41 protein-coding genes and 1 pseudogene (2 of these 42 cut by a window edge) are annotated in these 57,671 nt (G+C 54.0%); 25 read left to right on the top strand and 17 right to left on the bottom strand.

The features are described 5' to 3' along the window. Nucleotides 1–1,905, bottom strand: partial view of an ABC transporter permease gene (locus ACFE8Q_RS16805; RefSeq protein WP_375446570.1) — the 5' portion only. It extends 798 nt beyond the left edge of the window; 1,905 of the gene's 2,703 nt are visible here — the first part of the coding sequence; the start codon lies at nt 1,903–1,905; its stop codon lies beyond the left edge, outside the window. Nucleotides 1,906–1,921: 16 nt separating this feature from the next. After that, nucleotides 1,922–2,260, bottom strand: coding sequence for a PadR family transcriptional regulator (locus ACFE8Q_RS16800; RefSeq protein ID WP_375446569.1), 339 nt, complete (start codon nt 2,258–2,260; stop codon nt 1,922–1,924). 385 nt (nt 2,261–2,645) lie between these two features. On the opposite strand from ACFE8Q_RS16800, the gene ACFE8Q_RS16795 reads away from it, so the two are divergent. Further along, nucleotides 2,646–5,009: a PQQ-binding-like beta-propeller repeat protein gene (locus tag ACFE8Q_RS16795; RefSeq protein ID WP_375446568.1), complete on the top strand. Its 2,364-nt coding sequence runs from the start codon at nt 2,646–2,648 to the stop codon at nt 5,007–5,009. Between the two features lie 16 nt (nt 5,010–5,025). On the opposite strand, the gene ACFE8Q_RS16790 is transcribed toward ACFE8Q_RS16795, so the two are convergent. Together ACFE8Q_RS16790 and ACFE8Q_RS16785 are read right to left on the bottom strand one after the other, a co-directional pair. Further along, on the bottom strand, nt 5,026–6,126 hold the full coding sequence (locus tag ACFE8Q_RS16790) for a medium chain dehydrogenase/reductase family protein (RefSeq protein WP_375446567.1): 1,101 nt from the start codon (nt 6,124–6,126) through the stop codon (nt 5,026–5,028). Nucleotides 6,127–6,235: 109 nt separating this feature from the next. Beyond that, nucleotides 6,236–6,838, bottom strand: coding sequence for a Crp/Fnr family transcriptional regulator (locus ACFE8Q_RS16785; protein ID WP_375446566.1), 603 nt, complete (start codon nt 6,836–6,838; stop codon nt 6,236–6,238). Nucleotides 6,839–7,226: 388 nt separating this feature from the next. Between ACFE8Q_RS16785 and ACFE8Q_RS16780 the strand changes: the two genes are divergently transcribed. From ACFE8Q_RS16780 to ACFE8Q_RS16745, 8 genes are all read left to right on the top strand, one after another. Beyond that, entirely contained in the window at nt 7,227–7,757 is a 531-nt protein-coding gene (locus ACFE8Q_RS16780) for an RNA polymerase sigma factor (protein WP_375446600.1), read from the top strand. Further along, entirely contained in the window at nt 7,741–8,595 is an 855-nt protein-coding gene (locus tag ACFE8Q_RS16775) for a zf-HC2 domain-containing protein (RefSeq protein WP_375446565.1), read from the top strand. The genes ACFE8Q_RS16780 and ACFE8Q_RS16775 overlap by 17 nt, the downstream gene beginning before the upstream one ends. Nucleotides 8,596–8,834: 239 nt before the next feature. Next, entirely contained in the window at nt 8,835–9,701 is an 867-nt protein-coding gene (locus ACFE8Q_RS16770) for a DUF4097 domain-containing protein (RefSeq protein WP_375446564.1), read from the top strand. Nucleotides 9,702–9,706: 5 nt separating this feature from the next. Then, nucleotides 9,707–10,528 (top strand): DUF4097 domain-containing protein, encoded by an 822-nt coding sequence (locus tag ACFE8Q_RS16765; RefSeq protein ID WP_375446563.1) that lies wholly within the window; start codon nt 9,707–9,709, stop codon nt 10,526–10,528. Nucleotides 10,529–10,868: 340 nt separating this feature from the next. Beyond that, complete coding sequence (locus ACFE8Q_RS16760) at nt 10,869–13,241, top strand: ABC transporter permease (protein WP_375446562.1); 2,373 nt, start codon at nt 10,869–10,871, stop codon at nt 13,239–13,241. A 53-nt stretch (nt 13,242–13,294) separates the two neighbouring features. After that, complete coding sequence (locus ACFE8Q_RS16755; RefSeq protein ID WP_375446561.1) at nt 13,295–15,715, top strand: ABC transporter permease; 2,421 nt, start codon at nt 13,295–13,297, stop codon at nt 15,713–15,715. Between the two features lie 192 nt (nt 15,716–15,907). Further along, nucleotides 15,908–16,246 carry a PadR family transcriptional regulator gene (locus ACFE8Q_RS16750; protein ID WP_375446560.1) on the top strand — a complete coding sequence of 113 codons (339 nt, stop codon included), beginning with the start codon at nt 15,908–15,910 and terminating at the stop codon, nt 16,244–16,246. 2 nt (nt 16,247–16,248) lie between these two features. Beyond that, complete coding sequence (locus ACFE8Q_RS16745) at nt 16,249–18,906, top strand: ABC transporter permease (protein WP_375446559.1); 2,658 nt, start codon at nt 16,249–16,251, stop codon at nt 18,904–18,906. A 211-nt stretch (nt 18,907–19,117) separates the two neighbouring features. Here the strand turns inward: ACFE8Q_RS16745 and ACFE8Q_RS16740 are convergent, their stop codons facing one another. Further along, nucleotides 19,118–20,230, bottom strand: a complete 1,113-nt coding sequence (locus ACFE8Q_RS16740) for a Gfo/Idh/MocA family protein (RefSeq protein ID WP_375446558.1) — start codon at nt 20,228–20,230, stop codon at nt 19,118–19,120. A 321-nt stretch (nt 20,231–20,551) separates the two neighbouring features. Here ACFE8Q_RS16740 and ACFE8Q_RS16735 point away from each other — a divergent pair, with 321 nt between their 5' ends. From ACFE8Q_RS16735 to ACFE8Q_RS16710, 6 genes are all read left to right on the top strand, one after another. Then, complete coding sequence (locus ACFE8Q_RS16735; protein ID WP_375446557.1) at nt 20,552–22,945, top strand: ABC transporter permease; 2,394 nt, start codon at nt 20,552–20,554, stop codon at nt 22,943–22,945. 71 nt (nt 22,946–23,016) lie between these two features. Continuing rightward, entirely contained in the window at nt 23,017–25,383 is a 2,367-nt protein-coding gene (locus ACFE8Q_RS16730) for an ABC transporter permease (RefSeq protein ID WP_375446556.1), read from the top strand. A gap of 185 nt (nt 25,384–25,568) precedes the next feature. After that, nucleotides 25,569–25,907, top strand: coding sequence for a PadR family transcriptional regulator (locus ACFE8Q_RS16725; protein WP_375446555.1), 339 nt, complete (start codon nt 25,569–25,571; stop codon nt 25,905–25,907). Beyond that, a complete protein-coding gene (locus ACFE8Q_RS16720; RefSeq protein ID WP_375446554.1) occupies nt 25,904–28,564 on the top strand; it encodes an ABC transporter permease in 2,661 nt (886 codons plus the stop codon). Before ACFE8Q_RS16725 ends, ACFE8Q_RS16720 begins: the two co-directional genes overlap by 4 nt. Before the next feature lie 308 nt (nt 28,565–28,872). After that, complete coding sequence (locus ACFE8Q_RS16715; protein ID WP_375446553.1) at nt 28,873–29,208, top strand: PadR family transcriptional regulator; 336 nt, start codon at nt 28,873–28,875, stop codon at nt 29,206–29,208. A gap of 12 nt (nt 29,209–29,220) precedes the next feature. Further along, nucleotides 29,221–31,935: an ABC transporter permease gene (locus ACFE8Q_RS16710; protein WP_375446552.1), complete on the top strand. Its 2,715-nt coding sequence runs from the start codon at nt 29,221–29,223 to the stop codon at nt 31,933–31,935. A 124-nt stretch (nt 31,936–32,059) separates the two neighbouring features. Here ACFE8Q_RS16710 and ACFE8Q_RS16705 read toward each other — a convergent pair whose 3' ends face one another. From ACFE8Q_RS16705 to ACFE8Q_RS16680, 6 genes and pseudogenes are all read right to left on the bottom strand, one after another. Next, entirely contained in the window at nt 32,060–33,124 is a 1,065-nt protein-coding gene (locus tag ACFE8Q_RS16705) for a carboxymuconolactone decarboxylase family protein (protein WP_375446551.1), read from the bottom strand. 23 nt (nt 33,125–33,147) lie between these two features. Continuing rightward, a pseudogene (locus ACFE8Q_RS16700) lies at nt 33,148–33,719 on the bottom strand (DapH/DapD/GlmU-related protein). A 438-nt stretch (nt 33,720–34,157) separates the two neighbouring features. Further along, complete coding sequence (locus ACFE8Q_RS16695) at nt 34,158–35,882, bottom strand: M14 family zinc carboxypeptidase (RefSeq protein ID WP_375446550.1); 1,725 nt, start codon at nt 35,880–35,882, stop codon at nt 34,158–34,160. 96 nt (nt 35,883–35,978) lie between these two features. Continuing rightward, the gene (locus ACFE8Q_RS16690; RefSeq protein WP_375446549.1) at nt 35,979–36,464 is read right to left on the bottom strand and encodes a YybH family protein; all 486 of its coding nucleotides are present in this window, start codon (nt 36,462–36,464) and stop codon (nt 35,979–35,981) included. 59 nt (nt 36,465–36,523) lie between these two features. After that, nucleotides 36,524–37,012, bottom strand: a complete 489-nt coding sequence (locus ACFE8Q_RS16685) for a hypothetical protein (protein WP_375446548.1) — start codon at nt 37,010–37,012, stop codon at nt 36,524–36,526. A gap of 46 nt (nt 37,013–37,058) precedes the next feature. Further along, on the bottom strand, nt 37,059–39,938 hold the full coding sequence (locus tag ACFE8Q_RS16680; RefSeq protein WP_375446547.1) for a glycosyl hydrolase: 2,880 nt from the start codon (nt 39,936–39,938) through the stop codon (nt 37,059–37,061). Between the two features lie 244 nt (nt 39,939–40,182). On the opposite strand from ACFE8Q_RS16680, the gene ACFE8Q_RS16675 reads away from it, so the two are divergent. Next, nucleotides 40,183–40,638 (top strand): (2Fe-2S)-binding protein, encoded by a 456-nt coding sequence (locus ACFE8Q_RS16675; RefSeq protein ID WP_375446546.1) that lies wholly within the window; start codon nt 40,183–40,185, stop codon nt 40,636–40,638. Nucleotides 40,639–40,757: 119 nt separating this feature from the next. Beyond that, nucleotides 40,758–43,001: a molybdopterin cofactor-binding domain-containing protein gene (locus tag ACFE8Q_RS16670; RefSeq protein ID WP_375446545.1), complete on the top strand. Its 2,244-nt coding sequence runs from the start codon at nt 40,758–40,760 to the stop codon at nt 42,999–43,001. A gap of 161 nt (nt 43,002–43,162) precedes the next feature. Here ACFE8Q_RS16670 and ACFE8Q_RS16665 read toward each other — a convergent pair whose 3' ends face one another. The 3 genes from ACFE8Q_RS16665 to ACFE8Q_RS16655 form a co-directional block, all read right to left on the bottom strand. Beyond that, a complete protein-coding gene (locus ACFE8Q_RS16665) occupies nt 43,163–44,005 on the bottom strand; it encodes an SDR family oxidoreductase (RefSeq protein WP_375446544.1) in 843 nt (280 codons plus the stop codon). A gap of 108 nt (nt 44,006–44,113) precedes the next feature. Next, entirely contained in the window at nt 44,114–44,989 is an 876-nt protein-coding gene (locus ACFE8Q_RS16660) for a helix-turn-helix domain-containing protein (RefSeq protein WP_375446543.1), read from the bottom strand. Between the two features lie 46 nt (nt 44,990–45,035). Continuing rightward, a complete protein-coding gene (locus tag ACFE8Q_RS16655; RefSeq protein ID WP_375446542.1) occupies nt 45,036–45,956 on the bottom strand; it encodes a helix-turn-helix domain-containing protein in 921 nt (306 codons plus the stop codon). A 156-nt stretch (nt 45,957–46,112) separates the two neighbouring features. Between ACFE8Q_RS16655 and ACFE8Q_RS16650 the strand changes: the two genes are divergently transcribed. From ACFE8Q_RS16650 to ACFE8Q_RS16615, 8 genes are all read left to right on the top strand, one after another. After that, nucleotides 46,113–46,964 (top strand): aldo/keto reductase, encoded by an 852-nt coding sequence (locus ACFE8Q_RS16650; protein WP_375446541.1) that lies wholly within the window; start codon nt 46,113–46,115, stop codon nt 46,962–46,964. 11 nt (nt 46,965–46,975) lie between these two features. Continuing rightward, entirely contained in the window at nt 46,976–47,431 is a 456-nt protein-coding gene (locus ACFE8Q_RS16645; protein WP_375446540.1) for a cupin domain-containing protein, read from the top strand. Nucleotides 47,432–47,465: 34 nt separating this feature from the next. Beyond that, nucleotides 47,466–47,969 (top strand): nuclear transport factor 2 family protein, encoded by a 504-nt coding sequence (locus ACFE8Q_RS16640; protein ID WP_375446539.1) that lies wholly within the window; start codon nt 47,466–47,468, stop codon nt 47,967–47,969. A gap of 204 nt (nt 47,970–48,173) precedes the next feature. After that, the gene (locus ACFE8Q_RS16635) at nt 48,174–49,157 is read left to right on the top strand and encodes an aldo/keto reductase (protein ID WP_375446538.1); all 984 of its coding nucleotides are present in this window, start codon (nt 48,174–48,176) and stop codon (nt 49,155–49,157) included. A gap of 125 nt (nt 49,158–49,282) precedes the next feature. Continuing rightward, a complete protein-coding gene (locus ACFE8Q_RS16630; protein ID WP_375446537.1) occupies nt 49,283–49,879 on the top strand; it encodes a hypothetical protein in 597 nt (198 codons plus the stop codon). A gap of 44 nt (nt 49,880–49,923) precedes the next feature. Next, nucleotides 49,924–50,376, top strand: a complete 453-nt coding sequence (locus ACFE8Q_RS16625) for a hypothetical protein (RefSeq protein WP_375446536.1) — start codon at nt 49,924–49,926, stop codon at nt 50,374–50,376. Nucleotides 50,377–50,473: 97 nt separating this feature from the next. Further along, nucleotides 50,474–51,334 carry a winged helix-turn-helix domain-containing protein gene (locus ACFE8Q_RS16620; RefSeq protein WP_375446535.1) on the top strand — a complete coding sequence of 287 codons (861 nt, stop codon included), beginning with the start codon at nt 50,474–50,476 and terminating at the stop codon, nt 51,332–51,334. A 379-nt stretch (nt 51,335–51,713) separates the two neighbouring features. Continuing rightward, a complete protein-coding gene (locus ACFE8Q_RS16615; RefSeq protein ID WP_375446534.1) occupies nt 51,714–53,111 on the top strand; it encodes a DUF3300 domain-containing protein in 1,398 nt (465 codons plus the stop codon). A 113-nt stretch (nt 53,112–53,224) separates the two neighbouring features. Here ACFE8Q_RS16615 and ACFE8Q_RS16610 read toward each other — a convergent pair whose 3' ends face one another. The 3 genes from ACFE8Q_RS16610 to ACFE8Q_RS16600 all read right to left on the bottom strand — a co-directional run. Then, nucleotides 53,225–54,088, bottom strand: coding sequence for an SDR family NAD(P)-dependent oxidoreductase (locus ACFE8Q_RS16610; RefSeq protein WP_375446533.1), 864 nt, complete (start codon nt 54,086–54,088; stop codon nt 53,225–53,227). A gap of 109 nt (nt 54,089–54,197) precedes the next feature. After that, nucleotides 54,198–56,852, bottom strand: a complete 2,655-nt coding sequence (locus tag ACFE8Q_RS16605; protein WP_375446532.1) for a bifunctional YncE family protein/alkaline phosphatase family protein — start codon at nt 56,850–56,852, stop codon at nt 54,198–54,200. Between the two features lie 107 nt (nt 56,853–56,959). Then, nucleotides 56,960–57,671, bottom strand: the 3' portion of a protein-coding gene (locus ACFE8Q_RS16600) for a phosphatidylinositol-specific phospholipase C1-like protein (protein WP_375446531.1). 365 nt of this gene lie beyond the right edge of the window; 712 of the gene's 1,077 nt are visible here — the last part of the coding sequence; its start codon lies off the right edge, out of view; it ends in the stop codon at nt 56,960–56,962.

Raw genomic sequence — 57,671 nt, 5'->3', positions numbered from 1 at the left:
AACGGGATCAACAGTTTCGTAGGTAAAATTGATCTCCGCGCCACCATTTACCCTGGCGATGGTGCCCCACTGCCCCCCGTTTTTAGGCGCTACATCAACGATGGCTGGGCTTTTCAGCAACTCTTCTTTCAACAGCTTCACTTCGCTGTGGGTCAACTTCGACTTATCAACACTGACAAGCCCGGTATCGTCGTAGCCCAGGTCTTTGGTGGTCAGGTAGTTAAATTGAGAGTAGCTGATTAGCGTAGCGATGATCAGGAAGGAAGCCAGCGCGAATTGCAACACCACCAGCGACTTTTGCAGGTAGTTTTTCCCCGACAGGTTGAACCGGTTGTAGAGCGTCTGTACCGGGCTGTAATTCGACAGCACCAGCGCCGGGTAGAAGCCCGCCAGAAATCCCGTTGCCAGGAACAGGGCAACGTACCCCAGCACCAGTTTGGCGTCGAACAGGTAGGAGAGGGCCAGCGATTTGTTGGCCAGTTGATTGAAGGTCGGCAGGGCGAGGATCACCAAGGCCAGCGCCAGCACGAAAGCGCCGAAACAGAGCAAAAACGACTCGCCCAGGAATTGGAACACCAACTGGGTACGTCCCCCACCCACTACTTTCCGGACGCCAATCTCCTTGGCCCGCTTCAGCGACCGGGCCACCGTCAGGTTGACGAAATTGATGCAGGCGATCAGCAGAATAAATAGCGCGATGCCGGTCAGAATATAGGAGAAGTTCGGATTGCTCCTGTCCACCAGCCCGTTGCCGGCGGGGAGGTCGGTGCTTAGGTGCATAGCTGTAAAGGGTTGCAGCGCATACTCCGTTCTGGTCGTCACGTTATACTTGTCGGCCATCATTTTTATCGCCGGTTGGGCATCGGCCAGATAAATCTGATTCATTTTGGCTTCCACCGCCCTGATGCGTTCCGGCGTTTCACCTGCCGTTGGCGCAAGCACGACAAACGTATTCTGGAATATGTTGAACCAGTTTTCAACACTCGCCATCTCCTCCTGACTGACGATCATCGGGACGAGCATGTCAAACTTGATCGAGGAGTTCTGCGGGCAGTTTTGCGCAATACCGGTTACGGTGTAAGGGTCGAATACATCCTTTCCGTCGGTCGTATTTTTAACGAACATCGTCTTGCCCACCGCATCCGTGGTGCCAAACTGTTTCTCGGCCATATCGGCCGAAAGCACAACCGAATGTGGCTGCTGCAACGTTGTTTTTGGGTCCCCGCTCAGCAGCGGAAACGAGAACACCGAAAAGAAACTGGTATCAGCCGCGTATACAGTCTGGCTGACTACCTCCGTTCCTCGCTTGATATCAACCCGATCTTCCCGGTACCGGACAAACGACCGAACTTCGGGAATTCCTGCGCTGAATTTTGGCCCCTGTAAGTTACCCGTGTTGCCCTCAAGGCCTTCCAGTTTGCCGGTCGTCGATAGTTGTCGGCTGGTAATGCGGTATATATGGGGATTGTTGGCGTGAAACCGGTCGTAGCTGACTTCATCTTTGGTGTAGAGAATGATCAGCATGGCCACGGCGAGGCCAATGCTCAGGCCCACCACATTGATAATCGAATAGGCTTTGTTGTGCGCCAGCGTTCGTAGGGCGACGGTCAGGTAGTTGCGTAACATGCTGATGGAGAGGAGTGAGGGAGACAGGTACTCATCAGAGCGGCCCGCCGTGGGCCGGATAGCCGATTGTTTATGTTTCAGGAAAAACGGCGTGATATAGTGAAACACGGCTACGACAAATTCACGCCGGGCTTTGGCTGGCCCATCCTGCGCCAGTCGCTTATAATATACTTCGTATAAATCGCCCTGTACGTCTTCGAGCAGGTGTGGTGCGCAACACCATTCGAGCAGGCGGTCGGCCCAGCGGGGCGGACGGGGTGGGTTCGTTTCGGTTGCCATTGGGTACGTGGCTGAGTCAGCCGACAATGAGTTGAAACTTGTCGTGCGGAATAGCCTGCCAAAGGCGGTTCCGTACTTCCTGAATGTCCTGCAAAGCCCGAACGCTCAGGGGTGTCAGGGCGAAGAAGCGTTTCCGGCGACCACCCCGTTCGGCGGTAGCACCACCCATCCGCGACGATAGAAAGCCTTTTTCTTCCAGCCGATACAACGTCGTATGCACGGCGCTCATGGTGATCGACCGACCCGTTTGCTGCTGTACCTCTTCCCAGATATTTACGCCATAGGCTTCGGTAGGGCAAGCCGCTACGACCAGTAGTACAATCTCTTCAAACTCTCCCAGAAAGGCCCTTCGCATGGTTATAATCGGTCAGGATTGATTAGTTATAGTTTTGCTAAACAAATGGAATGCCAAACGCTGAAATGTACGCTGGGTACGTCTCAACGCTTATGTCAGGTACGTTGCCTGTACGATTTCGGACAGTCACCGTCCATAAATGGGCGAGCAGGGCCTGGCGGTGGGGAGATACAGAAAGATCCTGCTTTTTTAACGTGAATATGGGCGAGTCCCACGGTGGTATTGCTTTCGCGTGTCCCTTCGACAGGCTCAGGGTGACAGGACACTCAAGAATGTGAATGAAGAACGTGGGTGAAATTGTCACCCTGAGCCTGTCGAAGGGACACGCGAAAGCAATACCACCGTGGGACTATAACTCACGCTTAACAGACCCTACCGAATCACCATGAAAAGCTTTCACCTACTCGCTGGCATTGCGACCATCTGTCTGCTTGCTTATTCGGACGTATCCGCACAACAGCGTGTCAATCAAAAGGAAATGGTAACCGCCAACGCCGGGGTATTCACGAAGAAGCAGGCTGAACAGGGCGGCGTTTTATTTACCACCCATTGCGTGTCATGCCACGGGCGTGATCTGCGCGGAACCGAGGGCGGGAATGCGCTGATGGGCGACCGGTTTGTGGCCAAATGGAGCGGCAAATCGCTGGGGCAACTGTTTGAGCTGACCCGGTCGACCATGCCGAAAACAAATCCACATTCGTTGGACAATGCCTCGTATACCGCGCTGGTCGCCTTCATCCTCAATACCAACGGATTTCCGGCGGGCGAGCAGCCGTTAGCGTCCGATAAAGCCCGATTGGCGCGGATGCAGATGGGTACGCCACCGCCCATATCCTCGCGGGTCAGCATGCGGTTTACGCCCGCGCCCTACAACGCGAAACCGACCACGATCGAAGGCGACTGGCGGCAGCATCGGGGCGATTATGCCAGTTCGAACTACTCACCGCTGGCGCAGATCAATAAAGAGAACGCTAAAAACCTGAAGGTCGCCTGGCGGTGGAAAACCGACAATTTTGGCCCCAGCCCCGAGTTTTATTTCAAGTCGACGCCCCTGATGGTCAATGGGGTGCTGTTTACAACCGCCGGTCTGAGCCGGACGGTGGCCGCCATCGACGCCGAAACGGGGGAAACGCTCTGGACATTCCGGTTCGACGAAGGAGCGCGAAAAACCTACGTACCCCGTCAGAATTCAGGGCGTGGGGTAGCCTATTGGACATCGCCCGACAAGGGTCCCGATCGGGTCATTTACATCACGCCCAGTTTTCAACTGGTGGCCCTGAACGCGAAAACCGGACAGCCGATCCCCGATTTTGGTGAGAGCGGGGTGGTTGATCTGAAGAAAGGCCTGGACCAGTCGGTCGACCCGCTGACGACCACGATTGGCTCCACGTCGCCGCCCATTATCGTCAATGATGTGATTATCATGGGCGCGTCGTTTCCAGTTGGTCTGGCTCCCGTTTCTAAAAATCAGGCGCGGGGCGATATCATGGGTTACGACGTGAAAACCGGCAAGCGCCTGTGGATTTTCCATACCATCCCGCAGCAGGGCGAAGCCGGGAATGAAACCTGGGAAAAAGAAAGCTGGCGCTACACCGGCAACACCGCCGCCTGGGCACCCCTGACGGCCGACCCGGAGTTGGGTTATGTGTACCTGCCACTCGAAGCCGCCACGGGTGATTTTTACGGTGGCCACCGACCCGGCAACAATCTCTACTCGCAGAGCCTGGTTTGTCTGGACGTGAAAACGGGCAAAAAGGTCTGGCATTACCAGCTTATCCACCACGACATCTGGGATTACGACCTACCCGCCCCGCCCATCCTGGCCGACATTCGGGTGGATGGTAAACCCATAAAAGCGGTGGTGCAGGTTACCAAGCAGGCATTTGCCTTCGTCTTCGACCGGGTGACCGGCAAACCCGTCTGGCCCATCGAAGAGCGGCCCGTTCCGAAAAGCGACGTGAAAGGCGAATGGACCTCGCCCACGCAGCCGTTTCCCACCAAACCTGCCGCCTTCGACCGGCAGGGCTATTCCGATGATATCCTGGTTGATTTTACGCCCGAAATCAAAAAGGCAGCACTGAAAATCGTCAGCAACTATAAAAAAGGACCACTCTTTACGCCTGTCAGCATGTATAATCCGTCCCACAACCTGGGTACGTTGCAACTCCCCGATGCCGTGGGTGGGGCCAACTGGCAGGGCGGCGTGGTGGACCCGGAAACGGGCATGCTCTACGTATCGTCGAGTACGGTTATCCGGCCCATGAGTCTGGAAGCGGCCCCCGATCTGTCGGATATGGATTACGTCGCCTACATGGGTAACGCCCGCATTGGTCCGTATGGATTACCGCTCGTAAAACCGCCTTACGGACGAATTACGGCTATTGACCTGAATACGGGCAACCATAAATGGATGGTCGCCAATGCTGACACGCCGAGTTGGGTTACCAACGTACCTGCGCTGAAAGGCCTGACGATTCCCCGCACCGGATTGCCCGATCGGGTGGGCATGCTGGTGACCAAAACCCTGCTATTTGCCGGCGAAGGCGCGGGCCTGTACGGCTCTGATGGCGGGGGCGGCAACAAGTTCAGAGCCTACGACAAAGCCACCGGCGCTATCGTATCCGAACTCACTCTACCCGCCAATCAGGCTGGTTTACCAATGACGTATTCGGTGAACGGCAAACAGTACATCGTGGTAGCCGTTGGCGCCATAGGCCACCCCGGTGAGTTGGTGGCCTTGTCGCTTTAAAAAGAACCAGTGAACACTACTTTTTATGGGTAGGAAGTAGAATCACTTTGCCGTAAGCCGTCCGGGATTCAGCCAGCTCCATTGCCTCGCGAATCTGTTCCAGCGAAAACCGAGCGGCGATTTTAGGTACCACCACGCCACGGGCGAGCAAGTCCATCAACTGAGTAAAATCTTCTTCCATGCGGGGTTGGAAGGTTTTGCCGCCTTTACCACCCCAGATGTTATAGAATGTGGCTTTGCGACCGTTGGGCATGATGTTGTACCAGACTACCTGCGCCACTAGCCCAATGAATTTCAGCACAACTGAATCTTTGCCATTTTTGGCCGAAGCAATGGCGCAACAGACCAGCGTACCCCCGCGCTTCAGCAGCCCGAACGACATGGCGGCACTTTTTCCGCCTACATTGTCAAACGCGGCATCGATGCCGTCGGGGGCCAGTTGCCGAAGGCGTTGGGCCAGATTAGGATCATTGTAGTCAACGGGCTCCACGCCCTGCGCCCGCAGCGTGTCGTGATGGCGGGGCGATGCCGTGCCAATGACCCGGACGCCCGCATGCAGGGCCAGTTGTACCAAGATGGTCCCCACTCCGCCGTTGGCACCGTGTACCAGAATGGTTTGTCCGCGCTGAATCTTGGCGTCGCGGTGGAGCATCTGCCAGGCCGTGATGCCATTCACCACCAGCGTTTCAGCTTCGGCCGGGTCAATGCCGTCCGGAACGGGCAACAGGATATCAGCCGATAGCAGCGCATAGCTGGCCCAGCCCCCGGTTTTGGTTAACGCAGCCACCCGTTTGCCGATCAGTGAGGGGTCAACATCAGGACCAACCGCCGCCACTATACCCACCAGGTCGTAGCCGGGCACGAACGGAAACGCGGGTTGGCCTGGGTACCGACCCCGGCGCATCGACTGTTCGGCAAAGGCGATACCGGAGGCTTCTACCTGAATGAGAGCCTGACCGGCTCCCGGGGCGTCGAGCGTGCGGTTCTGAAGAACAAATCCGGCTGGCTCGACCACACCGGGTAGTATAACTTCCCGGGTGATAACGGCACCTGCATTAGCGGTTGATAGGGTTGCTGGAGAGGCAGCTTTTGTTGGGGCTACTGTGAGCGTCGACATAACTTTGTTTGTTTGTGTGTTTGTATGCTACAAAGCTACCGGCTGGCCCATCCCCGAAACGATAACATAAGATAAGAACGACGCGGGCTGTCATTGATCCGGTTAAAACTCACTTCTGGCTAACGCGATTACGAATCCGACTCAGGCTGACGGGCGTAATGCCCAGGTAGTTGGCGATATAATGTTGCGGAACCTGCTGGAGAAGCGCTCGTTGGGTACCGGTCAGCAGATCCAGGTAGCGTTCTTCGGGGCTACGCGTCAGCAGGCCCACCATCCGCTCTTCCAGCGAAACCATGATGTACTCGGCAAACCGTCGGCCAAACAGTTGCCAGCCATCATACTGACTGAACAGCGTAGTTAGCGCCGTGTAGGGGAACGCAAGACAGGTACTGTCGCTGAGGGCTTCGATGGTCACCAGCGATGGCTGACTGGTCACGCAGCTCATGTAGGCACCCACCAACTGGTCGTCAAGGAAAAAGTACGTCGTTCGTTCGTCGCCATCTTTCATATAAAACTGACGGAACAATCCATCGAGGACGAAAGCCAGTTGACTGGCCATTTCGCCCTGTTGAATCAGGCATTGATGCTTTCGGAATGTGGTGATGGACAGGTACGGAACCAGCGCATTCCACTCGTCATCGGTTAGCGGAGCAAAGTAGCTGATTTGCTGACGTAGCCGTAAGGCTGCCTGACTGAGCGCGTCGATCATCATAGGAGTTAGTGGTAGTCGACCGTATATGGATAGAACCGGCTTCCTGATTTTATGGATTGATTAGGGCTTTCTCATAAAATTGCTTTGTAGGGAATTAGTCGAAAATTGCTTTTGCACTAGGCCCTTCGACTAGGCGTCCCCGACAGGCTCAGGGTGACACTCCCACTCAAGTTTAGCATTCACATGCTGGATGTGCATTGTCACCCTGAGCTTGTCGAAGGGCCATGCGTCAGCAATTGTACGAGAAAGCCCTGATATATTGATCGCCACGGTTTCCCGAAAAATAAGTCATAATCTGCTGTAACCTTCCCCAACTTCGGCGGTTTCCACGTCAGATTCCTAAACACCACCCTATACACGCTTGAATTCGCTGACGGACAATGCACTGATGCTCAAGGTTAAATCGGGCGATCTGAGCCGGATGGGGTTGCTTTTCGAGCGGTACCATCGCGAACTGTTCGGATTCCTGTACCACATGAGCAGCCACGCCGACGCCAGTGAAGACATGGTACAAACGGTGTTTTACCGGATGCTGAAATACCGCCACACCTTCACCGGCGAGGGCGAGTTCAGAACCTGGATGTACCACCTGGCCCGCAACGTGCTGATCGACCAGGCGAAGCAGAACAAACGGTCGGCGCAACAGTACGATGTGCAGACCTATGCGGACCGAATTGGCGGAGGTACGTTGGCCGATGAGTCGCTGCATAAAGAACAGGAGGTGGCAATGGTACAGGAAGCGTTGAGTAGGTTGAGTGCCGATCATCGGGAGGTGCTGGTAATGAGCCGGTATCAGGAATTAAAGTACGACGAAATTGCCCGGATTCTGGACACTACGGAAGGGGCCATCAAAGTTCGTGTGCATCGGGCCATGAACGAGTTAAAGAAGATCTATCTGAACAGTGAATACGAACGATAAACCCATTACCTGCGACGTGCTGATCAGCCACCTGCCGGGCTGGCTGACCGACGACCTGTCGACAGCCGAGCGGGCGGTCATTGAAGGGCATCTGGCCGGTTGCCCCGCCTGTCAGCAGGAACTGGCAACCAGTCGGCAACTCTGGCAGCAGCTAGGCAACGTACCTACGCTTACTCCCAGCCCCCAGGTACGTACCCAATTCTACACCATGCTCAATCAATTCGAGGCCGACGAAAAAGAAGCGCACTCAGGTACGTTGACGAGCAAGTGGTCTGCTAGGTTGGTGTGGCTAAAAGCGCAGTTTTCGCCGAAGTTGGCTATGCGCCTTGCCTACAGTATACTGCTACTGGGGGCTGGTATATTGGTTGGTTTCTGGGCACAGCGCCAGCGAACGCCGGAAGTCGCCTACCAGCAGCGGGTCGACACGCTGACGGCACAGGTGCAGGAGATGCGCCAGATGATGATGCTTTCGTTACTCGAAAACCCGTCGGCCACGGAGCGGCTGCGGGCGGTGAGCTACACGAAAGAGATTGACGATGCAGACGCGCATGTGATCGATGCGCTGCTGATGACGCTGAATAACGACCCAAACGTGAACGTACGGTTGGTGACGCTCGAAGCCCTGGCCGATATGGCTACTGACGCCCGGGTTCGGGAAGGACTGGTGCAATCATTAACCCGGCAGGAGTCGCCGCTGGTGCAGGTAGCCCTGGCCGACGTGATGGTGAAGTTGCAGGAAAAACGCTCGCTGAAACCACTCCGGCAACTATTAAAACAACCGGGCACCAATGAACTGGTGAAAACCAAACTGGAAAAAACGATCCGGCAACTGTCGTGAGGCGGTGGGCTTGGGGTGGCTTCGCTAGCTAGGTTGCTGACGCTGGGCCCTTCGACTAGGCGTCCCCGACAGGCTCAGGGTGACACTCCCACCCAAGGCCGTCATGCACATGCTGGATGTGTATTGTCACCCTGAGCCTGTCGGGGACGCCTAGTCGAAGGGCCCAGCGTCAGCAACCCAACTCGCGAATCTCCCCAAGCCCCAAGCAATACATTCGTTCACTCTTTCAATCCCTTCTTATGATCAATCTATTCTTCCCCATCCTGATGGGGCTCGTGATTTCCTGTGCCCAATCGGTGGCGCAATCGACGGAAGATAAGGAGCATATCAGCAAGGAATTTTCCCTGCCGAATAGCGCCAACGCCAGCGTGCTGGCCATTTATAACGTCAACGGCTTTATTAAAGTCGAGGGTACGTCGGGCAGTAAAGTGGCCTTCGAGGTCGACAAGCGGATGACGGCCAAAACCGCCGATGTGCTGGAGGCGGGCAAAAAGGAATTCAAGCTTCAATTTGAGCAGAAAGGCGATACCGTGTTTGCCTACATCATCGAACCGTTCGATTCGCGGCCAGACCGGCGCAATTGGAAGGACCGGGAGGATCGGAGGATCGAGTACGATTTTACGCTCGATTTTACGGTGAAGGTACCGAAGGAAATGAACCTGATTGTCTCGACCATCAACCGGGGCAACGTCACGGTGACTGATGTGGCGGGTGCGCTGAAGGTAAATAACATCAACGGAGCCATCAAAATAACCAATGCCCGAGGTATTACCGAAGCGCGGACGATCAATGGCAACGTAGACGCCAACTACACAGCTACACCACCCGATAAGTCGTCGTACTACACGCTGAACGGGAACATCAATATGACGTACCCAGCCGACCTGTCGGCCGATTTGCGGTTCAAAACCTTTCAGGGCGAGTTCTATACGGATTACCCCGAAACGACCATGCTGCCGGTTGAGGTGACGAAAAACAAGGAGCAGAAAGGCGATAAAACCGTCTACAAGCTCGACAAATCAACGGCCATTCGCATCGGGAATGGCGGCAAAACGCTTCGCTTCGAGACGTTTAATGGAAATGTATACATCAAAAAACAATCGTGAATCCAATGACTAAGCCATTCATATTCATTGCCTTATTGCTGGCCGTAGCCGCAACGCCTTTACGCGCCCAGAACGACGTAAAAGAGCAACTCGTTGTGCCGCTGACCGATCCCGGTAAAGCCGGTTCGCTGGAGGTTGACCTGATCAACGGCTTCATTCACGTAGTTGGCTATTCCGGGAAAGATATCGTCATCGACGCAACCTCGTCGGCTCGGAATCGAAATCAGAACAATGACCAGACCACTGGCGGCATGCGCCGTATCTCGGGCGGCAACTCCTTCGATATAACGGCCGAGGAAAAGAATAATACAGTAAAGGTGCATTCGGGGAGCCACCAGAAAGCGGTGAATCTGACGATCAAGGTGCCGCAACGGTTTTCGCTGAAACTGCACACGATCAACAACGGCGATATTACGGTGGAAAACGTGACGGGTGAACTGGAAATCAGCAATATCAACGGCGCGATTGAGCTGACGAACATCAGCGGATCGGCGGTGGCACAAACGGTCAACGGCAATCTGGTAGCGACGTTCCGGGATGTCGATAATAAAACGCCAATGGCCTTCTCGACCCTGAATGGCAAAGTAGACGTAACGTTTCCGGCTTCGGTGAAAGCCAATGTGAAACTAAAATCAGACATGGGCGACCTGTTCAGCGATTTCGACATCGACGTTGACAAGAGCCAACCCAAAGCCACTCGCTCAAGCCAGTCAGGTATGTACCGTGTCACGATCGACGACTGGGTCTATGGAAAAATTAACAGCGGTGGCCCCGAAGTGATGATGAAAACCATGCAGGGCAGCATCTATGTCAGGAAAGCGAAGTGATGCGTAAGCTTTACCCCTAAATCCCCTGAAGGGGACTTGCGCTGCTTATCAACAACACCGCTCCTATGCGAAGCCAAGTCCCCTTCAGGGGATTTAGGGGTAAACGACGCGTAAGCAACGCCCAACCAAATTTCTGCATCCTTGTAATGAATTGCCTGCTCAATCGTCTTGGTAAAAAAGGTTTCAACACAGAGCGGTCCGACGTCTCGGCACAGAGAGCACAGAGTTTTTTGTTTTAAGTGAATGGCTGATTATCAGGACTAAAAACTCTGCGTTCTCTGTGCCGAGACGTCGGACCGCTCTGTGTTAAACCCTCTTTCCTCAACCCTTACTCAACGTTATGTTCCGCAACTACCTTAAGATCGCCTGGCGTAACATTGCCAAAAGCAAAACCTTCTCGTTCATCAACGTGCTGGGGCTGGCCCTGGGCATGACGTGCAGCCTGCTGATTTTGCTGTGGGTGAAAGACGAACGGAGCATCAATAAATTCCACGTCAACGGGCCACGACTCTACCAGGTATTCGAAAACCAGAAGTGGACCGGTAACGAAGTCAGCACCACGTCGGCCACGCCGGGACCATTGGCACCTGCGCTGAAAGCAGAGATTCCCGAGGTTGACAAGACGGTGAAGATCACCTGGGAGGAGGAACACCTGCTGGCTGTGGGCGAAAAAGCGTACAAAGAGAAAGGCCGCTACGCCAGCGTCGATCTGTTTCAGATTTTCTCCTTCCCGCTCAGTCATGGCAACCCGAGAACGGCCATTACGGGGGCAACGTCGATCGTTATTTCGGAAAAGGCCGCGCTGAAATTCTTCGGCAAAACCGATGTGCTGGGGCGGATCATAAAGCTTGATAATAAAGAGAATCGGCAGGTTACGGGCGTTATGCGCGACATCCCCGAAACGTCGACGCTGAAGTTTGATTTCGTGTTGCCGCTTGGCCCCTACGAAACAAAAAACGAGTGGCTGAACAAGTGGGATAATAACGGCATCCGCACGTTTGCGCTGCTGCATCCAACCGCCAGTCTGGAGCGCGTGAATGCGAAGATCCTGAACATGGTGCAGCAGCACAAAAAGGAGGTGACCACGATAACCACCTTCCTTTTTCCGTTTGAAGACACGTACCTGTACTCGAAATTCACCAACGGGCAGCGCGATGGTGGGCGCATCGAATACGTGCGGCTGTTCACGATCGTGGCTATTTTTATCCTGATCATCGCCTGCATCAACTTCATGAACCTGGCCACCGCCCGCTCGGCCAAACGCGCCAAGGAAGTAGGTATTCGGAAAGTAGTGGGTGCAGAACAGACATATCTGATCGGGCAGTTTGTGGGCGAAGCGGTACTTACAGCGGGCATGGCGATGGTGCTCGCCGTGGTGCTGTTGCAACTACTGCTCCCCGCCTTTAACCGCCTGACCGAGAAGCAGATCGCCATTCAATACGGCAACCCACTTTACTGGCTAACCTTGCTGGGACTGGCCCTGGTTACGGGTATTGTGTCAGGCAGTTATCCGGCCTGGTTCCTGTCGTCGTTACAACCGGTGCGTATCCTGAAAGGTACCGGTCCGTCGTCACGGCTGCGGTTCAACGCGGGGGCGGTTCTCTTCCGGCAGGGGCTGGTGGTGTTTCAGTTTGCCTTATCGCTGCTGCTCATCATCGGTACGTTGATTGCCGGTCGGCAGGTGGATTTTATTCGTACCAAGAACCTGGGCCTTGATCGCGAAAACATGATCTATATGGCGCTGGAAGGCGATTTGCCGAAGCAGTACGAATCGTTCAAGCAGGAGTTGCTGCAATCGCCCGGAATTCAGGATGTGAGCGCGTCGGGCTCCGATCCGATGGACATCGGCAACTCCACGATCGGGGTGGAATGGACCGGCAAAGACCCCGCCGACAAGACGCTCTTTACCCAGATGCCGGTTAGCTATAACTTTCTAAACACCATGAAAGTGAAGCTGCTCGATGGGCGCGATTTCTCGAAAAGCATCGTGACCGACAGCACCAATTACCTCGTCAACGAAGAGGCGGCCCGGCGGATGGGTATGAAAAGCCCGGTTGGGCAGTACCTGAAATTCTGGCAAAAGCCGGGTAAGATCATCGGCCTGGTCAAGAACTTTCATCTCAACTCGCTGCGCGTGGCCATTGAGCCGCTCATTCTCCGATTAGATACAACCTACAGCAGCACGTTGCTGGTACGTACCCGGCCCGGCCAAACCGAAAAAGCACTGGCGAGCCTGCAACAGCTAACGAAGAAATATAACCCGGCGTATCCCTTCGATTACCAGTTTGCCGACGACAGTTTCGAGAAGCAGTACAAAAGCGAAACCCTGATTGGGAAACTGGCCAATTACTTCGCTGTTCTTGCCATTTTCATTGCTTGCCTCGGCCTCTTCGGGCTGGCGATGTTCACCGCCGAGCAGCGCACCAAAGAGATTGGGGTGCGTAAAGTGCTGGGTGCCAGCGTTCCGAATATCATTACCCTGTTGAGCAAAGATTTTCTGCGTCTGGTGCTGATCGCCATCCTTATCGCCTCGCCTGTGGCCTGGTACACTATGAGTCAGTGGCTGCTCGACTTTAAATACCGTATCGAGATTGAGTGGTGGATGTTCGCGATCGCAGGTACGTTAGCCATAGCCATCGCGCTCTTAACGGTCAGTTTTCAAAGCATCAAAGCCGCCCTGATGGACCCGGTGAAATCATTGCGAAGTGAATAAGCGTAGGGTTGCTTTCGCGCTACGTGCCCCACGCTCCTAAACCCCTCTTCCTTATGCTCCAGAACTATGTTAAAATTGCGTGGCGGAACCTGCTGCGCCACAAGGCATTTTCGGCCATCAACCTCGTTGGGCTGGCTATTGGTATGGCGGCCTGCCTGCTCATTTTGCAATACGTTGCGTTTGAACTGAGCTTCGATAATTTTCACGATAAAGGCGATCGTATTTACCGCGTCCGGCAGGATCGGTATGACGCCGGGAAGCTTAGTACCGAGTGGGTATCGGGTGCCTATGCCGTTGGGAACTCGTTCAAAGATGCGTTCAATGAGATCGAAGACTATGTGAAGGTGGTTGGCAGCGGGTCGGTGGTGGCTGAGGTGCAGGGTGGTGAGCAACTGAAAATCGAGAAGGTGTATTTCGCCAGCAAGGCGTTTTTTACCGTGTTTTCCTATCCGCTGATTGCTGGTGACGCCCGCACCGCCCTGACCGAGCCAAATACCGTCGTGCTCTCGGAAACGGTAGCTAACAAGCTCTTTGGCAGTGCTAATCCGTTAGGTAAAACCATGCAGGTGAACAGCAAACAGGCGGTGAAGGTAACGGGCGTGTACAAGGATTTTCCCGCCAATTCACATCTAAAACCCGACCTGCTGCGCTCATATGCCACCTACATAAAAGATATGGGCCCCGATAACAACCCCGAAACGGCCTGGACCTGGGACGGTTGCCTGACGTACCTGCTGGTGCGCCCCGGCACCGATCCGCAGGCATTATCGGCGAAGTTTCCGAGGGTGGTCGACAAACTGGTTGGGGCCGAACTGAAGAAGTATAATTCGGCGGCTATCTACACATTACAACCCCTGCGCGACATTCACCTGTATTCGCACTACATTGGTGAAACTGAACCGAATGGCGATGGAAAAACGACCTATCTGCTGCTGGGAATCGCCTTTTTTATCGTCATCATCGCCTGGGTGAATTACGTGAACCTGGCTACAGCGCGGGCCATCAACCGGGCCAAGGAAGTGGGCGTTCGAAAGGCAGTGGGCTCGCAGCGGAGCCAGCTTGTGAAGCAGTTTATGGTTGAATCGTTTATGCTTAATGGCCTGGCGGTGCTGCTGGCCCTGATTCTGGTGCTGGTAACCATTCCAACGTTCAACAGCCTGTCGGGCCAGCATCTGACGCTTTCGTTGCTGGCAAATGTGCGCTTCTGGCTGGCGTTGCTAGGCCTGTTTGTGGTGGGTACGTTCTTCTCGGGTGTGTACCCTGCTTTCGTGCTGTCGGGTTTCCGGCCAGTGGTGGTGCTCAAAGGGCGGATGGTCAATACGCGGCAGGGAATTTTACTGCGCAAAGGGCTGGTTGTGTTTCAGTTTGGGGCGTCGCTCTTTTTGCTGGTGGGCACCATGGCTGTGTTCAGCCAGATTCAGTTCATGCGCGAGCAGACGCTGGGCCTCAACATTGACCAGACGCTGGTGATCCGTCCGCCCATTGTTCGTAACGATTCGACGTATATGAGCCAGATGAAATCGTTTAAAGACGAGTTGCTGCGGCAGTCGACCATTCGGAGCATCACGGCCTCCACCTCGATTCCCGGCGAGCCGGTAGGCTGGAACGCGGGCGGTATTCGGCTGAAAGGGCAGGACGAAAGTAAGGCCAAGCAATACCGCGTCATCGGCGTCGATTATGACTATACAAACGCCTACGGTCTGAAGCTGGTAGCTGGCCGCACCTTCGCCAAAAGCTTCGGCACTGATCCTAATGCGGTCATCTTCAATAAAATGGCCATTGCCCAGTTGGGTTTTCAGAACCCGACCGACGCCATTGGCAAAGAGATCGAGTTTTGGGGTAAGACCTATACCGTCGTGGGCGTGGTCGATAATTTCCACCAGCAATCATTGCGTGAAGCGTTCGAGCCGCTTATTCTCCGCCTGATTCCCGATGTGCAGGGCTTTTTCTCCGTGAAAATGGCACCGGCCGAATCCGCCAAAACCATCGCTACGCTGCAATCGGCCTGGAACCAGTTTTTTCCCGGTAACCCGTTCGAGTACTTCTTCCTCGACCAGCACTTTGCCGATCAGTACCGCGCCGATCAGCGGTTTGGACAGGTATTTGGCTTCTTTACGGGGCTGGCCATTCTGGTGGCGTGTCTGGGTTTGTTCGGGCTGGCGTCGTTCACCACCGTGCAGCGGACCAAGGAGATCGGGATTCGTAAAGTGCTGGGCGCGTCGGTAGGGGAGATTCTGCAACTGCTGTATCAGGAATTTGCCACGCTGGTTGCCATCTCATTTGTTGTAGCGGCTCCGCTAGCCTGGTTTGCCATTACCAGTTGGCGGGCAAGCTACGCTTTCCGGGCCGACCTGAACGGCTGGCTGTTTATAGTGCCCTTCGTCGGTGTACTCGCCATCGCCCTGCTGACTGTCAGCTTCCAGACCGTAAAAGCCGCGTTGATGAACCCCGTTAAATCGTTGCAGGTAGAATGATAGGGTTGGGGCCTGGCCAAAGCAATACACACAAGAAACTCACAAACCCAGCCCCCCACCAATTTGCGGACAACGGTTGTCCACAATCGGACAGGTGAATTTGTTGAAAAGTGCCTCAGGTACGTACCTGAAGCACTTTTCTGAAACTGGCATCGCATTTGATCGGCATTATCGTATAAAATAGATTGGGGTATGAAACGAGCGTTTCTTGGCGAGTTTGAGGAAGTGGTGCTGCTTACCGTAGCCATCCTCGACGAAGGCGCTTACGGCGTCACCGTCACGCAGGAAATTGAGCAGCAGACTGGCCGGACCGTTGGCTTCAGCACAGTGCACACCACCCTGCAACGGCTGGAAGAGAAACGTTTTCTCTCCTCGGAAATGGGTGGCGCAACGGCCGAACGGGGTGGTCGGCGGAAGCGATTCTTTACGGTTACGGCGGCGGGACGGAAAGCGCTGGCCGAGGTGAAGCAGGTACGTATGCAACTATGGGATGCGCTGCCGCCACAGACGCTGCAACTCATGGGAATCTGACGATGGCTGCAAACGCACAGGAACCCAGCCCACCGCGCTGGGCGCAAACCCTGCTGAACTGGTGGGCTCATCCCGATACGGCCGAGGAGGTACAGGGCGATCTGCTCGAACTCTACGATTACTGGGTACGTACCCAGGGCCGTCGGCGGGCCAACTGGCGCTACAGCCTGAGTGCGCTCAAATTGCTACGGCCTTTGGCCAAACCAACCAACGTACCTGGGATGAAGTCCCCCAGCCGCTATACCGATCAATACCGATCACCTCTTTTCCTTAGCCCTGCTATGCTTCGCAACTACATCAAAATCGCCTTCCGCAACCTGACCCGGAACAAGGTTTTTTCGGGTATCAACCTGCTGGGACTGTCAACGGGCATCACGGTTTGCCTGCTGATATTCCTGTTCATCATGAACGAGTTCAGCGTCGATAATTTCCACAAAAATGGGAAGAGCATCTACCGCGTTATGCGGGGCATTGAGCACGAAGGGAAAGAGGTTGCCGTATCGTACCTGTCAGGACCGTATACGCCCGCCCTGTTGACCGACTTCAAGGGGCAGATCACCCAGGCTGTCCGCGTAAACCCGACCGACGCCCTGGTGACCATCCAGACCAAATCGTTTCACGAACGGAAAATCGTCGACGTGGATCCTAACTTCTTCACGTTCTTCTCGTTCCCTCTGCTCAAAGGCGATCCGGCCACGGTACTGACCGACCCGGCGAGTGTGGTACTAACCGAATCGACCGCCAAAAAATACTTTGGTAGCGTCGATAACGCCCTGGGTAAAATCGTTGAGATCGATAAAAACCTGCCGGTTAAAGTCACCGGGATTGCGCAGGACGTACCTGCCAATTCGCACCTGGATTTTGACCTGGTTTTGCCGCTGGAAAACTACAAAGACCGGAGTTACATGACGGTCTGGATCAACAACGGCCTGTACACCTACGTGCAGCTTGCCCCAACGGTCAGCGCGGCGCAGGTAGAGCGTAGTTTTCCACGGTTCATGGATAAATACATGGGGGCGATTCTGAAACAGGCGGGCTTCCATTTCAAGTTGTCGCTCACCCCACTGTCCGACATTTACTTTGAAAACGCGGCCTTCGACAGCGTAAAGCATGGCGACAGAAAAGCAGTCTACATCTTCCTGTCAATCGCGATCCTGATTCTGCTGGTGGCTTGCATTAATTTCATGAACCTGTCGACGGTTCGGGCGGTAGACCGGTCAAAAGAGATTGGCGTTCGCAAGGTGTTGGGTGCCGTTAAAGGCCATCTGGTATGGCAGTTTATCGGCGAGTCGCTGCTGTTGGCAACCCTTTCGTGCGTGCTTTCGGTTGGGTTGATGATCCTGGTGATGCCCTTCTACAAACAACTGCTGGGCTACCCACTGAATCTGGCCGTTTATGCGCTGCCGATCGTGCTGTTCCTCATCGGCATCATCCTGGTGGTCGGGTTTCTGTCGGGGAGCTATCCGGCCTTCATACTGGCGGCGTTTTCGCCCATCCAGGCGTTGAAAGGGAAACTGCGGCTGGGCAAAGGAGGCACTTCGTTAAGGCAGGTGCTGGTGGTGGTTCAATTCAGCATTTCAATACTGCTCATGTTGGGAACAGCCATCGGTACTCAGCAAATGAGCTACCTCAAAAACAAGCAACTGGGCTACAACAAGGCACAAACGCTGGTTATCCCTATCGATAATGATGATATCTACAACTTCGTTCTGAATCATAAGGCTGAACTGCTCGCCCAGACGCAGATAGAGGCCGTTTCGATGATGTCGGGCGCACCCGGCGGCTTCTTTGATGGCCTTATGTTCGACGTAGAAGCGCATACGAACCGGTGGAAAGCCCGATCGGAGTTTGCCGATTTCGATTTTGTGAAAACGCTGGGTCTGAAGATCATTGCCGGCCGGGATTTGTCGCCCCAGTACCCTACCGACACAACGCAGGCAGCCCTCATTAACCGGACAGCGGCGGCTCGGCTGGGCTGGACCCCGGAGCAGGCCGTTGGCAAGTGGATCAAGAATACCCAGCGAGATAGCACCAACCGGACCATTGTTGGCGTGGTGGAAGATTTCAATTTCCTGTCCCTGAAAGAAGCTATCGAGCCGCTGGTAATTACGGCATCCCCTGACCGCCGGGCCGCGTTGATCAGGCTGCGACCCGGCAACCTGACGGCTACCGTCGAGATGATCCAACAGATATATGCCAGAACGCGACCGGCTTACCCGCTTGAGTACCGCTTTCTGGACCAGCAGTTCGACCAGTTATACCAGACCGACCTGCGTCAGCAAACGATTTTGAGCGTATTTGCCGGTTTAGCCATTTTCATCGCCTGTCTGGGCTTGTTTGGACTGGCTACTTTCTCTGCCCAGCAGCGTACCAAAGAAATCGGCGTTCGCAAAGCGCTCGGTGCCTCCGTCGGCAGCATTGTCACACTCCTGTCCAGCGATTTTTTGAAACCGGTGAGTATCGCCCTGCTGATTGCCAGCCCGGTAGCCTGGTGGGCCATGAGCCAGTGGTTGCAAAGCTTCGCCTACCGCATCGACATCGCGTGGTGGCTCTTTCCGCTCACGGGCCTGCTGGTCGTAGGCATTGCGCTGCTGACCGTCAGCTTCCAAAGCATCAAAGCCGCCCTGACCGACCCGGTGAAATCACTACGGAGCGAGTAGGGGTTTGTATTCGTTCTCAAAATCCTCGTACGCAGGGACCTAGATACGTGGTATTTACGATCTATTTTGTAAAGACAAGAAAGGAAACGAGTTCATTGTAGCGGGCCAGTTGTAATCCTCCTACCGGGCCAGGGCTGATCAAACCAGGTTTTGACTGGTTAGAAAGCCTAGTTCCAATTTTACCCAATCATTTTGAGTTGAACGTACCCAGCTAGCCAATGATGATCTTCTTGCCGGTGTTGGCGGCGCGGTAGATGGCTTCGATGATGCGCATGTCTTTGCGGCCTTCTTCGCCCGAAATGTGTGATGGGAGCGGTTTGTTGCTCAGGATGTGGCTGGCGATATCGTCGAGTTGGGCGGCTTGCTGGTTGATGACCGGGAAATTGAACACGTTCCGGCTGGTTTTCCCCGCAAAGGGGCCGTAGCTCAGGGCCGGGCTTAGCTCAAACGTACCTTCGTCGGCCGTCGCGAAGAAGCGGTCGATGTTGCAGTTGGCGGTGGTGGCTGAGGTGCAGATGGCCCCACTCGGGAAGTACAGTTGCCACATGATGTTCTCCTCCACCTCGATAAACCGGTCGGGCATCGTCACCGGGCCGTATTGCGCGGTTACGGCTATGGGCTCTTCGCCCAGTACATACCGGCTGCTCTGCACGCAATAGACGCCCAGGTTCATCAGGGGGCCGCCACCCGCCATGGCTTTGCTGAGGTGCCAGTCGTCGGCGGGGATGCCCGCCAGCCGGTAGCCTAGTGCAGCGTCAATCAAACGTACCTGACCAAATACCTTTTCCTGCCCGAGTCGCTTGATCTCCATATGGTGCGGTTCGTAATGCAGTCGGTAGCCAACTGCCAGTTGTACGCCCGCTTTCTGGCAGGCGGCAATCATTTCCTGGCAGTCGCGTTCCGTAAATGCCATCGGTTTTTCCACGATCACGTGCTTGCCGGCTTTGGCCACCCGCAGCGTGTATTCCTTGTGCATCCCGTTGGGCAGGGTGATGTAGACCAGATCGATATCCGGGTTGTTGGCCAGTTGGTCGAGCTGCTGATACGAGTAGACGTTCTTGTCTTTCAGGCCAAATTCGGCTTTCCACTGCGCCGCTTTGGCCGGTGTGCCCGTTATCACGCCGTTGAGCTGGCAATAGCGCGAGGCGGCAAATCCGCTTTTCAACACGTTGGCGTAGCGTCCCAGGCCGCAGACCGCCACGTTCAGTTTTTTAGCCTGCTCCGGCGTGTCGAAGGCCGACGCCATGAGGGTAGGCGAGAGCGTCGAGGCGCCGATGCCAAGACCAAGATTACCGATAAATGCACGTCTGGAGTAAATAGCCATGTTGACTTGTTTGGAGTCCCAAAGTAGGCTAGCATGATGGCTTTATCCTATTAGGAAAAGGTTCAAAGGCGATTCGTACTGGTGAATGGCAATCGGGTTGTCATGCCTGGCCACGCACCGTAATTCCAGGTCAGGTACGTTCAAAGCACCACCAACTAAACAACACTTTGTAGTCCGTCAGCGTACGGTCTCTGTCCGTTTCTGGACAGGATAAAGTAAGATATACGGCTATTGGTGGCTGAAATAGGCTTTTTGTAGTCTGGCAGGGCATTTGACCATATAGAGCTACACGCTCAGTTACGAACCACTTTTCAGCCAGTTATGCTACGGAATTACCTCAAAATCGCCTGGCGCAATCTTGTCAACAATAAGGTCTATTCTGCCATCAACGTCGGTGGGTTGGCCGTGGGCATGGCCGTTGCCATGTTGATTGGCCTCTGGATCTACGATGAACTGTCGGTGGATACCTACCATCAGCATTACGACCGCATTGCGCAGGTGATGCGGAACCGGACTATTAACGGCCAAACCGACACCAAAACGGGCTTGCCGATTCCGGTAGCTGCCAGCTTGCGGACGACCTACGGCGACAATTTCAAGCACGTCGTTCTGGCGTGGTGGACTAGCTGGCACACGCTTAAATCAGGTAATCAGGTTTTCTCGAAGAGTGGGAAATTCATGACGCCCGAAGCGCCCGATATGCTGTCGCTGACGATGCTGAAAGGGAGTCGGGATGGGTTGGCGGAACCCGGGTCTATTCTACTGTCGCAGTCGGTGGCAACGGCGTTGTTCGGCAACACAAACCCGCTGCACAAAACGCTGGCGATCGACAATACGATGACAGTAGAGGTAACGGGCGTTTATGCCGATATCCCGGCCGGAAACACGCTGTCTGATGTGCAATTCATTGCTCCCTGGGACTTATACGCGGCCTCGACGGGTTGGGTGAAGGAAGCCAGCGATGACTGGACCAATACCTCGTTCGAGATTTTTGTCGAGCTGGTTCCGGGGGTTACGGCCGAGGCTGTTTCGGCAAAAATCAAGCCGTTACTCGTTGGGAAAAGTAAGGGCAATGAGGCGCAGAAACCCGAAGTAACGCTGTTTCCTATGTCGCGCTGGCATTTGCATTCGGAGTGGAAGAACGGCGTGAATGAGGGCGGACGTATTCAGTTTGTCTGGCTGTTCGGTTGTATCGGGCTGTTTGTGCTGTTGCTGGCCTGCATCAACTTTATGAATTTGAGCACGGCCCGTTCCATCAATCGGGCGAAAGAGGTAGGCATTCGAAAAGCCATCGGATCGCGCCGGAGTGAGTTGATCACGCAGTTTTTTGGTGAATCGCTGCTGGTTGTTGTCATTGCCTATGCGTTGGCCCTGACGCTCGTCTGGCTGGCTATGCCCTTCTTCAACCAGGTCGCCGATAAGTACATCTCCATTCCCTGGCAGACACCAATTTTCTGGCTGCTGGGCGTAGGGTTCACGTTGCTGACGGGCCTCATAGCGGGTAGTTATCCGGCGCTGTATTTGTCTTCGTTCCGGCCCGTTACCGTGCTGAAAGGGCCGTTTAGGCTGGGTACTAGTGTGGCTACGCCCCGGCGGGTACTGGTCGTGCTGCAATTCACGGTGTCCATTACGCTGCTCATCGGTACGCTGGTGGTGTACCGCCAAATCCAATACGCCAAAAGTCGCCCGATTGGCTACAGCCGCAATGGCCTGATCTCACTGTTGCTCAACGTACCTGATTATGACAAACACAGCGAGACGGTGCGGAATGAACTCATCAAATCGGGCGCGATACTTGAGATAGGGGAGTCGGCCAGTCCACTCACCGAGGTGCGGTCAACGAATGGTGGTTTCGACTGGGCGGGAAAAGATCCGGCGCTTCAGGTCAACTTTGCCACTGTTGGTATATCGGCTGAGTTTGGCAAAACGGTGGGCTGGCAGTTCAGGAAAGGGCGCGACTTTTCACGGCAGCTCGCTTCCGACTCGCTGGGTATGGTACTCAATGAATCGGCGGTAGCGTTTATGGGTCTTCGCGACGTGATTGGCCAAACGGTGAGTTGGAACGGAAATGGGTTCAACGTTCGATTCCACGTCATTGGGGTGATCAAAGACATGGTGATGGATTCGCCCTACGACCCGGTGAAGCCGTCTGTCTTCTTCATTGCCCGGCAGCCCGGCAAGTTTTTGACCATGCGCCTGAATCCGCAGCGCCCGGCACAGGCATCGTTGATTACGATTGGTGAGGTATTGAAAGAGCACCTGCCCGAAGCACCATTCAACTACACCTTTGTGGATAACGAATACGACCAGAAATTTCGGAGCGAAGAACGCATTGGCCAACTGGCTGGTCTGTTTGCCGGGCTGGCCATCTTCATCTCCGGCCTGGGTCTGTTCGGGCTGGCCTCGTTCATGGCCGAACAGCGTACCAAAGAGATCGGCGTTCGGAAAGTGCTGGGCGCGTCGGTGCTGAACCTGTGGAGCCTGCTGTCGAAAGACTTTGTTTCGCTGGTCGTGATCGCCTTTGTCATTGCCGCACCACTGGCTGGGTACGTGCTGCACAACTGGCTGATGAGCTACGAATACCATACCGAAATTTCGTGGTGGGTGTTCGTTCTGTCGGGCGCGGGTGCGTTGCTTGTCACACTCTTAACCGTCAGCTTCCAAAGCATTAAGGCCGCCCTGATGAATCCCGTAAAATCGCTCCGGTCTGAATAGACTACAATTCGTATTCACATTCCCGGAATCGCCCGGACCAACCGGAGTAATCACGTTTTTTCGACTCTACCATGTTACGTAACTACATCAGAACCGCCTGGCGGAACCTCTTCAAAAATACATTCTACTCGCTGATCAACATCACGGGCTTGACCGTTGGGCTGTCGGTGGGCATACTAATCCTGCTTTGGGTGCAGGACGAACTGAGTTTCGACCGGTTTCATAAACAGGCGTCGTCCATTTACCGGCTCGAAAACTGGGCGGGAACCGGCAGTAGTCGGCAGATCTGGACAACTACGGTGGCACCAATTGCGGGCTTCGCCAAACGCGAAGTTCCCGAAGTGAAAGAGGGCGTTCGGCTGGCGCATAACTACGCCTACACGCTGTTTAACTACCGGGACAAGGTGTTTAACGAAGAGCACGCCTTTTTTACCGACCCGACTTTTTTCTCGGTCTTCGATTTCAACCTGATTCAGGGAAATCCGGCGAAACCGTTTCCCGATAATAATTCGATCGTGCTGACGGAAACCACCGCCAAACGGTATTTCGGTAGTGCTAATCCGATTGGTAAGGTGCTGGCTGCCAATGACAAAACGGCATTTACGGTGAGTGGTGTTATTCGCGATCTACCCAAAAACTCGTCTCTCACCGGCGACATGTTCCTGCCCATGTCGCTGCACTTTAGAAACATGTATGGCAATAATACGGACGGGAAAAACAAGGATACCGATTTCTCGCAGTTCATGTACGACACGTACCTGCTGATACCACCGGGCGCGTCGATTGCGAATGTAGCCAATAAACTGCGGGCCATTCACCTGCGCAATAAACCCGACGACACCGACCTGACCTATCTGTTGCAGCCCTTACCGAGCATGCACCTGTACCGGGCCGACGGCACCGAGGGCGGCATTGAAACAATTCGCATGTTTGCCGTCGTGGCCCTGCTGATTCTGGTCATTGCCTGTATCAACTACGTCAATCTGTCTACGGCCCGCTCCCTGCTGCGGTCGAAAGAGGTGAGCATGCGCAAGATTGTGGGAGCCGCCCGGTCGCAGTTATTTACCCAATTTCTGGTCGAGACCACATTGCTGTTCACGCTGGCTACGGGGCTGGCTATGGGGCTGATGGCGGGGTTGTTGCCGCTGTATAACCAGTTGGCAGGCAAGGCGCTGGTGCTCGATTTTGCCAGTTACCAGATCTGGCTGGTGATTGGCCTCACCATTGCCGGCACGCTGGTAGCATCGAGCATTTACCCGGCGGTGTTGCTGTCTTCGTTTGACCCGTTGAAAGCACTGAAAGGGAAGGTATCGAACCGGATCAGCGAGGCGTCGTTTCGGAAGGTACTGGTCGTGGTTCAGTTTGCCGTGTCGGTCATGCTGATCGCAGGTACGTTCATCATCAGCAACCAGTTGCACTATATTCGTTCAAAGGAACTGGGCTACGACAAAAACCATGTGTTTGCCTTTTTCATGCGCGACATGACCAAGCAATACGACGTGCTGAAAGCCGATCTGCTGAGTCAGCCGGGTGTGGCGGGCGTTACGCGGTCGAACGCCAACATTGTTGACCTTGGTAGCCAAACCGGCGATAATGCCTGGGACGGTAAACAGGCGGGCGAAACCATGATGATGCGGCCCATGTCGATCGACAAGGATTTCATTCCGTTTTTCAACATGAAGCTGGCACAAGGGGCTAATTTTACGGGTGCCGTGGCTGATTCGCTGCACTTCATCCTGAACGAGACCGCTGTAAAAGCCGCCCGGATCCACAACCCGATCGGGAAACGGTTCCGGTTGTGGAAGCATAACGGGACCATCATCGGCGTGGTGAAAGATTTCCATTTCGCCTCAATGCGGCAGAAGATTGAGCCCGCCATTTTTTATTACGACACGAAGCAGGCTGGGGCTATGTATGTGAAAACCACCGGGAAAGACGCCGCCCAGGCAATCGCCACGGTTGAACGCGCCTGGAAACAATACAACGGCGATTATACGTTCGAGTACTCGTTTCTGGATGAGGTGTTCGACAACCTGTATAAATCGGAGCAGCGGACCGGGTTGTTGTTCACCATCTTCGCGTCTATCGCTATTCTGATCTCGTGCCTCGGCCTGTTTGGGCTGGCTGCCTTTACGGCGCAGGTACGTACCCGGGAAATTGGCGTGCGTAAAGTGTTGGGTGCCAGCGTGGGCAGCGTGATTCGGCTGCTGGCTAAAGACTTCATCCAACTGGTTATCGTTGCCATTGTCATTGCGGTGCCGGTAGCCTGGTGGGCCATGAACCAATGGCTCCAGGATTTCGCCTACCGGATCGAGATCAGGTGGTGGATGTTTGCCCTCGCCGGTACGTTATCGCTGGCTATTGCGCTGCTCACGATCAGTTTCCAGAGCATCAAAGCCGCCCTGATGAACCCGGTAAAAAGTTTGCGGAGCGAGTAAATGACCGGTCAGGCGGCTAGCGTACTGACGTTTATCGCCTGACCGCTGTCCGAAAATCATGTCCATTTGCGGACAACTTTCACTAAGAGTAACGCGTAAAAACCGCCAAATTAGCCAGATTAAGGCGTTTGGCGTTTTTGGTCGCTGATTTGTACGATAAAATAGAGACTAATCGAAACGAGATAATGCGCAGAACGTACCTGGGCGAATTTGAAGAAGTAGTACTGCTGATGGTGGCCATTCTGGATGGCGAAGGCTACGGCGTATCTGTCAGTCAGGCACTGGAAGAACATACGGGTCGGGTGGTCACGTTTGGCACCGTGCACAATACGCTTATCCGGCTGGAGGAGAAAGGCTTTGTTTTATCTGAACTTGGCGGTGCCACGGCCGAACGCGGTGGTCGGCGCAAGCGGCTGTTCCGGGTTACGGCCCTGGGTAGCCGGGCGTTGCAGGAGATTCAGCAACTCCGGCAGGAACTCTGGCAACTGGTGCCACCCCAATCATATCAACTCAGCAGCTTATGAACGTACCTGAGTCTACTCCACAGCCCCAGCCAACTCCGCCGCGCTGGGTACGTTGGCTGCTGACACGGCTGCACCCCGAAGACACGCTCGAAGAAGTGGAGGGCGACCTCGACGAACTCTACGCATACTGGCATGACCGGAAGGGCCAAACACAGGCTACGCTCAGGTACGTGCTCAACGTGGTGTCGGTGCTGCCTCCCTTCGTGCGCCGCCGAAAACAAACTAAACAAGACTACGAACACATTTCATCCCTGCATCCCGCTATGCTTCGCAATTACCTCAAAATCGCGTTCCGTAACCTGACCCGCAACAGTACGTACTCGTTGCTGAACGTGGCGGGTCTGGCACTGGGCATGACCTGCGGCATTCTGCTGTTCACGCTCATTACCTATCACCTTAGTTTCGATAATTTCCACACCCAGTCGGACCGAATTTACCGCTTCGTGACCGAGCAGCATCGCGAAACGATCAGCTACTCGCGGAGTGTACCTGCGCCGTTGGGTAAGGTGTTCCGAAACGAGCACACCTTTGCCGAAAAAGTAGCCCGCATCGCTACTTTCGATGATATGCTGATCACGGTGAAGCAGGGGCGGGAGGTCGCTAAGTACAAAGAGCCCGAAGGAATCGCGTTTGCCGAGCCGGATTTTTTCGACCTGTTCAACTACCCGCTCATCAACGGTAGTAAGGTTACCGCTCTCACCGAACCCAACACGGCCGTTCTGACCGAGCGCATGGCCCACAAGTATTTTGGCGGGGCCGACCCGATCAATCAGCTCATTCGGATAGACAACAAGATCGACCTGCGCATCACCGGCGTACTGAAAAATTTACCCATCAACACCGATCAGCGCGCCGAGATCATTGTGTCGTATAATACGCTGAAACAATACGACGATTGGCTCGCCAGTGACGATTCGTGGGGGGGTATCACCAGCGCCATGCAATGTTATGTGCGCCTGCGTTCCGGCATTACGCCCGAGCAGGTTGAAGCCGTGATGCCCGCCTATGTGAAACAATACCGGCCGACCAACAAAAACGTACACCACTATAAGCTGCAACCCCTGGCCGACGTGCATTTCGACGCCCGCTACGACGGTGCCATGACCAAAACGAACTTATGGGTACTGGCCTGTATCGGCCTGTTTCTGATCATTACTGCCTGCGTTAATTTTGTGAACCTGGCCACGGCACAGGCGCTGAATCGATCGAAAGAGGTGGGCGTACGGAAGGTGCTGGGCAGCGTTCGGGGGCAGTTGTTCTGGCAGTTTATCACCGAAACGGGACTGATTGCGACAACGGCCTTGCTGATTGCCCTGCTGTGTTCACTGGCGGTGCTGCCGTTTGTCAATGACTGGTTCAAGGCCCACCTGAGCCTCAATCTGTTTTCTGGCTGGCAGTTGCCCCTGTTTGTGCTGGGCCTGACAGTACTGGTAACGCTTTTTGCGGGTGCTTATCCCGGCCTGATTCTGGCGGGTTTCCAGCCGATTCTGGCCCTGAAAGGGCGGTTGTCGCAGCAGGCAATTGGCGGTTTCAACACCCGCCGTGCGTTGATTATCACGCAGTTTGCCATTTCGCAAATCCTGATCATCGGCGTCATTGTCATTGCCAATCAGATGCGTTACGCCCAGCAGTCGGAGGTTGGATTCGATAAAGATGCCGTGGTGATGGTGCCGCTGGCAACCGACTCCAAACCGCAGACGATGCACGCCGTAGCTGACCGGTTCTCGGCGCTGGCTGGCGTGAAAAACGTGTCGCTTTGCCAGGCTGCTCCCGCCTCGAACAGTAACTGGACCACCTCACCCCGCTACGATAACCGGCCAGACGAAGAGCCTTTTTCGGTCAACGTCCGGGCTGCTGATGATCGGTTCATCCCGATGTTCGACCTGCAACTGGTCGCCGGCCGGAATAGCTATCCTGCCGACTCGGTGCGGGAGTTTGTGGTCAATGAAGCGTTTGTTCGCAAGCTTAATCTGCCGTCGTCTGCGCTGGTGCTTGGTAAGAAGGTAAGCCTGAACGGGGGTGAGTTCGAAGGGCCAATTGTAGGCGTCGTCCGGGATTTCCATGACAAGTCGTTCCACCAGGATATGGCACCGATGTGTATCAGTACGGCCCTGAAGAATTATGAGTATTACGCCGTAAAAATTGACCTGTCGACGGCACAGACTACACTCGCCGCCCTGGATGGCATATGGAGTCAGACGCATCCCGATCAGGTGTTTTCTTATCAGTTTCTCGATGATCAGATTGCTGAATTCTACGAGACCGAAACGCTGATGCTACGGCTGATTCAGGCGTTTGCGGCCATTGCCATCTTCATTGGCTGCCTGGGGCTGTACGGGCTGGTCTCGTTTATGGCGGCTCAGAAAACAAAAGAGATCGGCATCCGTAAGGTGCTGGGCAGCAGCACAGGACAGATCATCTGGATCTTTGCCGGGGAGTTTACCCGCCTGATCCTGATTGCTTTTGCTGTGGCGGTACCGGTGGCCTGGTTTGCCATGAGCCGGTGGTTGCAAACCTTTAAAGATCAAATTAGTATTGGCGTCGACGTGTTTGCGCTGGCCATCCTGGGTACGTTCCTCGTCGCGATCCTGACGGTCGGCTACCGCTCGATGAAAGCCGCGTTGATGAACCCGGTGAAATCACTGCGGAGTGAGTAAGGAACCACTACGTAGTCTTCAAAAAGCATCGCTATTAAGGCGGTGCTTTTTTTGTGAATAGCTATTTAAATGTGCGTTATGGATAGCAATACGAAGTCGCTCTTTGCTGACGTCGGACTGACGAAGCGTATTAGAAAAATGGTCAGATAGCTGTCCGGGGTCGTACTGAAACTGTCCGTTTCTGGACATCGGCTCCCCGTTTTTCGATTCAGAAAACGCGCTTCAACGCCCATACAGGCATTATTCAGTAATTGGCAAGGCATTTGACATACCGAAATAGATAATATAGAACCTTTACCTGGTGAGTCATGCGTCGAAGTGATTTAGGTGAGTTTGAAGAGGTGGTGTTACTAGCCGTGGCCGTTCTGGTGCCCAAAGCGTATTCGGTGGTCATTGCCGAAGCGCTTGAACAGGAAACGGGGCAGACCGTCAGTACCGGGGCGGTCCATGCGGCCCTGCAACGGCTCGAACAGAAAGGCTACCTCCGGTCTGAACTGGGCGAAGCAACACCCGAACGGGGTGGTCGACGGAAGCGACTCTTCACCGTAACGGCGTTGGGCGGACGGGTGCTGGGCGAAGTGCGTGCTGTGCGAAATAATCTGTGGGATCGTATCGTGCCGGAAATCATCCTGAACTGGAGCTGACCTGACTTCATCATGCACCGTGACCAACTCCCCAACAAATCGTCTGCCACTGGCCCGCCCCGATGGCCCGACAAGCTGCTCAACTGGCTGGTGGCCCCTCACCTGCGCGAAGAGGTACTGGGCGATATGCACGAACGCTTCTACCAACGTACCCAGCGGCTGGGCCTGAGCCGGGCCAGGCAACGATACTGGCAGGACGTGCCAGCCTATATGCGTCCCCGATTTATCAGACGACAACCTGACGAGTATCCCAATCCAACCTTCAGCGACATGCTCCGCAACTACCTCACCATCTCTTTCCGGACGCTAAGCCGGAACAAGCTCTATACGACACTCAACGTGGCGGGCCTCTCGTTTGGCATTGCGTGCTTCCTGCTGATCGGGCTGTACGTATTCGACGAACTGACGTTTGATCGGCAACACCGTAAAGCGGATCGGATTTACCGGGCCGTTCAGCACAAAAAGACACCGACCGAAGACCTGACCATTGCCGCGTCGAGCTTCAAGGTGGCTGACGAAGCGAAAAAACGGATTGGCGAAATCGAGAACTCCGCCCGCCTTGTCAGAACGGGACGGGCCAATATCTCAAATCCGGCCAACAAGAATTCGTTTCAGGAAACCATTGCCTTTGGTAACGCTGGTTTACTGGAGGTGTTTGATTTTGAGGTTGTTGACGGAACAATCAAGTCGGCGCTGACTGAGCCGAACACCATCATCATTGTGGAAGAACTGGCGCAGCGCCTCTTCAACAGCACCCAGGTTGTTGGTAAGACGGTCGATTTTGAACTGGATAAGCCACTCAGGATTACGGCTGTTCTGAAAAACCATCCCCGCAATTCGAGCTTCACCGTCAACGCGGTCGTTTCAGAGGCCACCATCAGTAGCGACAGTGAGTTTGTCGACTGGATAGCCAGTTGGGACTCGCAAACTTTTCAGACGTTTTTTCTGCTGAAAGAAAAAGCCAACCCGGACGTAGCGGCGGCAAAAATCACCCGGTTGCTCAACGCCAACATGCGCCACGAGCCAGGTACGTCGGTAGCGTATACGCTGCAGCCCCTGGCCGATATGCACCTTTTCTCTGAGCATATTGTGGACGGTGCCCGCAATGGAAACGTGGAAGCGACGGGGCAGGGGGTGCTGCTCTACATTAAACTCTTTGCGGTCGTTGCCTTGTTTGTGCTGCTCATCGCCTGCATCAACTACATGAACCTGGCCACGGCCCGGGCATCCAACCGGTCGAAAGAAATTGGCGTTCGTAAGGCCAGTGGTGCGTTTCAGAGCCACCTCATTCACCAGTTTCTGACCGAATCGCTGGTGGTGACTACGATCTCGTTTCTGCTGGCTATTGGGCTGGTCAATCTGCTGCTGCCTGCGTTCAATGAATTTACTAATAAAGAACTCTCGCTGGGCCTCCAGACCGATTACCGCATCTGGCTGTATGGCCTGCTTGCGCTGGTTGTCACGGGTCTGTTATCCGGTAGCTATCCGGCATTTCTGCTGTCGGGTTTCAGTCCGCTGTTGTTATTGAAAAGCCTTAAGCGGCAAAACCGGGGTGATCTATCCTTGCGGAAAGGGCTGGTTGTGTTCCAGTTCACAATTTCCGTGGTAATGATCATCGCCACCATTGTGCTGTTTCAGCAGGTTCAGTTTATGAATACCAAACAGTTGGGCTTCAACAAAGAATTGCTGCTGGTTGTCGATATCAACAGTGGTAAAGTTCGGGCCGGGGCCGAAACCATCAAGCGGGAATTCAGTCGTATTCCAGCGGTCAAGCAGGTATCGACCACTTCGCGGGTGCCGGGCGAATGGAAAACAATTCCAACCGTCAGGGTCAAAACTGAAGGCAACACAAACGAGGAAAAAGTGGCGTATTGGCTTGGTGTCGATGAGCACTTTACCAAAACCTTCGAGGTGCAACTGATCAATGGCCGGAACTTCACGGGCCTGCGCGATTCGTCGTCGGTGCTCCTTAACGAAACGGCGGCTAAGCTGCTGGGTATCAGCCAGGCATCGGGCCAGCAGGTGACTATTCCTGCCCGGGCAATGGGCGGTAGTTTTCATCCGCTCAACGAGACCAGTACGCCGTTTAAGGCTACGGTGGTCGGCATTGTGAAGGACTTTCATTTCCAGTCGCTGCGCGAGAAGATTGCTCCGATGCTAATGGGCTACGAGCATAATCCGGTGCATACCATCGATTATTTCACCGCCCGAATAAACGGACAGGACGTACCTGCAACGCTAGCCAGCATGAAGGGTATACTGGCCAGTATCGACCCCACGCACCTGCTTGAGTATCATTTCCTGGACGAGCAACTAGCCCGCTTCTACGCCGAAGATCATCGCCGCGAGACCTTGCTGATCTGGGTTGCCCTGGCCACAATTTTCATTGCCAGTCTGGGCCTTTTCGGGCTGGCGACCTACGCAGCTGAGCAACGTATTAAAGAAATTGGCGTTCGGAAAGTGCTGGGCGCGTCGGTTGGCGGCATTGTGGCTTTACTGGCTACCGATTTTTTGAGACTGGTAGTCGTGTCTATCCTGATTGCCTCACCCATTGCCTGGCTGGCGATGTCTAGCTGGCTCGATGAGTTTGCCTATCATATTATCTTCCCCTGGTGGTCGTTTGCCCTGGCAGGCTTTGCCGCGCTGGCCATTGCATTCCTGACGGTTATTTTTCAAAGCGTGAAAGCCGCCCTGATGAACCCGGTTAAAAGCCTGCGGAGTGAATAAGGCGCAAGGCATCATAAACTGAACGTTGAGTCAAAACCGGCCTACTGTGAGAAGGTCACGGTATGCCGGTTTTGTTGCTACAGCGACGCCATTGTTGTAGACCTGTAAGTCAGTCAGGCAAAGCTCATTTTAGCTTTTTGAATACGTCCAGCATGGTTGCTGGGTTAAGGCTAGCCATATCAATGAGCGTCAACGACTTGACCATTTTTGACGTACCTGTTTTATAGTGCTGAAAATGCGGCGATTTGATATGCGCCTGATAGGCTGCCTGGCTGGCGTATACTTCGATCAGCCTGATTTGCGTTGGTTTCTCCTTCTCATACATCGGGAAAATGGCAATCACCCCCGGTTCCAACTGTACAGACTTTGCCGCCTCTTCTTTCAGGATCGCCTTGTAGTCATCCAGATAAGCCGGTACAATCTCAATTTCAGCGATGCGGACCATCATATCCGATTCAATAACGGGGACAGGTGGCTTTGCCAATGCGGTTCTAAGCGTATTGGCCTGTGTTCGGCTGATGACCGTTTCGATCAACCCCGCCACATCGGCTAACTGGCTCTCCATCAGTCCGGTATTCAGGCCGATTTTTATATGAGACTGCAATTGGGGAACCACGCCCGGCATGGCGGCCAGAGCAGATATGGTAACCAGCTCCCGTTGCTGGTAGGTCAGTACGTCACTGTCGAATACATCGGCAAACAGGTGCTCTTTCAAGAAGGCGTCAATCCGTGGGGCGAATTCACCGAAACCTGGTGCGGGCTTGGGCTGGGTTGTTTTGCTTAGTGTCTCTAACACCTTTCTGCCCCGTTCGTATTTGTCAGACTGGTTGTTGGCCGAATGAAACGCCTTACCCGGTGGGTCCTGAATACCCTTTGCTTTCCGTTCGTCCAACACGGCCATAAACGTACCCAGCCCGTTCAGGCTTTTCGGAAAACCACAATAGGCATACAAGTGCACCAGCATTTCCTTGATTTCGTTGACCGTGAGGCCCGCGTCGAGCCCGGTGCTCAATTGCGTTTTTAATCGGTCCAGATCACCGGTGGCAGTTAGCGCAGAAATGGCGACGGTGCTTTGTTGCTGCGGATTCAATCCCTGGGTGTTGGGGGTTGCTTGTTGTGCATTCATGTCTGTTGTTGATACCAGCAGCCCAAAAAACAGTAATAGGGGCAGCACCGTGTTTGTTCGCATCGCGTCGATTTAGTTTGGTCGCCTTAAATTGGTTTCACCACGTTCGCCGGAATACCGGCAACCACGGTGTTTGCGGGTACATCCCGGCTTACAACAGCACCCGCCGCCACCACAGCATTTTCACCAACCGTAACGCCCGGTAAAATAGTGGCTCCCGCGCCGATCCAGGCATTGCCTTGGATCAGGATAGGTTGCAAAATAACGGTTTTACGGTCGCCGGGCTCCAGCGGGTGATTTTCGGAGGTGAGATTAACCCGAGGGCCGATCTGTACGTCGTCCTCAATCGAGATGCCGCCAATATCCAGGAACGAACAGGCATAGTTGATAAAGATGTTCTTGCCGAGCCGAATGGACTGGCCAAAGTTGGTAACGGGGGAAATATCGTCGTAGACTGATCAATATCATTGCCGATGATGGTACTCAACTGGCTACGTACCTGATCGATGTCTGTTGCCGTTGTATTCATCGTAACGCATAACCGGAGGGTACGCGCTACCACATCGCTACATTTGCTGTACTCAGGATCGTCCTTGCGCAGGAGTCTTCCGGCCTGTAGCCGCTGGAAAATATCAGTGTTCAATTGTTCTGTTGGCATCTTTATGTCCAGTGGTTAATTGATGGGCTGGTTGATTAGCTGATTGGTTTGTTGAATGTCAGAGTATCAACCAATCAACCGCACCAATCCGGCGAGCGACGGATCGGCGACCCGCAGCCCATCACGATGGTGTACGACATACCATCGCTGCTACCGCCCGGAATAACGCCGGTGAGCAGGCTCTACTATAAAGACTGGAATATCAAGATCGTCGATCGGAAGAAAAGTGGTTACGATACCTACCTGTCGCCCAACCGCCGCAATTTTTACAAGATCATGCTGATGACCAGCGGCACAGGCCTCAAAACAACTTTGCCGACCAGCCTGATTTTAGCCAGTTCTTCAAGAACTATGTGGGCATTACGCCTACCGAATTCCGGCGCTCGCCCATCTCACCGGACTATGAGGGGTAAGGGACGGGAGCGGGTCAGGGCTGCTTCAGCGGGCAACTTCCAGCCGATACACGGGGTAGCGGTTGAATGTCTTTTCAAAGTAGGGTGTTTGTTTGTAGATGAATTCTAGCTGGGCGTTCCCGTTTTCGGCAAAGGCTTTGTCGGTGGTGCGTTTGTCGGCGAGTTGCTGGCGGAGGGCGGCGTTGTTACGGAGCAGTTCGGCGGCGGTGTCTTCGAAGATGTAATTCGAGAAATATTCTTTCTGGTCGAGGATGCTGTCGAAGAAATTCCAGGCAAAAAACGAGTCCTGCGCCTGCGGTTCCAGCGTTTCGATCAGGTAGCGGTTCGTAGGCTGGCTGGTCGAAATCAGGAAGTCGCCTTTGTAAAACTGAATGTGCTGCACCTCCGTTCTGACCTTTACGCCTGTGTGTACATAATGCCCCTCGTAGGGCCGTTGACCCGTTTTGTAGTCGTCGATGTAATAGGCCGATACGGTCATCAGGGTGTCTTTTGGTAGGGGCTGGAGCCGAACGCCGTTGCGTTTTAGTAACGTAATGGCCTCCTGCCATGCCTGCGGAATAACGTACCCAGCCGGTTTAGTCAGTTGCAGGTCGGGTACAAACGTATTCATGTACGGAACCTGCTTTGTGAACGGCTTCGTGCGGTCGTAGTACAGCCGTTTCAGGCCCGACACATCGCTGGTTTTATAGGCCGCTTCGTAGCCCAGAAACGTGACTGAGTCTACTTTGCTGCGGTCGAGCCGGTAGTTCAGGTCGAAGGTCGTTTGCTGACTCACGGCGGCGTCGGCGCGCTGTTTGTTGGCCAGAATGGTTTTGGCGTCGCGCTCGCACAGGCGCAACACGGCTTCATCGAACGCGTAGCTGCCTTTCACCCGCGCCGGGTAGTCTTTCCACATGTGAGTTTCCAGCGTGAAGCCAAAACAGTTGAACATCGCCGCGTAGCCGGTTGTGTAGCGCGGCGAATCGTTGTAGCCCAGCAGGCCGCTTTCGGGCGTGTCTTTCGGGTGGTTTACGTAGGGCGCCGACGGAAAGCCTTTGTCGGCAAGGGTTTTGTCCAGCGCGGGCTGAAACGTCTGCACCATGTAGCCCGAAACAGCCGGGTGCAGTTTGTCTTTCTGCGTGGCGAAATACGTGACTACATGTTGGTAATCGGCCCCGTCGCTGGTGTGGTTATCAATGAATACCTGCGGTTTCAACTGCTGGTACATGGCCTGAAATGCCCGTGTATTTTCGGCGTCGGCTTTAATGAAATCACGGTTCAAATTCAGGTTGCGGGCGTTGCCCCGAAAGCCATACGAAACCGGCCCGTTCTGGTTTGCCCGCGATACACCCCGGTTCAGGCTACCCCCCACGTTGAACACCGGTACAATAGCCAGCAACACATTTTTGGGCAACTTATTGGCCACCAGCAGGTCGCGTGCCATCATCATGCAGGCGTCGATGCCCTCCGGTTCGCCGGGGTGAATGCCGTTGTTGATCAGCAGGGTAATGCGGTCGGGGCGGGCGGTAAAGTTCTTGTCGGCGGCCAGGAGAAACAGGTGCAGTGGCTTACCCACATCGGTTTTTCCCACTTCGATCAGTTTCGCCTGCTCAAACTGCTTGTCGAGCCGTTGGTAATAGTCGATGATTTCCGGGTACGTTGCCGTTTCGCGCCCCTGACTGCGTTCGTAGGGCGTAACAAGCGTGGGTTTGGATTGGGCGAAACAAGTGGTAACGAGCAGGCAGAAGAGCCAGTAAACGGGTGTTTTCATGATGAAGGTTGTATGATGCGCTCAAGATACCGGGAAACCCGTCAACTAAACGAACACACACTGGTAAATAGACGGCATCCGGCCGGATCGAGCGGTTCACTTTACGCCTGGCCCTTTCTCGCAATAGCTACTGCCAGAACACGTCAACGGCGTAAACACTTCGGCTCTGAGCGCCCATTGGCCATTGATCTGATGCCATTTGGCCAGGTACGTTCCCGTGAGCATCACGGTGCCGTCTGTCTCCTGCCATGTGCCCGTCCAGCGGCCTGTTTCCGAAGCCATGTGCCACGATGCGAAAACGTCAATTTGCGTAGGCGTTCGAACGTACACAACGTTTTTTTGGGTGCGAAACGCGTTAGCTAACGCCCGTTTACCGCCTTCTTTCCCCTTCGCCTCCGTATTACGGGCGCTCAACAGGGTGTAGTCATCGGTGAAGAACGAAGCCAGGTGTGTGGTGTCGTGCCGGGCAATGGCTTCGTTGAACTGCTGACGAATGGCCCGGATTTGCTGATCGGCGGATGGCTGAGCCAGACTAATACCGGACATGGAGAGGCAAACGAAGAGGAGAAGGCGTAATTTCATAAAAGAATGGGTAAATACGTTGTTTTCTAAAGATGTGTCATTGCCGCTGCCAAACCAGGCTAGGTTCGTTCATCCTGAAACGACAGGCGAATCAGGATAAACGAGCCTAGCTCAGCAATCAGCAGGCTGAAGAAGGTAGACGAAAGCCCGGGGAATTCGTAGGCCAGAAACACTTCATCGCTGACAATGAACGCGGCCCACAGCCCGATGGTTAGGCCGAATGCCTGATACGACAACGCCCGGCTGTTGCCCGCCTTTCGGACGGTGGCCAGCAGTGCTTTCCAGAAAAAGAAGGCCCCAATGCCTTCCCAAAGAATAACTCCGGCAAAAAACACGCCCGCCAACCCGGCCGTAGGTCCATAAATGCCGACTACCTTACTGACCATGCTATAATTGCCCGATACAAACCGAAAATCGGATGGGAGCAGGGTTAGTGCTTTCAGGGCGTCGGTGGTGTTGCTCAGGCAGACGATGGAAAAATAAAGCGCCCAGAAAAGGAGTAACCCCGCTCTGAGTCGCCGGTCGATGGTTTGGTGAGTGGGTGTCATGGCAGCTTTGTTAGTCCACCAAAGTAGCTAAACTAGTTGTATTGTGCTATTGGTCTGATGTTGAGAGTAGTTGCACGGGTCCAAGCAAGCCGGAGGGCTGCAATTTCCAGTCGGGGCGAACGGTGACGTTGGTGTTGGTCAGCCGCTGTTCTTTGGGTTTTGTGCGGTCGCCGATGAGTCGGTTTCGCCACGAATTCACAATATCGATTTCCAACTGATTGCCTGTTTGTTTCACCAGCCTGCCAACCGGAACGCGGAACGGTGGAGCCCAGACAATCCCAAGATCCTGCCCGTTGAGCCGTACCCGCGCCATGCCTACATCCTGCACGTCGCCCAGGTCGAGGAAGAGATTTTTCGTAGCTGCTGGGGCGTCAAATGTCTTGCGATAGGTGGCGGTTCCCGAGTAAAAATGAATGCCGTCTTCCGGCCGCGTGGTCCAGTCGACGAGGTTATCGAAGGTGACAGATGCGGGGCCACTCGATATCCATTTCGGGTCAAACGATACCTGCCAGGGGCCTGAAATCGTAGATATGGGGTTGTAGACTGGCGCATTTCGTTTCGTAACGATGCCCTGTTGCGTGGCTGGAATTGGTTGGCGGAACACCACGAATACCGACCCGTAGGGCGTCAGGTCGAGCGGTAGGCTGATGCGGCCGTCTTTTTGCTGGAAAGCGGTTGCCGGCTTGATGCTGCCCGTCATCGGGTCCCACAGTTCGGGCTGGCGTCCATTTATGCGGAACGTGGCAGTCAGTTGCGCGGCGGTGGCGTTCTGGTTGCTGATGAAGTAGTAATCGACGTTATTCAGCGTTTTGTGGAAATAGTCAAATGCCTGTCCAGCGGCATTTCCGGTCAATTCAGCGTCGGGTTTTACTCCATCGTCGAGCAATAACTCGCGGGCCGTTTTGCCCCAAACCACGCGGCCAGCACAGGTTTTGTGCTCACCAGCGGCTGATTCATCCGCGCCCCAAAGTTGGTCGGTCAGCGTTCTAAGCTCGGTCTCGCTGGCTGGGTAACCCACCAGACTCGCCGTTGATCTGGGTTTCAGGCCGATAACCGTTCCGCCCGCCTGCACCAGTTGCGCCACTTTCCGCAGGGCTACCAGCGACAGCACCTGATGATCGGGTAGCACCAGCACCCGGTATGATAGTCCATGTGGCAGCATGATCCGGCCATTTTTTACGCTCAGAACCTGCAGCCGATCTTCGTTGATCACATCGTAATCGAACTCGGGTAAGGCGTGCCCCGGATCGTCGGCTTTCTGACGGGCGATGTTGGGTACGTGGTCGCCATAATAATAGAGTACGTCGGCCACTGACTGCCCCTGTTGCAGGATGTACTGGCAGCGGGTGAGGTACTGGATGAAGCCGGTCGAATAATCCCACCAGGTTACGTTGGGATTGAAGTGCGTACCAGCGAAATATTCCTGACCGGGCAGGCCCATTTCTTTGGGCGAGCAGGTGAACGTATGCAGGTACACCAGGTTCAGTCCGGCGCAGAACTCGTGATCGGCACTCGATTTCATGGCCGACCAGATCACGTCGTTCCAGTGTGGGCCAATCGTCGTGAACGACTCGGCACCCACCAGTGGCTTGTTGTAAATATGGGCGGCACTGGCGGCCTGTTTCACGAAAAAGCGATTGACGGGCGTGGGCCGGTGCGGCGAGGGCGACCAGAATTCGCTCATCATAATATCGCTGTAGCCATAGTTTTTCAACCCGTCGAACGGCCCGGCATGTGGCCCTGCCGACTCGGGTTGCAGACCGATACCGTATTTGGCCGAACGCCGGGCAAAAATGGCGTAGTGGTTGTCGGCCACGCAGTCGCTGATGGTTTTGCGGAGATCAGCCAGGAAACGGTTGCTCTCGTCGCGGCTGCCTATAATTTTTCCGGCCACCACGGGCAAATACGGGATAATGTCGTAGCCGCGCCGCTTGCGGAATTCCTGCGCAAAGGCTTCTGTCCAGTTGCAGCCGCCCGCCTCCCAACTGTCGGTTTGCAGGTATTTTAGCGTCTTGCCCGCCATTGGTCCAACCAATTTCAGCAACGGTTCTACGTTCGTATCCCAGTAGCGGTTGAACGTTTTCGGATTCAGCGGATCGAGCACGCGGCCCTGCCATTTCCCGCTCGACGTCGACACGTCGGCACCCGTCGGCGTGTAGCCAAAGCGCATAATCGTCCATTCGCCCGCTGGCACCTGCCACGTCAGCACACCCTGCGCGTTCATGCTGGCGGTGAGGTTTTGAATGGCTTTCGGGGATGCATCGGCTTCGCCCGGTGTAGCAGGTACGTCCGTGAGCAGAAAGCGGGTGTCGGGGGCTGATCCTCCCAACTCGATAGTGCCTGCTTTGGCCTGTAAATCCTTGATTGGCTCCCGTTTCGTTGCGTTTTTCGGAAAAGCCAACACCGCGATATCGTTATAAAGGCCATCCTTCATTTTTGGCTGAGGCATGGTTTCCCGGTACGTCATCGGCCCCTTCACCGTCACCTCCGACCAGGTTAATTGCCTGGCGGCTTCGGCTGGGGTAATGTCTGGTCCGCCGAGATTCCAGCCGCTCTGAATACTCATGCTCAAGACCAGCCCCAGCCGGTTGGCTTCCTGAACGGCATGCAGATACAGTTCGCGCCAGGCGGTTGAGCCAAATAGGGGACCTTCCGGTACCTGTGCGTTGCCCCGTTGCTCGGCTCCGCCTGCGTCGAAAATGCAGGCCCCACTGAACCCCTTGGCTTTCATGGCTTCCAGGTCGCGGGTGATGGCTTCTTTAGTTACGTTGCCGTTGAGCCACCACCACCAGCACCGGATGCCGTAGTTTGATGGAGGCGCTGCAAACGTGGCGGCTGAAATGCCCGATGTTGGCGGTGTCGTTTTCTGGGCAAAAGTGAACGAGATGAAGAAGAAACTGAGCAGGCAGAAAAGGATCGTACGCATTGATAGGGGAGATGCTATTGGTTGAGCAGGGTTAATGCTGGTTAAAAATAAGTACGTTAGTCGTATAAGTTTCTTCGCAGGTCATGCCTGCCGCAGAAAGCAAGTGTCGCCAACAAAATTCAACCAGTAAAAATGGTAGTAACATCCGTAATCTGTATACCAATTACTATCTTCCTGAATTAGACCTTTGTAAGAACCGGTATTAGCTATAAAGTGCTATCTGTAACCAATAAACCCTATCGCTGTGGCTGCATATAATTTAAAAGTTAACGGAAAAATCAGGCAGGTAAACGTTGATCCATCGACACCTATGCTTTGGGTATTGCGCGATCATCTGAACATGCCCGGTACCAAATACGGCTGTGGTATTGCCCAGTGCGGAGCCTGCACCGTTCATCTCGACGGCACGGCGGTTCGGTCCTGTCAGTTGCCGGTGTCGGTTGTTGGCAAACAAGCCATCACCACCATTGAAGGATTATCGGTCAACGGCGATCATCCGGTGCAGAAAGCGTGGCTGGAACACGATGTGGCGCAGTGTGGCTACTGCCAGTCGGGGCAAATCATGAGCGCGGCTTCGTTGCTGAAGACCAATCCGAAACCCACCGACGCCGACATCGATGCCGCCATGAGTGGCAACATCTGCCGGTGCGGAACGTACCTGCGGATTAAAGAAGCCATCCATTCAGCAGCTAAGAAATAAGTCATTAGTAGTCATTAAGTGGTCATTTACTTCGCGTCATTAGGTGGTCATTCTTAGTCCATTTATTGTTCTTGCGAAGAATGACCACCTAATGACGCGAAGTAAATGATCTAAAAACTATGAAAACTACATATAACAGGCGTTCCTTCTTAAAGACTTCGCTACTGTCGGGCGGGGGCATGCTGCTCAGCGTGAGCTGGTTATCGCGCGCAGTGGCGGCCGACAAACTGGAGTTGTTAAACCTGCCCGAGCAATGGGCGCAACTGAACGGCTATATTCAGATTACACCCGACAATGTGATCAAACTCATTTGTCCCAACCCGGAATTTGGGCAGAATGTAATGACGTCGCTACCCATGATGGTGGCCGAAGAACTGGACGCTGACTGGAAGAATGTAATTGTTGAGATGGGACCACACGACAACGCGAAACTAGGGCCGCAGTTTACAGGAGGCAGTAATTCGGTGCGGATGTACTGGAAACCCCTCCGCGAAGCCGGAGCCGCCGCCCGCCAGATGCTCTGCGAAGCCGCCGCTCAAACCTGGAACGTACCTGTCGGTGAAGTGACGACCAAAGCAGGCGTGTTAGCGCATGCGAGCGGAAAATCGGCGAAATATGGCGAAATGGCCAGCAAAGCCGCTACGCTTCCCGTGCCCAAAGGCATGAAACTAAAAGCCCCCAAAGACTTCACGATTGTCAGAAATTCCAGGAAGAACGTTGAAGGGAAAAAGATCGTAACCGGTAAGCCACTGTTTGGATTGGATTATCGGGCCGACGGGATGATGATCGCCATGATTCAGCATCCGCCCGCCTTTGGCATGAAACTGAAATCGTTCGATGCGGCACAGGCCCTCAAAATGCCGGGTATCAAGGATGTGTTCACTATGAAACTGTATCCAGATGGTTTCGAGCAGGGCGGTTTCGATACCCGCACGTTCAACGAGTTGCTGGTGGTAGTGGGTAAAACCACCTGGGAGGTCATGAATGCCCGCAAGAAGCTGGTGGCCCAGTGGGAACCTGCCGGCGATGTAAAAGATACCATGATGGGCCGGGGTGGAAAGCGGGAGGTTACCGTGCCGGGAACGCTGGAAACGACCAGCGCCCAGCTCGAAAAAATGCAGGCACTGGCTAGCAAACCGGCTCAGCAACTACGGAAAGACGGTGACCCCGAAGCGGCGTTTAAAAATGCGGCGCAGGTGATCGAACGTACCTACAACGCGCCGTTTCTGGCTCACAACTGCATGGAGCCGATGAACTTCTTCGCCCATGTGACGGACGAAAAAGCGGTCGTAGCCGGGCCTTTGCAAGCACCGGGCTGGGCAGAACCGACGCTGGCCAAACTCATTAACCTGCCTGCCGACAAGATCGAGATTCAGATGACGCGCATGGGTGGAGGCTTTGGTCGCCGGGCGTATGGTCAGTATCTGTACGAGGCGGCTATGATCTCAAAACAGGTCAAAGCCCCGATTAAACTGATATACACCCGCGAAGACGACATGACCTACGGCATCTACCGCCCTATGTACACGGCGACCTATCGGGCGGCGCTTGATGCGAACAAGAACCTGATTGGCTTCCACGTGAAAGGGGGTGGCATTCCGGAGCATGCGATCCATGCCAACCGGTTTCCGGCCGGCGCCGTGGATAATTACCTGGCCGAAGGTTGGGAGATTCCGTCCAATATCACCATCGGTGCGTTCCGGGCTCCGCGCTCCAATTTCAACGCCGCCGCCGAGCAATCGTTTCTGGATGAAGTGGCGGAAGCGATGGGCAAAGACCCCATCGAGTTCAGGCTCGAGCTTTTGAAGCGGGCCAAGGCCAATCCAGTGGGTAAAAACAATGAATACGACGCCGACCGGTATGCAAGTGTACTCACGCTGGTCCGCGACAAGTCGGGCTGGAACAAACCGGGCAGCGAGAAGTACAACCGGGGTGTAGCAGCTTATTTCTGCCATAACTCCTACGCAGCACACGTGGTCGATATGGTCACCCGCGAGGGCGAGCCCTACGTTGAACGGGTATTCAGCGCTATGGACTGTGGCATTGTGGTGAACCCCGATGCCGCCAAAAACATGGTACAGGGCGCGGTGGTCGACGGAATCGGTAATGCACTCTACGGGTCGCTGACGCACAAAGACGGGGCTGCCGAGCAAAACAACTTCCACAACTACCGGATGATTCGCCACAACGAGGCTCCCAAAAAGATTGAGGTTCACTTCGTCGAAAATGACCTCGACCCAACGGGTTTAGGTGAACCGCCTTTCCCGCCGGTATTTGGCGCGGTGGCCAATGCCCTGTACAAAAACAAAGGCAAGCGTTTCTACAACCAGCCCTTCAAGTCTGAAATTGACAAACAGATTTAAGGTTAATTGCCATAACGGCCAGCGCCGGAACCGATTGAATTAGTTCCGGCGCTGGCCGTTATGCGTAGTAATCAATTCGGAGATGGTGGTTTTAATTCGTAAATGCCCTGCACGTTTTCCAGTGCTAAAATCTACCTCGTTCTTATCATTGACTCGTCAAGCTAAGCATCCTCATAGGATAGGGAAGACGATAGTTTCCGATACGCGTTAAGCTGCTGTTGAAGCGTTGAAACCACCTGCTCGGCGGTAGCGACTGCATCAGCACCGGCCAGGAAACGTAACGGCGGAGTTTCCTCACTGGCAATCGTGAGTAAGGCCCTGGCGAGCTTAGCCGGGTTGCCCGACTGCTGCCCATTCGCACCCTTCCAGAATTGCAGTTGCTGGGCATTTCGCTCGCTATAGTCCTCGATGGATGATTCAGCATACTTTGTTGACTCTTCGGTGAGCAGCTCTGTTCGGAAAAAGCCTGGATTGACGATTGTGGTATAGATGCCATAAAGACCTACTTCGGCCTGTAGCGATTCCATCCAGCCATCCAATCCGAATTTCGACGCAGAATAGGCGCTACAGAACTCATAGCCCACCAGACCCGCTGTTGACGAAATTGTAATAATGTGCCCGGATCGCTGTTTCCGCATGAGGGGTAGCACAGCCCGGGTTACCTTCATGGGTCCTAATAAGCTGGTTGCCAACTGCGACTCTATCTGCTCCATCGAAAGCTCTTCGAAGTAACCAGCCTCAAAGCTGGCGGCATTGTTGACCAGCACATCAAGGCGACCAAACCGGTCAACTGCTTGTTTAACAGCAGCTTCAGCATCAGTCATGTTGGTAATGTCCAGCTTCACCACCAACAGATTAGCGGACTGGCCTAACGCCTGGACAACTTTATCCGGGTTGCGACCTGTGGCGACAACAGAATCACCAGCGGCCAGCACAGCCTTCGCTATATCAACGCCCATCCCGCGCCCTGCGCCAGTGATGAGCCAAACTTTCTTGTCTTTCATGCTCTATTTCCTCGTTTTTTACCCCTCTTCGAGATGGTGTCTTCATCGACAAAGGTCACCAGCGGGTGGGCGAAAAAATAAAGGAAATCAAAGCCATACGTATAAAAATCAAAGGGAGGTTGTTCGTAGCGATTTGGGGGATTGGCCCGTCTTCTTTTTAAAGAAGTTGGTGAAGTAAGTGGGGTATTCGAAGCCCAACGCATAGGCGATGTCGGCAATACTCCAGTCGGTCTGTTGCAACAGGGCTTTGGCTTCACTGATGAGTCGGTCGGCAATGTGCACCGTCGTGGGTTTACCCGTCACTTCCTTGACCGAACTGTTCAAATGATTGACGTGAACCGACAACTGCTGAGCAAAATCCTGGGCTGTTTTCAGTTCCAGAGGATGCGTTGTGCTGTCGATCGGAAACTGCCGATCCAGCAACTCAAGAAACAAGGCTGAAATGCGTCTCCCTGCATTTTTTGGTTCGGGCGGGCGCATCTCGGACGGTTGCATTTTCAAGGCCTCGTGAACGAGTAGATGGATGTAATTACGAATCAATTCCTCTTTAAACGCATAGTCTGTTGCCTGTTCGGCAATCATCTTTTGAAAGATAGTAGCGACAGCCGATTTCTGATCGGGGTTCAATTGCAGGATGGGTGTACCGCCTATTTTAAACAGGGGAGATTGCAGAATACTTTCCGAGCGTTCGCTTAGGTGAAGAAAATCGTTGGTAAATAGACAGGCATAACCATCTGTTTGGGCTATGACCTCACAGGAGTAGGGAATGCGTGGATTACCAAAAAATAGAATCGTTTCATTGGTTTCATAACTCCGGTCGGCATAATGAAAAGTATACGTTCCGGTGTTCAAACTGATTTTATAAAAGTCTTTTGGGTTATAGCTGTGACCACCGCTACTGCTGCCTATTGCATATATTTTAATCCCCTTTAGCTTAAGCTCGGCACTTATATCGACGGGTTGAGTACTTTCTGCTTCATTCATAGCTAAAATTAATGAAATCAACGCTCATCACCCTGTAATTCCGGCTTCATCTTCGTTCTGCATCCGCATCGGCGGCAGTCCGGCGGTAGTCGTTGGGCGACTGGCCAACCCGTTGTTTGAACAGCCGGTTGAAGTGCTGAGGGTATTTAAAGCCTAACTCATAGGCGATCTGACTGACCGATTTGCTCTGATCAAAGATGCGTTCTTTGGCCACGTCGATCACCTTCGCCTGGATGTATTCCTGCGCGGTTTTACCGGTTTCCTTCTTGATCAGGTCGCCGAAATAGTTGGCCGACAAATTCAGTTCACCTGCGCAATAGCCTACCGAGGGCAATCCAATCGTTTGGGGTTTGTCGGTCTGGAAGTAGGCGTTTAGTAGCTGCTCAAATCGCTCCAAAATACCCTGATGTATATGATTTCGGGTGAGGAACTGGCGGTCGTAGAAGCGGACGCAATAAGTCAAGAAAAGCTCGATACTGTTCACAATCAGTTTCTTGCTATGCTTGTCAATAGCGTGCTCTAATTCGTACTGGATTTTTGCAAAGAAATCAAGCACCAGTTCCCGCTCCCGTTTGGATACGTGGAGCGCTTCGTTGGATTGGTAGCTGAAGAACGTGTAGTCCTGGATATGCCGCCCCAGCGCTGTGCCGTGGATCAAATCGGCATGAAAGACCAGCCCGTGGCCTTTGGGCTGATAGGTTTCTCCGCTGCTGTTCAGGCCGGCCACCTGACCAGGCGCCAGAAAAACCAGGGTTCCCTCCTGGTAATCATACGTATGGCGGCCGTAGACCAGATCCCCGCACTTTACATCTTTCAATAGAATGGCGTAGAAACCAAAATACATACCCGACCCTGTTCTGGGAGCTGCTTTTGAGAAGTCGATTACACTGATGAGTGGATGTAGTGTTTCATGATTATTGAATACGTTGTAATCAGTGATCGTCTCAAATCGTCGCAGAGTATCCATTGTCTTGTTGGTTTATCTATCTCAAAATTATCACGTTACAAACGCCCTGCCTGATGCCTGTACGCCAATCAGGAATATTGGTAGTAACTCCCGTAATCTGTATACCAGCCAGCCAAAGAAATGAAGAGACCTTTGTCTTGTAAGCAAACAAGCAACATGCAATACGTACAATTGAATAATGGAGTTGAAATGCCCGTGCTGGGATTCGGCGTTTTTCAGGTGCCCGATTTGGCCGAATGTGAACGAAGCGTACTGGACGCCATCGCTACTGGCTACCGGCTGATTGATACGGCCGCTTCGTATGGCAATGAGGAGGCAGTAGGCCAGGCTATTCGGAAAAGTAACGTACCCAGAGAAGACCTGTTCATTACTACTAAACTCTGGATACAGACTGATGGCTATGAAGGCACGAAGAAAGCCTTCGACGCGTCCATGAAAAAGCTGCAACTGGACTACCTGGATCTGTATCTGATTCATCAGCCGATGGGCGATGTGTATGGCGAATGGCGGGCCATGCAGGAGCTGTACAAAGAAGGACGGGTTCGGGCCATTGGCGTCAGCAACTTCCACCCCGACCGACTCATTGACCTGATCGTCCACAACGAAATCGTGCCGGCCGTTAATCAGGTTGAAACGCATCCGTTTCATCAGCAGATCGACTCGCAGCAGTTTATGATCGAGACCAACGTGCAGATTGAGTCGTGGGGGCCTTTTGCCGAAGGCAAGAATGAGCTTTTCCACAATGAGTTGCTAGGCTCGATCGGTGCGAAGTACAACAAGTCTATTGCGCAGGTTGTGCTGCGTTGGCTGACTCAGCGAGGCGTAGTGGCGATTCCTAAATCCGTTCGGAAAGAGCGGATGGAAGAGAACTTTAACAGCCTCGATTTTACGCTGACAGCCGACGATATGGAAGCCATCAAAACCCTTGACACGAAGGCGAGCCTCTTCTTTGACCACCGCGATCCGGCAATGGTGCAATGGCTGGGAGAACGAAAGCTTACCAGTTAAATCAATAAAAAATGAACAACTATCTGTATTTCAGCCTGTTAGTGTCCGTTTCTTTATGTACTCGGGCGCTGGCGCAAAACGCGCCCATCTTTCCCAAAGGCGAGCTATCCACCACCAAAACCCACGTTGGCGATGTATGGCTAAGTGAGGTAAGCGGTTCCGACAGCACCTTTACCTTCAGCATTGCCCAGGCCGTTTTTGCCCCCGGTGCCCGACTCGACTGGCATTCGCATCCGGGCGGCCAAATTCTGGTATTTACCGACGGCGTTGGCTATTATCAGGAAAAAGGGAAGCCCCGTCAAACCGTTCGTAAAGGGGAACTAATCAAATGTCAACCCGGCGTGGAGCATTGGCACGGAACCACCCCGACCAGCGGCGTAACGTACCTGGCCACTTCGCCTACGCAGAAGGGGAGAACCATCTGGTTCAAACGGGTAACCGATGAGGAATACGGCAGCAGGAAATAAACAAGACAACCCATCCTTTAAACCCCAGTCGACCATGAACGTACCCAGTACTCGTAAACAAGTGAATGCCTGTTGGAAGGCGGTACTACTCGGCCTGTGCTTCCTGCTGACGAGCGGGCAGATCTCCTTCGCCCAGACCAATAAAGTGAGTTCGAGCGCCAATGCGGAACAGGAAATCATCAACATCTCGAAGGAGAAATGGCAGTGGATGTCCGACAAAAATGTGGATAAACTGACTGCCTTGTTCGACGAAAAATCGATGTTTGTTCACATGGGTGGAAGTTGGGGCAAGACCCAGGAACTGGACGTTATTAAAAGTGGGAACATCTGGTACAAGAAAGCGACCGTCCACTCAACAACGGTCAATATGATTGGCAATACGGCCATTCTATTGAGTGATCTCGACCTGGTGGCTGTCGTGGGCGGAAACGAAGTGGTGAACCCATTTATGGTAACGGAAGTATACGTCAACCAGAACGGCAAATGGACGCTGGGTCAACTCTCGTTCTCCAGGCTAATGCGGCCCGTTAAAAACTAACAGCGGTAATGCCGTTCGCGTCAGATTGGTAACGTACCTGATGGGCATATGCTTGACCATCAGGTACGTTATCTGCAACTGGTCAGATCTAAAGCCAGTTCTGTACATCTGCCGGTTCAGGTTAGAACATCACCCGTCATAATCTGGCGATGGTGAAATGGCTTGGAAGAAAGCTACAGGCTTAACTCCTTAAAAATAAAACCAATGCAAAAGAGAACATTAGGTAAAAGTGGGCTGGAAGTTTCGGCCCTTGGTTTGGGGTGTATGGGCCTGAGCTTTGGCTATGGCCCGGCTACCGACAAGCAAGAAGCAATCAAACTCATTCGGGGGGCTTACGAACGGGGCGTCACTTTTTTCGACACGGCCGAAGCGTATGGTCCGTATGAGAATGAACAACTGCTGGGCGAGGCCCTGGAGCCCTTTCGGAATGACATAGTGGTTGCCACTAAATTTGGTTTCAAAGAAGGGAGAACTGCGTCAGGCTTAGATAGTCGGCCTGAGACTATACGAACCGTTGCCGAAGCCTCGCTGAAGCGGCTCAGGACCGATGTTATCGACTTATTTTATCAGCACCGGGTTGATCCAAATGTTCCTATAGAAGACGTAGCCGGAACGATCAAAGACCTGATCATGGAGGGGAAAGTGAAACATTTTGGCCTTTCGGAGGCAGGTGTGGAAACTATTCGGAAAGCCCACGCTATTCAGCCCGTCGCTGCGCTGCAAAGTGAATATTCCCTTTGGTGGCGAGAGCCCGAGCACGAAATTCTGCCAGCCTTAGAGGAATTGGGCATTGGCTTCGTGCCCTTCAGTCCGTTGGGCAAGGGATTTCTTACAGGCAAAATTGACGAGACTACGTCGTTCGATAAGACGGATTTTCGTACTAGCGTGCCTCGCTTTTCGGAAGAGAACCGAAAAGAGAATCAGACGCTGGTGGATTTACTGGGAAAGATGGCAACTGAACGAAATGCCTCGTCGGCCCAGATAGCCCTGGCCTGGCTGCTGGCCCAAAAGCCCTGGATTGTGCCCATTCCGGGCACCACCAAACTACATCGCCTGGAAGAAAACAATGGCGCTGCGGCCATTACGCTCAGCGCGGAAGATCTTCGGACGATCACGCAGGCCGTATCAACGATCGACGTGCGGGGGGGACGCTATAATGAACAGGCGCAAAAAATGATTAACCGCTAAACGATCAGTCAGGCGCCGCATTTCGCAACTTTTACATTTCGTTTACAATGTTTTACCGCCGTTTGACAACCGACTGTGCGTTCGGCCTGTACTTTGCTTACAGTTACTCAAACCAAGTACATACGATGAAAACGAAACTGATGCTAGCCCTTTTGTTGCTTTGCCCGTTATGCCTGCTTGTTGGGCGGAGTATATCAAAAACGAAGGCGGTCAAAACGTCGCTGACCGTCAACGGTCGTCCAATCAATTATGAGTTATTCACGCTTAACAATCCTGGGGTATTGCGGGTCATCGAGGGCGATCTGAAAGTACTGGACGACCGGGCGATGCCCTACCAGTCGTTGCTGCTGCAAGGTGGCTCGGCCCGGCCAGAAGGATCCGGTAGTGCTGTCTCCGCCTTTCAGGCAGCCGAATTGTGGCCGGGTTCCTGGCTTCGTGGTGAAGTCGCTGACGAGCAAGCCCTGAAGCATACGTTGGTTCCCTTCCGGGTATCGTTACGGCGGAATGGATCGGTGGTGCAGCAATGGCCGGCCAATGCCGAAAAAGCTGTTGAATCGATTCAGTTAAAAGAGATTTGGCCTTCAGCTCGACTCGGCGATGAGTTGATCGTTGAGCCGATGGTTCGCTTTGGGGTACAATCGGGTGATAACGCTGGAAAACAGGTTATTAAACTGAAAAAAGTGGACCCCATTTTGCTTAAAGCGATGCAGGAAGGTTGTTAATTGCAATTGGGTAAACCGGCATCTACCAGCCAAACAGATATATCATGAAAAACTCAATCAAATTCGGTCTGCTACTGGGTATACTCGTTCTCCTGGCGGGGCCGGGCCGGGCTCACGATACCCCTAAGCATATCGCCGCAGCGTTGACCTTGAACGGGCATCAAGTGTACGATTACAACACAATCTGGCTTACCAAACAGGGCGTTCTAGCCTTTGTTGAAGGGAATCCGCAGTCGAAGGAACACAAGCCACTGTTATTTAGAGTAGCGTTGCGGCGGGCTGGTAATGTAGTGAAGCAGTGGCCATCCAACGAGACAGAAGGCCTCTACTCCGTTCAGCTTGAAGACCTATGGTCTGCTGCGCGGCTTGGCGATGAATTGATCGTTGAGCCGGTCAATGCCCTGGCGCCGCAGTCGGTCGAAAACCCCGGCAGACGGGTTATCAAATTACAGGGTTTTAACTGGCTGTCGCATTGCCTGCCGGTCGATAAGTGTTAACGATCATCCTATGTTCAGGCCGTTGAATACCAGTTCACCGATAGTCGTACGACTATTTATAGGCAGCGGTTTTTTGCTGTTGGTAGGCTTGCTGTTTTTGCAATTTACCAGCAACGTACCTGGCGAATCGGGCGCAGCGACGGAAAGGAGACGGGTTGAAAAAGTTAATCTGGCGCTTCGCCGAACGGCCGATAGACTCCTTCGGGTGGCGGGCGATTCAACCTCCCGGATTCCGGCGGTGCAGCAACTGGATTCGCAAACGTTTCGTATTGCCCTGGGCCACACCTTCGATTACGACCAACTGCCCGATCTGCTGCAACAATCGTTGCAATTGCACAAGGTCGCAGGTACGTATGATGTGGCCGTGCTCGACTGCACGAATGGTGAATTGCAACTCGGCTATTCCGTCAGTGATTTGCTCAATGATAAATCGGTGGCCTGCGGTGGCCGGTCAATGACCGTCGGTTGCTATATGTTGCAGCTTCGGTTCGACGCCCCGGCACCAATAAAAAAAGAGAGCCCGATTTGGCCATTTATCGCCATTGGTAGCCTGCTTGTTGGTATGTTTGCCCTAACTTGGCGACGGGCGGCGCAGGTACGTACGGTAGCTGACCAACCGATTCCCAGAGCCACAAATCAGCTTCGATTTGGCCATTCGTGCCTTGATGTGGACAACCAAACACTACTTGCCGGCGCCGACCAGCATAAACTCACGTACCGCGAGGCGAAACTGTTACGACTTTTGGTTAGTCACCCGAATGAGGTGCTGGAACGCGACCAGATTCTGAAGCTTATTTGGGAAGACGAAGGGGTTACGGTTGGTCGTAGTCTGGACGTGTTTATATCGCGTCTTCGAAAGCTTTTACAGACCGATAGCACGTTGAAGATAGCGGCGGTGCATGGCGTTGGTTACCGGCTTGAGGTAAGCGACCCAGCCAGTTTAGGGCGTGTCTCCTGACAAGTCATGTTTTTTGATAGTAACTCTAGCTACGTGTTAAAAGCAATTGCTGCCTTGTAGGCTTCGCACGCCAGGCCTTTATCCTGACGTGCGAAGCCTACAAGGCAGCATCCACGTTAAACTAAGTGAAAATCGTAGTACTATTAATTATTCTTTATCATAATTGTATTAATAATGCGTTGATATATAGATGTTTATGGTGAGGGCGGTGATGTAACGCCGACGCTTTTTTTAACCAACGATTAACCACTTTATACACTAACTCCGGGCCCATTCTTGTTATTAATATGGTCGCCCGGCCAGTTATACCAATCGCGCAGCATGTCGGTTGATGTAGTGAAACGGGTTTACCCACGATCACGTTAAATCAAGTTTCATCATGAATGCGTTCACCAATTTTCCGAAGGCAAAAGCGCTGGTGCTGAGTTTGGGAGTACTGTTGGCTCAGTGGCAGCCCACACTTGCGCAGACGCCCGATTATACGAACCAGCAACCAGCAGCCGTTGCCGATAACAACCCGTCTCTTTTCTCGTCGATTGCCTCTTACCGCGATGATGTTCGGCGGGCTGCTTTGCTGGCTAGTCAGGAGCCTAAAGTGCTCGACAAGCTCGTTGAGCAGCAGGACAACAGCCGGGATGCCTTCGAGCGGTTGATTCAGTCGTATGGCCAGACAAAACAGGGCTGGTTCTATGAATTGGCCCGTTATCCTGAGATTCAACACGCGCTTGCTATCCTGCCCGCCGGAACCGATCAGGCTACAGTGCAGGTAATTACCAAATCGATGCCGACCAATTTGCAGGAATCGACCTGGAAACTGTATCGCCACCACCATGATGATCTGGTACAGGCCGATAACCTGAATCAGCAGGCTAATCAGGCGTTCGAGAACCTGATTGCTCCCCTCGATGGATCGACGCAGTCGGCTTTCCGGCAGTTGATTACCATGCCCGACGTGTTGTCTACCCTCACTCAGAACCTGGCTCAGACGGCGCAGCTTGGCCGTGATTATCAGAGCGATCCGCAAGGAATTACGCAGCAGTTGGCTGATCTGCATACCAAGTCTGAAGCCCAGAATCAGCAGGAACTGGCCGACTACCAGAATCAACTGAATCAGGACCCGCAGGCTCGTCAGGAATTGCAACAGGCTGGTCAGGACTATGCCCGGGCCAATGGCTATAACACCAGCGGCATCAACCCAAATCCGGCCTGGCCCGCCAACTCGCCTAATTATTATGCAAATCCGTATTCATACTGGTTCGGCTATCCCTACTGGTACGGATCGCCGATGTGGTATCCATCCTACGGCTACGGATTCGGCACTGGATTCGCTTACGGCCTGGGTGGTAATCTACTGTTCTATGGGCTGCCTTCATACGGCTTCTCGAACTGGTTTTTTAGCCGGGGATATTATAACTACCCACATCTGTACAACCGGTTCAACACCTACTATAACAACCGCATTGTTGGCGGTCGTGGGTACGTTACGTATGGCAACCGGGGCTTTGTTGGCGCAGCGCGGCAGGCGTTTGGCCCTGTTAGCGGTGGTTACGCCAGCCGGGGACGTACTGGCAGCTATGGGAACTACAATAATGGAGGTGCCCGGATGAGTGCTCCGTCAGGACGTACTCAGAGCATGGGCGGAAACCCTTCTTACCCGTCGCGCTCATTCGGGGGTGGTGGCAGCTATAGTAGTGGCCGTTCCTTCGGTGGCGGTGGTAGCTTTGGCGGTGGCCGCTCCTACGGCGGAGGCGGTGGTTTTCGTGGAGGTCGTCGTTAGTAGACACAATGAAAAAGTCCCGAATTGATCAGATTCGGGACTTTTTCATTGTATAGGCTCAGTGCTTCCAGGTACGTCGCTTGGCACTATACGGGCAACGTACCTGGAAGCGGCTATTCTCTCACCGAGACGTTGCCGTCGTAGCTGTGCTGAAGGTTTAGGTTGTCGGCGGGCTCTTTTTTTAGGTTCGGTGCCGCCTGATCGCCGATTGGCCCTTTACCAATGGTAATGCCACCATCCACGAAATAGATGGCGCCGGTTACGTACGATGCTTCGTCGGAGGCAAGGAACAGGTACACGTTCGCTACTTCTTCGGGGGTGCCTAATCGACCCAGTATCGGGGCCTGTTCATTCATCTTGGCCATTTTCTGGTCCATTGGGCCCGTGGCTGGGTGCGTCCAGGCGGTGTCGATCGGGCCGGGGCCAACCACATTGCAACGTACCCCAAACTGCGCCTGCTCCCCTGCCAATCCTCGTGTGAAGGCATGGTTAAACCCTTTGGTGCCACCATACGGGGCGTTCTGGGGCTCGCCCAGTAGCCCGGCTTCTGAACCTGCCGTGACGATGTTGCCTTTCGATTTCTGCAACTCAGGCAACGCCGCCTTCGACATCATGATCGTTGACTTGATGTTGTTTTTGATCATGTAATCGATCCCTTCCTCCGAGAAATCAGTCAGGAAGTTGGCTTCTGGAAATGCACCCGCGTTGTTGATCAGGATGTTGAGCTTACCATACATCCGAACGGCCTGATCGACGCAGGCCTGCGCATTGGCCAATACCGACAGATCACCTTTGTAGAAGCTGGCAATACCACCCTGCTGTTCAATCTCGTTCGCTACGGCCTCAACGGGGTCGTCGGGCAACCCGGCAACGATAACGCGTGCGCCTTCGGCCGCAAACTTCTTACTGATGGCCTCCCCAATTCCACTACCGCCGCCCGTTACGATGGCGACTTTCCGTTCTAATCTGGTTCCCATTGCTGTTAAATCTATCAGTTGAGTATACTTTTGCTGATAGCAACTGCGATGAGCCACTTTGGTTGGTGAATCGGGTATGAACTGAGGTATTGGGGCCTGGTGCTACTACTTAACGGCTTCGTGGGTACGGCGTATTGCCTTTGGCCCAGAACCACAGAATCCGGTTGTTCAGTTCGTCTTCGCCGGTGTCGATTCCTTCCTCCGCTTCCTCGACGGATTCTTTGGCGTAGCGCAGGGCTTTACCGCGTAACGCCGTCAGTGGCTTGTTCATCTCGTTGAGCGGAACGCGGTTGGGTAAAGCCGTAAATGCTGTTGGTTGAGGGTTATCGGTGAAACAATCGAACATGGGCAGGGCTGTGGCGTCGATGACGTTGAGAGGTGGCAGGCCCAGAATCTGCTCAATGGTGCGCAGCATCGATGTCTGGTTGTAGTTGGTCGTTACCGTGCGTCCCAGCTTCGAATACGGACTGATCACGTACCCGGTTGTCCGGTAGGCCGAAATATGATCCCAGCCCGATTGGGAGTCGTCTTCGGTAATGAAAATGACTGTGTTGGCGGCGAATTTGCTTTTCTGGACCGCCTCAATGATGCGTCCCACAGCCAGGTCATTGTCGGCCACCATAGCGCGGGGCGTCGGAAATTTCGGACTCATGCCGGAGGTGTGGTCGTTGGGCAGCGACATCACCATCAGGTTGGGGAGTTGATCGCCGGGTTTGGCCTCCAGTTGCTGCAATTCCTGAATAAAGGCGTCGGCCCGCATCTGATCGCTGATGTTTTCATCGTCGCAGCCGGGGAAATCGTTCGCCAGAATGGGACGTACCCGCGAGATGGTGGTGGTGTTGGTAAACGAAAACGGCTGGCCCGACTGCCGCATGTTGTAGAGCTTGTTCCAGTCGTATCGTGCTTTGTCGTACTCGCAGGTGCAGGCTTCGCCGTAGATACGAACGGTTTTTCCGTGATCGAGGGCGTTATTCCAGATCATGCCTTTCTGGTTGTAGACCAGCGCATCGTACAGCACGTGCGGGTATGACCGGAACCAGCCGCGCACGCTCTTTTCGGTGTAATCCGTAACGATGCCCGCATCGACCCAACTGTGCCCTTCGGCCGACGATTTGCCCGACGCGTGATAGTTGTCGAGCAACACATAATCGCGCGCCAACTGGTGTTGGTTGGGCGTGATGCTATCGCCAAAAACGCAGAGCGACGGCATGCCGCGCCCTGTGGGCATATCGCCCAGGACCTGATCGTAGGTGCGGTTTTCTTTGATGATATACACCACATGCTGAAACACCGACGGCTCGCCGATGCGCTCGGGAACGGGCCGGGGTTTGGCGTTGGGGCGGGGCAATTGCTCCGACACGCTCAACCTGAATTGCAGGCTTAGTTTCCGAACCCGTTCGGTATACGTACCCAGGTCAGCCTGGGTTGGCAACGGAATGATGGATACGGTCGCTAACTGCCGGTGTGAATTGTAAGCCACGTCGTCTTTCCGGGCCGAAGCAGGGAGCGCTCCCGACTCACCGGATGTGGCAGCGCGCGCGCCAATTCCTTCCAGATTGCTCACGTACAACGTATTCCGGCTGAGAAACAGGCCACCGGGATATGCCTGTGTTGGCACGTACCCACGCACCTGGCTCTGCCCTTTATCACCCAGGCCAACCACCGCCACGGCGTTGTCGAGCCCGTTGGCTACATACAGGGTTGCGCCCGTAGAATCGAGTGCCAGGGCGTTGGGCGTACTGCCGATGTAGGCATTGGTAGTGCTGAACAGCCCCACGGCAATGGTATCGATTACCTGCCGGGTTTGCGCATCAATCACCGAAACATAGTCGCTATTGCCGTTGGCCACGAAGAGTCGCTTCTGGTCAGGGCTTGCCAAAATAGCGTTTGGGTGCAGGCCAACGGGTATTTCTGCGTCTACGCGGCCCGTTGCCAGGTCAATGACCGATACGGTTCCTTTGGCTATAGCGCCGGTGCGCGGGTCGATGTAGGCTTGCCCCCAGGGTACGCCCGCCGTTTCAGTTTTTCCGGTCGCGTCAGGTACGTTGGCCGGTTGCGGGCCGGCCCAGTTGGTCACAAAAGCCCGCCCATTCGTGAGAGCAATGCCGTAGGGAGCCACGCCGGTCGAGGCGGTCCAGACGGTGCTTCGGTCTGAAAAACGAACTTTTGCCAGTTGGTTATTGCCATTCAGGGCCACATACAGAAAGCACTCACCGCCTTCCATCTGCACGGCCACATCGTTGGGTAACGATAGGGGAGATGGGGCTACGGGGGCGAAGGTGAGCAAGTCGACGTTGCTGATCTTGCCATTGGTCCAGGCGGCGATGACGATGCCCGATCTGCCTTTTTCGCGATCAGATGCCCCCCACGCCAGGTACGTTTGTCCGTTCACCACGAACGCTTCGATGCCCGAAAACGTGCTCATCAGGCCCTTCGTTGCCGATGCATCGCTCAGACTCCAGCGGTACGTGATCGTTTGCGAGGCCCGATCCAGCACGGCCACGCCGTACCGATCCTCGATCACGAGCTGATTGCTACCGGGTAATGGCGTCAGGTCGAGGGCGTGGTTTTCAAGTTTCGGATCACCAAAAGACACGGCCGTTCCGGCGGCATTGATTAACCGGTTGTAGGGCATGACCAGGGGTACGTTTGCCTTTGTGGGCGTAGCCAGCGTTCGTTTGTCCGACGAATGCCGGTATTGGGACGGGCCAGCACACGATAAAACCAGAAGAATAAAAAGAGCAGGAACGAGTCGAGTAAGCATGAAGAGTTTGTTAATGTAATCTATGGTTATTGATGCCATTGCTTCGAGAGAAGCAATCTTACCTACATCTTATCCACAATTCGTAAAACCAGTTATAAAGCGCCCGGCTATCGAACCACTGGATTTGGGCGCAGGTAGCCACCGTCGGGAAATTTAATCACGTAGGTCGATGGGAAAAACTGGCTTTTGGCGTAATAGTCCGTTGTAATAATCTGGGCCCCTGATTCCTGGGCGGCGGTAAAATTACGATAGTCATTGGTTCGCGCCTGCTTTGTATCCGAATCGGCCCGCGTTCTGACGAGATACCCTTTCCGAACGTATTCCCGGATTTTTGCCCCGTCGTCGATGGAATTGTTCAGGATAACAAAGGCGGCGTCGGGCGAACCGGGGTCAGCGTTGGTGAACAATACCCGACCTTCCAGCGATGGGTGCCCCGCCCGATACGCGTCGCGTTTGCGACCCTGCTCATCGAGAATGAACATGAATTTGCCCTGTGCGGCCTTCATCGTGGGCCAGTTTCCAGCCAGTACAGCAGCTTCGAGCGTCGTCTGCGTACCCCGAATATCGTCGGGAACAAGCAGTCGGTTCCGGCCCAGGGTTGCCAGCAGTACACTATCCAACTGATTGAATAGCGTAGTGGTGAATAGTTCGGGTGGCGAAAATCCGGGCCGACGGATGGTGTCATCTTTGGCGTTCATTGTAATGAAGACCGGATAATGGGTCGGGTGCGCATCCGACCAGCGTTTCAATTCATCCAGACATTGCCTGAAGGTGAGGCAATTGCTCCGAAAATCGATCTCCTGAATGTGGAATACTTTA

Source organism: uncultured Fibrella sp. (assembly GCF_964250085.1).
Lineage (GTDB): Bacteria > Bacteroidota > Bacteroidia > Cytophagales > Spirosomataceae > Fibrella.
This window is presented reverse-complemented; position numbering and strand designations above follow the sequence as displayed.

Coding starts and splice junctions, on each gene's coding strand:
- ACFE8Q_RS16800 (WP_375446569.1), bottom strand. CDS start 2,260: ATGCGAAGGGCCTTTCTGGGAGAGTTTGAAGAGATTGTACTACTGGTC.
- ACFE8Q_RS16795 (WP_375446568.1), top strand. CDS start 2,646: ATGAAAAGCTTTCACCTACTCGCTGGCATTGCGACCATCTGTCTGCTT.
- ACFE8Q_RS16790 (WP_375446567.1), bottom strand. CDS start 6,126: ATGTCGACGCTCACAGTAGCCCCAACAAAAGCTGCCTCTCCAGCAACC.
- ACFE8Q_RS16785 (WP_375446566.1), bottom strand. CDS start 6,838: ATGATGATCGACGCGCTCAGTCAGGCAGCCTTACGGCTACGTCAGCAA.
- ACFE8Q_RS16780 (WP_375446600.1), top strand. CDS start 7,227: ATGCTCAAGGTTAAATCGGGCGATCTGAGCCGGATGGGGTTGCTTTTC.
- ACFE8Q_RS16770 (WP_375446564.1), top strand. CDS start 8,835: ATGATCAATCTATTCTTCCCCATCCTGATGGGGCTCGTGATTTCCTGT.
- ACFE8Q_RS16765 (WP_375446563.1), top strand. CDS start 9,707: ATGACTAAGCCATTCATATTCATTGCCTTATTGCTGGCCGTAGCCGCA.
- ACFE8Q_RS16760 (WP_375446562.1), top strand. CDS start 10,869: ATGTTCCGCAACTACCTTAAGATCGCCTGGCGTAACATTGCCAAAAGC.
- ACFE8Q_RS16755 (WP_375446561.1), top strand. CDS start 13,295: ATGCTCCAGAACTATGTTAAAATTGCGTGGCGGAACCTGCTGCGCCAC.
- ACFE8Q_RS16750 (WP_375446560.1), top strand. CDS start 15,908: ATGAAACGAGCGTTTCTTGGCGAGTTTGAGGAAGTGGTGCTGCTTACC.
- ACFE8Q_RS16745 (WP_375446559.1), top strand. CDS start 16,249: ATGGCTGCAAACGCACAGGAACCCAGCCCACCGCGCTGGGCGCAAACC.
- ACFE8Q_RS16740 (WP_375446558.1), bottom strand. CDS start 20,230: ATGGCTATTTACTCCAGACGTGCATTTATCGGTAATCTTGGTCTTGGC.
- ACFE8Q_RS16735 (WP_375446557.1), top strand. CDS start 20,552: ATGCTACGGAATTACCTCAAAATCGCCTGGCGCAATCTTGTCAACAAT.
- ACFE8Q_RS16730 (WP_375446556.1), top strand. CDS start 23,017: ATGTTACGTAACTACATCAGAACCGCCTGGCGGAACCTCTTCAAAAAT.
- ACFE8Q_RS16725 (WP_375446555.1), top strand. CDS start 25,569: ATGCGCAGAACGTACCTGGGCGAATTTGAAGAAGTAGTACTGCTGATG.
- ACFE8Q_RS16720 (WP_375446554.1), top strand. CDS start 25,904: ATGAACGTACCTGAGTCTACTCCACAGCCCCAGCCAACTCCGCCGCGC.
- ACFE8Q_RS16715 (WP_375446553.1), top strand. CDS start 28,873: ATGCGTCGAAGTGATTTAGGTGAGTTTGAAGAGGTGGTGTTACTAGCC.
- ACFE8Q_RS16710 (WP_375446552.1), top strand. CDS start 29,221: ATGCACCGTGACCAACTCCCCAACAAATCGTCTGCCACTGGCCCGCCC.
- ACFE8Q_RS16705 (WP_375446551.1), bottom strand. CDS start 33,124: ATGCGAACAAACACGGTGCTGCCCCTATTACTGTTTTTTGGGCTGCTG.
- ACFE8Q_RS16695 (WP_375446550.1), bottom strand. CDS start 35,882: ATGAAAACACCCGTTTACTGGCTCTTCTGCCTGCTCGTTACCACTTGT.
- ACFE8Q_RS16690 (WP_375446549.1), bottom strand. CDS start 36,464: ATGAAATTACGCCTTCTCCTCTTCGTTTGCCTCTCCATGTCCGGTATT.
- ACFE8Q_RS16685 (WP_375446548.1), bottom strand. CDS start 37,012: ATGACACCCACTCACCAAACCATCGACCGGCGACTCAGAGCGGGGTTA.
- ACFE8Q_RS16680 (WP_375446547.1), bottom strand. CDS start 39,938: ATGCGTACGATCCTTTTCTGCCTGCTCAGTTTCTTCTTCATCTCGTTC.
- ACFE8Q_RS16670 (WP_375446545.1), top strand. CDS start 40,758: ATGAAAACTACATATAACAGGCGTTCCTTCTTAAAGACTTCGCTACTG.
- ACFE8Q_RS16665 (WP_375446544.1), bottom strand. CDS start 44,005: ATGAAAGACAAGAAAGTTTGGCTCATCACTGGCGCAGGGCGCGGGATG.
- ACFE8Q_RS16660 (WP_375446543.1), bottom strand. CDS start 44,989: ATGAATGAAGCAGAAAGTACTCAACCCGTCGATATAAGTGCCGAGCTT.
- ACFE8Q_RS16655 (WP_375446542.1), bottom strand. CDS start 45,956: ATGGATACTCTGCGACGATTTGAGACGATCACTGATTACAACGTATTC.
- ACFE8Q_RS16650 (WP_375446541.1), top strand. CDS start 46,113: ATGCAATACGTACAATTGAATAATGGAGTTGAAATGCCCGTGCTGGGA.
- ACFE8Q_RS16645 (WP_375446540.1), top strand. CDS start 46,976: ATGAACAACTATCTGTATTTCAGCCTGTTAGTGTCCGTTTCTTTATGT.
- ACFE8Q_RS16640 (WP_375446539.1), top strand. CDS start 47,466: ATGAACGTACCCAGTACTCGTAAACAAGTGAATGCCTGTTGGAAGGCG.
- ACFE8Q_RS16635 (WP_375446538.1), top strand. CDS start 48,174: ATGCAAAAGAGAACATTAGGTAAAAGTGGGCTGGAAGTTTCGGCCCTT.
- ACFE8Q_RS16630 (WP_375446537.1), top strand. CDS start 49,283: ATGAAAACGAAACTGATGCTAGCCCTTTTGTTGCTTTGCCCGTTATGC.
- ACFE8Q_RS16625 (WP_375446536.1), top strand. CDS start 49,924: ATGAAAAACTCAATCAAATTCGGTCTGCTACTGGGTATACTCGTTCTC.
- ACFE8Q_RS16615 (WP_375446534.1), top strand. CDS start 51,714: ATGAATGCGTTCACCAATTTTCCGAAGGCAAAAGCGCTGGTGCTGAGT.
- ACFE8Q_RS16610 (WP_375446533.1), bottom strand. CDS start 54,088: ATGGGAACCAGATTAGAACGGAAAGTCGCCATCGTAACGGGCGGCGGT.
- ACFE8Q_RS16605 (WP_375446532.1), bottom strand. CDS start 56,852: ATGCTTACTCGACTCGTTCCTGCTCTTTTTATTCTTCTGGTTTTATCG.